Source organism: Streptomyces sp. 5-10, assembly GCF_014712245.1.
Classification (GTDB): domain Bacteria; phylum Actinomycetota; class Actinomycetes; order Streptomycetales; family Streptomycetaceae; genus Streptomyces; species Streptomyces violaceusniger.
Genome location: NZ_JACVYG010000077.1, coordinates 1 through 40,903 on the forward strand (window position 1 = coordinate 1; position 40,903 = coordinate 40,903).

At 71.6% G+C, this 40,903-nt stretch carries 30 protein-coding genes, 2 tRNA genes and 5 pseudogenes; 11 read left to right on the forward strand and 26 right to left on the reverse strand.

Annotation, left to right across the window (positions count from 1 at the left end):
- Positions 1-280: 280 nt before the first annotated feature.
- Positions 281-457: pseudogene (locus IEJ02_RS44110) on the reverse strand (helix-turn-helix domain-containing protein); the annotation flags it as partial.
- A 397-nt stretch (positions 458-854) separates the two neighbouring features.
- On the opposite strand from IEJ02_RS44110, the gene IEJ02_RS44115 reads away from it, so the two are divergent.
- The 6 genes and pseudogenes from IEJ02_RS44115 (at position 855) to IEJ02_RS44140 (ending at position 4,420) form a co-directional block, all read left to right on the forward strand.
- The gene (locus IEJ02_RS44115; protein WP_191069939.1) at positions 855-1,076 is read left to right on the forward strand and encodes a hypothetical protein; all 222 of its coding nucleotides are present in this window, start codon (positions 855-857) and stop codon (positions 1,074-1,076) included.
- A gap of 373 nt (positions 1,077-1,449) precedes the next feature.
- Positions 1,450-1,523: transfer RNA gene (locus tag IEJ02_RS44120), tRNA-Ile, on the forward strand.
- A 66-nt stretch (positions 1,524-1,589) separates the two neighbouring features.
- Positions 1,590-1,902: pseudogene (locus IEJ02_RS44125) on the forward strand (helix-turn-helix domain-containing protein); the annotation flags it as partial.
- Between the two features lie 177 nt (positions 1,903-2,079).
- Complete coding sequence (locus IEJ02_RS44130) at positions 2,080-3,033, forward strand: helix-turn-helix domain-containing protein (RefSeq protein ID WP_191069940.1); 954 nt, start codon at positions 2,080-2,082, stop codon at positions 3,031-3,033.
- A gap of 14 nt (positions 3,034-3,047) precedes the next feature.
- Positions 3,048-3,509: a cupin domain-containing protein gene (locus IEJ02_RS44135; RefSeq protein WP_191069941.1), complete on the forward strand. Its 462-nt coding sequence runs from the start codon at positions 3,048-3,050 to the stop codon at positions 3,507-3,509.
- Positions 3,506-4,420 (forward strand): NADP-dependent oxidoreductase, encoded by a 915-nt coding sequence (locus IEJ02_RS44140; RefSeq protein ID WP_317986074.1) that lies wholly within the window; start codon positions 3,506-3,508, stop codon positions 4,418-4,420. The genes IEJ02_RS44135 and IEJ02_RS44140 overlap by 4 nt, the downstream gene beginning before the upstream one ends.
- Positions 4,421-4,482: 62 nt before the next feature.
- Here IEJ02_RS44140 and IEJ02_RS44145 read toward each other — a convergent pair.
- The 3 genes and pseudogenes from IEJ02_RS44145 to IEJ02_RS44155 all read right to left on the reverse strand — a co-directional run.
- Positions 4,483-4,914 (reverse strand): annotated as a pseudogene (locus IEJ02_RS44145) (transposase family protein); the annotation flags it as partial.
- A pseudogene (locus tag IEJ02_RS44150) lies at positions 4,914-5,207 on the reverse strand (IS110 family transposase); the annotation flags it as partial. The pseudogenes IEJ02_RS44150 and IEJ02_RS44145, both read right to left, overlap by 1 nt.
- A gap of 443 nt (positions 5,208-5,650) precedes the next feature.
- A complete protein-coding gene (locus IEJ02_RS44155; protein ID WP_191069942.1) occupies positions 5,651-6,061 on the reverse strand; it encodes a RidA family protein in 411 nt (136 codons plus the stop codon).
- Positions 6,062-6,392: 331 nt separating this feature from the next.
- Here IEJ02_RS44155 and IEJ02_RS50915 point away from each other — a divergent pair.
- Positions 6,393-7,757: pseudogene (locus tag IEJ02_RS50915) on the forward strand (recombinase family protein); the annotation flags it as partial.
- A gap of 336 nt (positions 7,758-8,093) precedes the next feature.
- On the opposite strand, the gene IEJ02_RS49465 reads toward IEJ02_RS50915, so the two are convergent.
- The 5 genes from IEJ02_RS49465 to sucC all read right to left on the reverse strand — a co-directional run bounded on the left by IEJ02_RS49465 (position 8,094) and on the right by sucC (position 12,303).
- Positions 8,094-8,291, reverse strand: coding sequence for a hypothetical protein (locus IEJ02_RS49465; RefSeq protein ID WP_223865435.1), 198 nt, complete (start codon positions 8,289-8,291; stop codon positions 8,094-8,096).
- Positions 8,292-8,310: 19 nt separating this feature from the next.
- A tRNA-Leu gene (locus IEJ02_RS44165) sits at positions 8,311-8,395 on the reverse strand.
- 134 nt (positions 8,396-8,529) lie between these two features.
- Complete coding sequence (locus tag IEJ02_RS44170; protein ID WP_191069943.1) at positions 8,530-10,074, reverse strand: aldehyde dehydrogenase family protein; 1,545 nt, start codon at positions 10,072-10,074, stop codon at positions 8,530-8,532.
- Positions 10,075-10,223: 149 nt separating this feature from the next.
- Positions 10,224-11,120 carry a succinate--CoA ligase subunit alpha gene (gene sucD, locus IEJ02_RS44175; protein ID WP_191069944.1) on the reverse strand — a complete coding sequence of 299 codons (897 nt, stop codon included), beginning with the start codon at positions 11,118-11,120 and terminating at the stop codon, positions 10,224-10,226.
- Positions 11,121-11,133: 13 nt separating this feature from the next.
- On the reverse strand, positions 11,134-12,303 hold the full coding sequence (gene sucC / locus IEJ02_RS44180) for an ADP-forming succinate--CoA ligase subunit beta (protein WP_191069945.1): 1,170 nt from the start codon (positions 12,301-12,303) through the stop codon (positions 11,134-11,136).
- Between the two features lie 190 nt (positions 12,304-12,493).
- On the opposite strand from sucC, the gene IEJ02_RS44185 reads away from it, so the two are divergent.
- The 4 genes from IEJ02_RS44185 to IEJ02_RS44200 all read left to right on the forward strand — a co-directional run bounded on the left by IEJ02_RS44185 (position 12,494) and on the right by IEJ02_RS44200 (position 19,264).
- Positions 12,494-14,209 (forward strand): thiamine pyrophosphate-binding protein, encoded by a 1,716-nt coding sequence (locus IEJ02_RS44185; RefSeq protein WP_191069946.1) that lies wholly within the window; start codon positions 12,494-12,496, stop codon positions 14,207-14,209.
- Between the two features lie 12 nt (positions 14,210-14,221).
- Complete coding sequence (gene frc / locus IEJ02_RS44190) at positions 14,222-15,469, forward strand: formyl-CoA transferase (protein WP_191069947.1); 1,248 nt, start codon at positions 14,222-14,224, stop codon at positions 15,467-15,469.
- A 2-nt stretch (positions 15,470-15,471) separates the two neighbouring features.
- Positions 15,472-17,607 carry an acetate--CoA ligase family protein gene (locus tag IEJ02_RS44195; protein ID WP_191069948.1) on the forward strand — a complete coding sequence of 712 codons (2,136 nt, stop codon included), beginning with the start codon at positions 15,472-15,474 and terminating at the stop codon, positions 17,605-17,607.
- A 265-nt stretch (positions 17,608-17,872) separates the two neighbouring features.
- On the forward strand, positions 17,873-19,264 hold the full coding sequence (locus IEJ02_RS44200) for an OFA family MFS transporter (RefSeq protein WP_191069949.1): 1,392 nt from the start codon (positions 17,873-17,875) through the stop codon (positions 19,262-19,264).
- A gap of 22 nt (positions 19,265-19,286) precedes the next feature.
- Here IEJ02_RS44200 and IEJ02_RS44205 read toward each other — a convergent pair whose 3' ends face one another.
- The 17 genes from IEJ02_RS44205 to IEJ02_RS44285 all read right to left on the reverse strand — a co-directional run.
- A complete protein-coding gene (locus tag IEJ02_RS44205; RefSeq protein WP_191069950.1) occupies positions 19,287-20,333 on the reverse strand; it encodes a sugar phosphate isomerase/epimerase family protein in 1,047 nt (348 codons plus the stop codon).
- On the reverse strand, positions 20,330-21,787 hold the full coding sequence (locus tag IEJ02_RS44210; RefSeq protein WP_191069951.1) for an alkaline phosphatase family protein: 1,458 nt from the start codon (positions 21,785-21,787) through the stop codon (positions 20,330-20,332). The genes IEJ02_RS44205 and IEJ02_RS44210 overlap by 4 nt, the downstream gene beginning before the upstream one ends.
- Positions 21,784-22,962, reverse strand: coding sequence for a metabolite traffic protein EboE (gene eboE, locus IEJ02_RS44215; protein ID WP_191069952.1), 1,179 nt, complete (start codon positions 22,960-22,962; stop codon positions 21,784-21,786). The genes IEJ02_RS44210 and eboE overlap by 4 nt, the downstream gene beginning before the upstream one ends.
- Before the next feature lie 13 nt (positions 22,963-22,975).
- Positions 22,976-23,860 carry a TatD family hydrolase gene (locus tag IEJ02_RS44220; RefSeq protein ID WP_191069953.1) on the reverse strand — a complete coding sequence of 295 codons (885 nt, stop codon included), beginning with the start codon at positions 23,858-23,860 and terminating at the stop codon, positions 22,976-22,978.
- Positions 23,860-24,570, reverse strand: a complete 711-nt coding sequence (locus IEJ02_RS44225) for an EboA domain-containing protein (protein WP_191069954.1) — start codon at positions 24,568-24,570, stop codon at positions 23,860-23,862. Before IEJ02_RS44225 ends, IEJ02_RS44220 begins: the two co-directional genes overlap by 1 nt.
- Positions 24,564-25,466, reverse strand: coding sequence for a sugar phosphate isomerase/epimerase family protein (locus IEJ02_RS44230; RefSeq protein ID WP_191069955.1), 903 nt, complete (start codon positions 25,464-25,466; stop codon positions 24,564-24,566). The genes IEJ02_RS44225 and IEJ02_RS44230 overlap by 7 nt, the downstream gene beginning before the upstream one ends.
- Positions 25,463-26,389, reverse strand: a complete 927-nt coding sequence (locus tag IEJ02_RS44235) for an SCO3242 family prenyltransferase (protein ID WP_191069956.1) — start codon at positions 26,387-26,389, stop codon at positions 25,463-25,465. The genes IEJ02_RS44230 and IEJ02_RS44235 overlap by 4 nt, the downstream gene beginning before the upstream one ends.
- Positions 26,389-27,531 carry an inositol-3-phosphate synthase gene (locus IEJ02_RS44240; protein ID WP_191069957.1) on the reverse strand — a complete coding sequence of 381 codons (1,143 nt, stop codon included), beginning with the start codon at positions 27,529-27,531 and terminating at the stop codon, positions 26,389-26,391. Before IEJ02_RS44240 ends, IEJ02_RS44235 begins: the two co-directional genes overlap by 1 nt.
- A 343-nt stretch (positions 27,532-27,874) precedes the next feature.
- Entirely contained in the window at positions 27,875-29,335 is a 1,461-nt protein-coding gene (locus tag IEJ02_RS44245; protein WP_191069958.1) for a ThuA domain-containing protein, read from the reverse strand.
- A 68-nt stretch (positions 29,336-29,403) separates the two neighbouring features.
- Positions 29,404-31,848, reverse strand: coding sequence for a carbohydrate-binding protein (locus IEJ02_RS44250; protein ID WP_191069959.1), 2,445 nt, complete (start codon positions 31,846-31,848; stop codon positions 29,404-29,406).
- A gap of 359 nt (positions 31,849-32,207) precedes the next feature.
- Positions 32,208-33,215, reverse strand: coding sequence for a sugar phosphate isomerase/epimerase family protein (locus IEJ02_RS44255; protein WP_191069960.1), 1,008 nt, complete (start codon positions 33,213-33,215; stop codon positions 32,208-32,210).
- A 13-nt stretch (positions 33,216-33,228) separates the two neighbouring features.
- Entirely contained in the window at positions 33,229-34,419 is a 1,191-nt protein-coding gene (locus tag IEJ02_RS44260) for a Gfo/Idh/MocA family protein (protein WP_191069961.1), read from the reverse strand.
- Positions 34,420-34,479: 60 nt separating this feature from the next.
- A complete protein-coding gene (locus tag IEJ02_RS44265) occupies positions 34,480-35,532 on the reverse strand; it encodes a substrate-binding domain-containing protein (protein WP_191069962.1) in 1,053 nt (350 codons plus the stop codon).
- Positions 35,529-36,476: an ABC transporter permease gene (locus IEJ02_RS44270; RefSeq protein ID WP_223865442.1), complete on the reverse strand. Its 948-nt coding sequence runs from the start codon at positions 36,474-36,476 to the stop codon at positions 35,529-35,531. Before IEJ02_RS44270 ends, IEJ02_RS44265 begins: the two co-directional genes overlap by 4 nt.
- A 125-nt stretch (positions 36,477-36,601) precedes the next feature.
- A complete protein-coding gene (locus IEJ02_RS44275) occupies positions 36,602-38,131 on the reverse strand; it encodes a sugar ABC transporter ATP-binding protein (protein ID WP_191069964.1) in 1,530 nt (509 codons plus the stop codon).
- Between the two features lie 339 nt (positions 38,132-38,470).
- Positions 38,471-39,652, reverse strand: a complete 1,182-nt coding sequence (locus tag IEJ02_RS44280) for an ROK family transcriptional regulator (RefSeq protein ID WP_191069965.1) — start codon at positions 39,650-39,652, stop codon at positions 38,471-38,473.
- Positions 39,653-39,839: 187 nt separating this feature from the next.
- Positions 39,840-40,903 (reverse strand): DUF6177 family protein (locus IEJ02_RS44285; protein ID WP_191069966.1); only part of this gene is annotated, 1,064 nt, incomplete at its 5' end.

Genomic DNA, 40,903 nt, shown 5'->3' on the forward strand with positions numbered 1-40,903 from the left:
GCGTGCACGCCGCCGTCACAGCCCCGAACGCGGCGGCTCCAGCGGCCGCCGCGGTGGCGAGGACGAGGCGGCGTGTGCGGATCTTGGGGAACATGGACCCTCCTGGTGGAACTGTCTGCAGCAACATGCCCGCTGGGCGTGCCCGACCGGTCCTGGCCGCCGGTCGGCTGCTTCTCACAGCCGGCGAGCGCGGCACCTGCCCCGGCGATCCCGGTCCCGGTCATGCCACCCGGAATGATGTGCAAAACAGTCCTCGGGTTGCGGGCGCACGAGGACGGTGTCCACCTTCCCGCCACAGCTGATGCCAGTGGTAGGCCGACTTCGGACTCACTCGTAGGCGCCGTGCGACCTCCAACGACTTGACCTCCTGCTCGAACAACTCGGCCGCCTGCATCCGTACCGACTCCCGGCGCCGACGCCCCGCACCGGTCAACCCGCCCCCATCGCCATATCTCACACACCACGAGATACAGCCACCGCTCCGACCTCATCGGGAACTTCGTCAACGCTCACCCTGACGCCGAAGTCAGTAACGGCACAGTGGCCCCATGAACGAACGAGGGCTGGACCGCGACGGAACGATCGCACGCGAAGGCGCACTGGACCGAGTGCCAGCACCGTTCGTCCCCGTCGTCGATGCCGCCCGCGCTCAGGTCACCGAAGCGTTCGGCAGAACGCACCTGCACAGCACTCATCAACGACCTCGGCCCTTGGCTCGCAGCCGAATACACAAGCCATGCACGGCGAGAAAGCCCCGCGTCCCTGACGGGCAGGGACGGGCCGTTCTCACCTACGCAGCCATCTAGCGGAGCGCGGCCCGGCGCCACGCTCGCCGAACTGCACCTGCCTTCTGATTGGAAACACGCACTGAGAAGCGGGCCTTCGACGTCCGTTCCCAGCTGCGGACGGCCACGACACTCACCCGGCGCGGCGCCAGCTCTTCCGAACATGCGCCTCACGTCCTGGAGTCCGCTGCCGCTGCCGTCCGCGGGGCACTCAAGAAAGCCGCCCGCGAGCAGACCACCACCAGCTGGGCCCGGCTGGAGCAGTCGGGCGGACCGGAGACCCACTCCTGAACTTCTGAGGGACTTCACATCATTGCATTGCGCGACGGTCTTCCCGATTGGGGTGGCCAACTGATCGCCATCAGCGACAAGGCTCACATCTGTAAATACTCCGGTGAGATCGCCGAGTTTTCTCTTACGGAGACTGTCTTCAAATGCGTGCAAGAGAAATAGGGCGTACAGAACCCCTCACGGGGGCGCAATAAGCGCCGCACGGCCCCTTAACTCCGCTCGCCGGGAAAGGGGGTGTGCCGTGATGTGTTGCGTCCGTGTCTTGTCCCGATGCAGCTCCGGTGACTGTGGCTGCAGGCGCTGCAAAGAGACCTGGGCCCCGCCGCTCTACGGTCATGCGTCGATCTTGGCCGACGGCCGCGGCTCAGCTCCCGGTTGCGTAGCTCAGTGGTAGAGCGCCGGTCTTATAAGCCGATGCGGTCGCGGGTTCGAATCCCGCCGCAACCACTTCCGTCTAAAGGCTGTCTCGTAACCGGTGACAGGTGTGTCCAGGTGATCGTTGATCACGGTGGGATGCAGGTGATCACGGCATCGCGGTCGGAGTGGATCGCACCGTTCACCGGCCTACAGCCTGGCCAGTTCCGCAAGCTCGTGCGCGTCGTGGCCCAGCGCGGCGGGGACGAGATCGCCGACGGCCGCCCTGGCCGGCAATGGCGACTGGACTTAGCCGACCGCGTGCTACTGGTCGCCGCCTACTGGCGCACCAACCTCACGATGCGCCAGATCGGACCGCTGTTTGCGCCAGATCGGACCGCTGTTCGGCGTCTCGCACTCCGCCGCCCATCGCGTGATCGACACCCTCGGCCCGCTACTGGCACTGGTCCCGGTCCGGTGCACCAATTCCGATATCGGTGCTGCGCTCACCGTTCGGCCGTCGGTCGCTGGTGCGACCGAGCCGTCCACCGCGTGCACCAGAGCCTGGTAGAGCCGATGCGGTCCGGCGCCGCTGTAACGCCCGGCGAACACCGTGCCCGAGCAGAAGTGTCGCCGTTATCGTTGACCGGTGATCGGCAACCTTGAGACGTTCCAGGACGAGCTGGCCGCCAGCGGGTTTCCGCCGCTGGTCAACAAGCTGGCCGGGGCCGGCTTCCGGGGCCGGATCGCCACCCGCGACCTCGGGCCGCTGCGGCTGGTCTCCCTCGACACGCCAGAGAGCTCCTGCATCGGGCGGGAGCGCGACGCCTCCGACGGCGAGAACCTGGCGGTCAAGGTGATGAACTGGGGCCGGACGCGGATCGAGCAAGGGCGCGGCGACGCCGAACTCGGGCCGACCGACCTGGTGCTGCTCGATCCCACGCGTACGCTCCGGTTCGAGAGCACCGCCGCGGCGCACGTCACCATCCTGGTTCCGCGTCGGGAGCTGCGGATCCGGCCCGCGCAGATCGACCGGCTCATCGGCGTACGCATCGACGGCAGCCACGGCCCGGGCGCTCTCGTCTCCGTGCTGGCCCGGGAGTCGGTGCGGTCGGCGACCGGGTTCCGCGAGGCGGAGGCGCTGCGGTCGGCGGCGGCCGTCGTCGAGCTGATCGCGGTCGCACTGGAGGCCCGGCTCGGCGAGGAACAACCGGCCCCGGACGAGTGGCTGCGGGACCGGATCACCGGCTACATCGAGGCGCGGCTGGCCGATCCCGATCTGTCCCCGCCCGGCATCGCCGCCGCCCACTCCATCTCAGTACGCCGGCTGCACAAGCTGTTCGAGGACCAGCCGCTCACCGTCGCGGCCCTGATCCGCCGTCGCCGCCTGGAGCGCTGCCGGGCCGAGCTGACCGGAAGCGGGCGTACTGTCACCGCCGTGGCCGCCCGGTGGGGATTCTCCGATCCCACCCATTTCAGCAAGCTCTTCAAGGCGACGTACGGCTACAACGCCCGTGCACTGGTAACCAGCAACCGTGCACGGACGACCAAGACGCGCACAGTCGGCCCGGGAAAGGATGGTGGTGACCAAGGCAGGCAATAGCAATAGGAGAAGTCGTGGCGAAGGTAAACATCGTCCGCCCCGGTGAGGGCGAGATCCTCGGCAGCGGGGCACAGCAGATCCGCATCCTGGAGAACGGCGAGCACACCGACCACCGGCTGGGGTTCGCCGAGGTCACCATTCCGCCAGGCACCCCGAGCCCGTTGCAGCATCGCCACGCCCAGCATGACGAGGGCTTCTACGTGCTGGCGGGAACTTTCCGGTTCACCGTCGGCGAGGACCAATACGACGCCGGGCCGGGCACCTGGGTCATCGTGCCGACCGGGGCGCCGCATACGTTCGCCAACGTCGGCGACGAGAACGCGGTCATGCTGAACACCTTCACGCCGGACCTGTATGTGCAGTACTTCCGCGACTTCAAGGCCATGATCGATTCCGGGCAGCCGGTCAACGCCGAGACCATGCAACCGCTCTGGAAGAACTTCGCCACCGAGATCTCGAACGAATACGCCTCGTGAAGCGCCTTCAATACGACCGCTACGGCGGCCCGGAGGTGATGCGGCTGGCAGAGTTCGAGCCACCACGCCCGGGTCCGGATGAGGTTCTCGTCCGCGTCCGAGCGGCGGCTTCCAACGCGCTGGACTGGAAGATGCGTAACGGCGAGATGAAGCTGATGACCGGCCGCTCCTTTCCCTGGGCGATGGGGCACGACTTCGCCGGAGTCGTCGAGGCGGTCGGCGCCGGCGTCACCCGCCTGAAGGCCGGCGACGCGGTACTCGGCCTGGCTCGGTTCCGGCAGGCGGGGGCGTTCGCCGAGATGGTGACGGCCCCGGAGAAGGCGGTCGTGCTCAAACCGGTGGACCTTTCGTATGAGCAGGCCGCCGCCCTGCCGACCGTGGGCGTGACCGCCTACCAGGCCACGGCGGAAATCCGGCCCGGGCAGGCGGTCTTCGTCAACGGGTGCCTGGGCGGGGTGGGCCGGGCCGCCGCCCAGTTCGCCCGGGCGCGGGGAGCCTCGGTCGCCGGCAGCTGCCGCAACCCTGCGACCGACGAGGCCCGCGAGCTCGGCGTCGAACCGGTTGTGGGTTTCGGCTTCGACCCGGCCGCCCTCGCGGAACGGTTCGATCTCGTCCTCGACACGCCCGGCATGCTTCCCTTCGCCGCGGCCCGAACGCTGTTGAAGCCCGGCGGAACCATCGTCGACATCGTCCCAACCCCGGCCAAAATGATCAGAAGCGCACTGCCCGGCCCGTTCCGGGCGATGATGGGCCGGCCGGTGACCGCCGACCTGGAGGAGGTGGCCCGGACCCTGCGCCTGCCCATCGCCCGTACGGTCCCGTTGGCCGAGGCGATTCCCGCCCTGACGGAGCTGGAGCGCGAGCAGCGCCCGAAGGGCGGCAGACTGGTCATCGCCATGGCCGGAAGCTAAGCCGGGCCGAGCTAAGGGTGTCTCGTGACTGCTCTTGGTAGTGACCACTGACCGATTCGCGGTCAGCCCGTGAGGGCGAGGTTGTGCAGGTGGGCGATGCCCGAGGCGGTGTCCGCCAGGGTGCTGGCCGCGCGTCGGTAGTCCCGCAGGATTTTCCAGCGCTTCATCCGCGCGAGCGCGTGTTCGACGCGGGCGCGGACCTTGCGGTGGATGGCGTTGAGATCTTCCTGCCAGTCGGTCAGTGTCCCGTCGGCGGGTTTACGGTAGGGCATGAACACGTCGGGGTTGCCCTGGTAGCCGCCGTCAGCCATCACCGGACGCCCGGCCAGTTTCTGGTCGATGCCGGAGGTGCGGTAGACGGTGCAGTCGTTGCGGTTGCCCGGTTGTGGGTCGCCGGTGGCGATGACCAGGCGGGTGTCGGCGTCGATGGCCACCTGCACATGGGCGGAGTAGCGGTAATTCTTGCTGGGTGCGGCCAGTCGGTGGTCACGCGATTCCCCCCGGGGCTACCCGACCGGGAGACGACGTGCCGGGCGACGGCCATTGGATTGATCGCGTAGACCTTCCGGCCCGAGGCCCGTAGGGAGGCCACTAGGAGTCCGCGGGACGTTTCGATCGCAACCGGGATCGGATCGTCCGGGCTGCCGCCGTGCTCGGCCAGCAGCCGCAGCAGGCTCTGGAAGCCCGCCGCGTCGTCGCTGATCCTGAGCTTGCCGAGCAGTCGGGCGTCGGAGTCGACCACTGCCACGTCGTGGTGGTCTTCGGCCCAGTCGATTCCGCAGGTCACGTGCGAAGCGTGCTCCTTTCGAGGCTTCGCTGTCCGTCGCTTTGAGCCGTGGCAGGACCACCCGGCGACCTCATAGAAGCGCTCGCGGGCGCACCACCCCATCAGCCGTCCGTGGCCCCAGCTATGCCCAGGGTCCTCGCTCTCGTGAAGAGCTCCACGGCTCCGGCTGATCGTGAGGTGGTCCTGAGAATGGCTCGAACCACGGAACGGTATGGCGATCGAGTTCGAAATGGCAGGGTCCGGACCTGCGTCGCTCTTGTCGAACCACTCTCGGCGCTGCATACAGACAGACGTCTCGCCCGGCCCTCCACCCGCTACGACAAGCGCGGGTACGTTTATCTCGACACCGTCACCGCTGCCGCCCTCCTCGTTTGGCTCCGATCGTGACTGGAGCCAAAACCCGGGCGGGGCGGTTGGTCCCTCGGCAGGGATGGTCCGTCGGCTCAGGAATCAAGCACGGCGGCGATGGCTTCGACCTCCACGAGCTGGCCGTCATAGCCGAGCACGGTGACACCCATCAATGTACTGGGCACGTCGTGGTCACCGAACGCGTCCCGGACAACCTCCCATGCCGTCACCAGGTCCTCCCGCCGGTGAGAGGCAACAAGAACACGGGTGCTGATGACATCGTGCAGTGACGCGCCCGATTCCGTCAGAGCGGTCCGCATGTTCTCCACAGCCTTGGCCGCCTGCCCCGCGACGTCCCCGATCGCCGCAGTGGAGCCATCATCATTCAGAGGACATGCTCCGGCCAGGAAGATCAGCCGCGACTGGGCCGGGGCCGTGGCCGCGTAGGCGTACTCCGCAACATCGGACAGGGAGGCAGAGCGAATCAATGTGACAGCGCGCGGCACGGGCTTCCTTTCGCAGCAGTTCCGGGGCACTCAGGACCTTCTCAAAGGTCGACTCGGCGTTCGACACATTTTCCTGGCCCGTCGACTCCCGTGATGGGCCACTGCCGTCAGCCGCCCAATAGGTCTCACATGATCTCGGCTGCGACCCGCACTCCGGGGTACCCGACCGGTCCGCCCTGCCTCAGCTCCACGCCCGGTGGTCCACCGGGGCCCAATACCGGGCCTGAGCAGCTGCTTCATGCCGCTTCAACGTTCGGGTGGGACCAGCCCATCGCGCGCCGGACCACCGGCGTAGCCGATGAAACCGGCCTCCGGAACGGAGGGCATGCCGATGGGTGAGCCCAGCAAACGTCCACAGCCCCCGTCCCTCCCAGCCCACGTCGACGCGCACCTTCCCTCTCGCGGGGACGGCGTACCGGAGCGGCACCCCGGACCGGAGGTCACCGTCGCGGTCCCTTCCGAGCCCCCGGTGCTCACCCCGCCCGCCGCGGTAGCGCTGCTACGGCTGCTCCAGGCCGTCCACCGCACACACAGGCGCCGACCGTCCCCCGGAGGACCCCATCGGGACCGAGGAAGCGGCGTAGAGGAAGAGAAGGAGGACAGCGTGAGGACACGCTTCGCCTTCGCCGGACGGGTGTCCACCGAAGACCAGCAGGACCCGGAAGCCTCCCGCAACTGGCAGATCACCCGAGCCGAGGCACTCATCGAGCCCCACGGGAAGATCGTGACCCAGTTCTTCGACGTCGGCCAGTCACGGTCGATCCCCTGGCAACGCAGGCCCCGCGCCTCCGCCCTGTTGGAGGAGCTCAAACACCCCGACCGTGGCTTCGAAGCCGTCGTGATCGGCGAGCCGCAACGCGCCTTCTACGGCAACCAGTTCGGCCTGACGTTCCCCGTCTTCGTCCACTACGGCGTGCAACTGTGGGTGCCCGAAGTCGGCGGTCCCATCGATCCGGAGTCCGAAGCCCACGACCTGGTGATGTCGGTCTTCGGCGGCATGAGCAAGGGCGAACGCAACCGCATCAAGATCCGGGTCCGCGCCGCGATGAGCGCCCAGGCCAAGATCGAGGGCCGTTACCTCGGGGGGCGCCCGCCCTACGGCTACCGGCTCGTCGACGCCGGACCGCACCCGAACCCGGCCAAGGCTGCCGACGGGCGCCGCCTGCGCCGCCTGGAGCCCGATCCGGTCACCGCGCCGATCGTGCAAAGGATCTTCCACCTCTACCAGGTCGCCAAATACGGTCTCTTCGCCATTGCCGAAATCCTCACCTGCGAGGGCATCCCCTGCCCGTCCGCGCACGACCGCGCCCGTAATCGCCACCGCTCCGGCATCGCCTGGTCCAAGGGCGCGATCCGCACGATCTTGTCCAACCCCCGCTACACCGGACACCAGGTGTGGAACAAGCAGCGCAAGGACGAAGTCCTCCTCGACGTCGACAACGTGGCCCTGGGCCATGAGACCCGGATGCGCTGGAACCGGCCCGATACCTGGGTATGGTCCTCCTCTCCCGTCCACGAACCATTGATCACCATCGAGACCTTCGAGCACGTCCAGCAGATGCTCGCGGGCAAGGGCGCAGGCAAGAACACCCGCGAGCGCAAGCGCACCCACCACCCGTACGTCTTCCACGGACTGCTGCACTGCGGCATCTGCGGACGGCGCATGCAAGGCCAGCAGAGCCAGGACCGCCTGTACTACCGCTGCCGCTTCCCCAACGAATACGCCCTGGCCAACAAGATCACCCACCCGCGCAACGTCTACCTCCCCGAACGGGATCTCCTGCCCCCGCTGGACAACTGGCTCGCGCTGGCCTTCGCTCCCCACCGACTGGAAGAGACCATCGCTCTCATGCAGGCCGCTCAACCCGACATCGCACCCGCCCCAGGCGCAGAGGACGCCGAACGGGTGATCGCCGAATGCGACACCAAGCTCGCCCGCTACCGCGAAGCCCTGGAAGCAGGCACGGACCCCAAACTCGTCGCCCAGTGGACCGCCGAGGTCCAGGCCCACCGCGCCGAAGCGCTCAGCCGGTCACGCCAGGTCACCGGCCAGCGCCGGATGACCAAGGACGAGATCCGCGCCATGCTCAAGCCGCTGGGCCCCATCCCCGACGTCCTCGCCGACGCCGAGCCGCGGGACAAGGCCGAGGTCTACCAGAACCTCGGGCTCAAGCTGATCTACGAGCCCGGAAAACAACTGGTGCGGGCCGAGGCTCAGCTCGACCCGCACAAGTTGGGGATATGGTCGGTGTCCGAGGGGGGACTTGAACCCCCACGCCCGATAAAGGGCACTAGCACCTCAAGCTAGCGCGTCTGCCATTCCGCCACCCGGACCAGGTGTGCTCCGCGGCTCGGCCGCGGCGACATGAACCACGATACCAAGGTTTCGGAGTGCGTTTCACCTGCGTATGCCGGGCGCCCGCCCCCGCGCCGACCTGGGGGGACGCGGGGGTGGGCACGGAGGGTGGTCAGGCGGGCATCAGGTGGTAGTCGGGGAAGTTGCCGGGGAGGCGTTCGGGGGCCGGGCCCTCGGTGACGGCGCGGACCAGGAGGTCGCCGCCGACGAAGGCGCCGCGCCAGGAGGCGCCGAAGCCGCCGAAGAGCTCGTCGCGGTCGCCGCGGGAGCGGGGCTTGCCGTGGCCGGTCTTGAAGGCGCGGATCTGGGGGGCCAGGCGGTCGTAGGTGGCGGGGTCGTCGCAGGAGAGGGTGGCGACGAGGGCGCCGTTGCTGGCGTTCATGGCGGCGAGCAGCTCGGCCTCGGTGTCGACCAGGACGAGGGTGTCGACCGGGCCGAAGGGCTCGGCGTGGTGGAGCGGGGAGGTCGAGGGCGGGTTGAGGAGGGTGACGGGGGCCACGTAGGCGGAGAGGTCCTGGCCGGGGAGGAAGTGGCCGTGGGCGAGGTCGCCACGGTGGAGGGGGACGGCGCCGCGGTCGATGGCCTCGGCCACCTGGTCGGTGAGCTCCTTGGCCTTGGCCGCGTTGATCAGGGGGCCGAAGTCCAGGTCGGGAAGGGGGTCGGAGGGGTTCTCCACCGCGAGGGGGTGACCCACGCGGACGGAGCGCACCGCCGGGAGGTAGACGGAGAGGAAGGCGTCGAAGGACGAGCGCTGGACGACGAAGCGCGGATAGGCGGTGCAGCGCTGCTTGCCGTAGTCGAAGGTCTTGCGGATCAGCGGGGCGAGGGCGTCCCAGTCGGTGAAGTTCCAGATGCCCCAGGCGTTGAGCCCCTCCTGCTCCAGGATGTGACGCTTGCCGAGGTCGGCGACGGCGGTCGCGACCCGGGCGCCGGTGTCGCGGCCGCCGACGAAGGAGACGCAGCCGATCTCGGGCGAGCGGACCAGGGCCTCGGAAAGCTCGCCGCCGCTGCCGCTGACGAGGGTGACCGGGATGCCCTCGCGGGCGGCGAGCGCGCAGGCGAGGGTGAGGCAGGCCAGCCCGCCGTCGGTGGGGGTCTTGGCGATGACGGCGTTGCCGGCCAGCGCCTGGACGAGCATGGCGTGGGCGAGGACGCTCATCGGGTAGTTCCAGCTGGCGATGTTGGAGACCGGGCCGGGCAGCGGGGTGCGGCCCTCGGCCATGCGGTCGATCTCGTCGACGTACCAGCGGACGCCGTCGATGGCGCGGTCCACATCGGCCTGGGCCAGCCGCCAGGGCTTGCCGATCTCCCAGACCAGGAGGAGGGCGAGCAGCTCGCGGTGCTCGCAGAGCGCGTCGAGGGTGGCGGCCACCCGCGCCCGGCGCTCCGGGAGGGCGATGTGGCGCCAGCGGCGGTGCTGGTCGAGGGAGGCGCGTACGGCCTGGTGGGCGGTGGTGGCGTCGAGCCGTGGCGGGCCCGCGATGGGGGTGCCGTCCACGGGGGTGGTGGCGGGGAGGGCCCGGCCGTCGCGGTGCCAGGTGCCGTCCCAGAGGTTGAGGACTCGGTCGTCCTGGAACGCCTCGGGGGCGACGGCCAGGCAGCGCTGCCAGGCGTCGCCCCAGGCGGTTCCGGGCTTGAGGGTGAGGGTGGGTGCCATCGGTGATCTCCGCTCTCGTTGCACAGGCGGGGCGGGATGTGGCGGGCCGTACGGCAGGGACGCCCGTACGGCCAGGGTGTGCGTACGGGGAGCAAGGTAGCGGCACGGAGCGTGACCGTGACCCGATCGCGGATCGGGTATGGCTCACATCACGCGAGGTTGCCGGGTCTTTCGGCCAGAAGGGCCAATACCAGCCCGGCCGTCTCGGTGGGGGTCGCTCCGACGCTCACGCCCGCCGCCTCCAGCGACGCCTTCTTGGCCGCGGCGGTGCCCGAGGAGCCGGAGACGATGGCGCCCGCGTGGCCCATCGTCCTGCCCTCGGGGGCGGTGAAGCCCGCGATGTAGCCGACGACCGGCTTGGTGACGTGGTCGGCGATGTACCGCGCGGCCCGCTCCTCCGCGTCGCCGCCGATCTCGCCGATCATCACGATCAGGTCGGTCTCGGGGTCGGCCTCGAAGGCGGCGAGGGCGTCGATGTGGGTGGTGCCGATGACCGGGTCGCCGCCGATGCCCACACAGGTGGAGAAGCCGACGTCGCGCAACTCGTACATCAGCTGGTAGGTGAGGGTGCCGGACTTGGACACCAGCCCGATCCGGCCCGGCTTGGTGATGTCGGCGGGGATGATCCCGGCGTTGGACTGGCCCGGGGAGATCAGCCCGGGGCAGTTCGGGCCGATGACCCGGGTGGCGCGGGCCCGGGCGTACGCCTGGAAGGCGACCGCGTCATGGACCGGGATCCCCTCGGTGATGACGACGGCGAACGGGATCCGGGCGTCGGCGGCCTCGGTGACGGCGGCCTTGGCGTGGGGCGGCGGGACGAAGAGGACGCTCACATCGGCGCCGGTGGTGTCGATGGCCTCGCGTACGGAGCCGAAGACGGGGACCGTACGGCCGTCGATGTCGGCCCGGGTCCCTGCCTTGCGCGGATTGACCCCGCCGACGACATCGGTGCCCGCGGCGAGCATCCGCCGGGTGTGCTTCATGCCTTCCGCGCCGGTCATGCCCTGGACGATGACCTTGCTGTCCTTGGTGAGGAAGATGGCCATGCGAGGAGCCCCCTTATGCGGCGGACGGGTCGGATGTGCCGGTCGCGGAGGACGCCGCGGACGCGGCGAGTTCGGCGGCGCGCGCGGCGGCGCCGTCCATGGTGTCGGCCTGGTGGACGAGCGGATGAGCCAATTGGCCAAGGATGGCTCGGCCACGTGCGGCGTTGTTGCCGTCGAGCCGGACCACCAGCGGTTTGGTGAGGGTCACGGTGTCCAGGGCGCGCACGATGCCGTCGGCCACCGCGTCACAGGCGGTGATGCCGCCGAAGACATTGACCAGGACGGAGCGCACATCCGGGTCGTCGAGGACGAGGGAGAGACCGTCGGCCATCACCTGGGCGGACGCGCCGCCGCCGATGTCGAGGAAGTCGGCGGGGCGGGCGCCGCAGCCGGCGACGACGTCCAGCGTGGACATCACCAGGCCCGCGCCGTTGCCGATGACGCCCACCTGGCCGTCGAGCTTCACGTAGCCGAGCCCGGCGGCAGCGGCCCGGGCCTCCAGCGGGTCCCGGGCGCGGTCGTCGGCGGCGTCCCACGACGGCTGCCGGAAGCGGGCGTTGTCGTCCAGGGTGACCTTTCCGTCCAGGGCCACGATCGACCCATCCCGGGTCACCACCAGCGGATTGACCTCTACCAGGAGGGCGTCGTGCGCGGTCAGGACGGTCCACAGCCGGTGGATGGTCCCGGTCGTCTCGCGCGGCAGTCCCCCGGCGACGGCGATCTCGGCCGCCTTCGCCTCGGTCACCCCCTCGGCCGGGTCGACGGCGATCCGGGCCACCGCCTCGGGGCGGCGCGCCGCGACCTCCTCGATCTCCATACCGCCCTCGGCGGAGGCGATGGCCAGGAAGCGTCCCGCGGCCCGGTCCAGGGTGAAGCCGAGGTACATCTCCCGCTCGACCTCGACGGGTTCGGCGACCATCACCCGGTGGACGGTGTGGCCCTTGATGTCCATGCCGAGGATCCGGCGTGCGGTCAGCTCGGCCGCGGCCGGGTCGTCGGCGAGCCTCACCCCGCCCGCCTTGCCCCGGCCGCCGGTCTTCACCTGGGCCTTGATGACGACGCGTCCGCCGAGCCGTTCGGCGGCCGCGCGGGCGGCCTCGGCCGTGTCCACGACCTCCGCCCTCGGTACCAAGACGCCGTTCGCATGGAGGAGTTCCCGTGCCTGATGTTCGTACAGGTCCATTGCCAGCTCCCTGATGGCCCGTCAACAGCGCCTGATCCAGCGCTGGATGCAACGAGTGGCGCACGCCCCCTGGACATCGCTCGGCCGATGGTGGGATAACAAAGTTCATACAGGATAACGTCGACTGTATGCAATCCAGCGATCCACCTGCGAGGCAGCACCGACCCCCTACGAAGGGACGCGATTCGCCATGCCCGACGACAACCAGGACCTCATCTCCGGCGGGCACTTGGTCGCCAAAGCACTCAAGGCAGAAGGCGTCGAGGTCATCTACACCCTCTGCGGCGGCCACATCATCGACATCTATGACGGCTGCGTCGACGAGGGCATCGATGTCATCGATGTGCGCCACGAACAGGTCGCCGCCCACGCCGCCGACGGCTACGCCCGGATCACCGGCAAGCCCGGCTGCGCCGTCGTCACCGCCGGACCCGGCACCACCGACGCGGTCACCGGTGTCGCCAACGCCTTCCGCGCCGAGTCACCCATGCTGCTCATCGGCGGCCAGGGCGCCCACAACCAGCACAAGATGGGCTCCCTCCAAGACCTTCCGCACGTGGACATGATGGCGCCGATCACCAAGTTCGCCGCCACCGTCCCGGACACCGCCCGCGCCGCCGACATGGTCTCCATGGCCTTCCGCGAGTGCTTCCACGGCGCCCCCGGCCCCTCCTTCCTGGAGATCCCGCGCGATGTGCTGGACGCCAAGGTGCCGGTCGACAAGGCCCGCGTCCCCCGGGCCGGGCACTACCGCGCCTCCACCCGCAACGCCGGCGACCCCGAGTCCGTCCAGAAGCTCGCCGATCTGCTGGTCCAGGCCGAGAAGCCGGCGATCCTGCTGGGCAGTCAGGTGTGGACCACCCGCGCCACCGGCGCGGCCACCGAGCTGGTGCGCACCCTCAATGTGCCCGCGTACATGAACGGCGCGGGACGCGGCACCCTGCCACCCGGCGATCCCCACCACTTCCAGCTCTCCCGCCGCTACGCCTTCTCCAATGCCGACCTCATCGTCATCGTCGGCACGCCCTTCGACTTCCGGATGGGCTACGGCAAGCGGCTCTCCCCCGACGCCACCGTGGTCCAGATCGACCTCGACTACCGCACGGTCGGCAAGAACCGGGACATCGACCTGGGCATCGTGGGCGACGCGGGACTGATCCTCTCCGCCGTCACCCAGGCCGCCTCCGGGCTAGGGGGGTTTGGCGGGGTACCCCCCATAAGGCACAGTAACGGCGGGGCGGGCAAGCGCAAGGAGTGGCTGGACGAGCTGCGCGCCGCCGAGCAGGCGGCGATCGAGAAGCGGCTGCCCAGCCTCCGGTCCGACGCCTCCCCCATCCACCCCTACCGCCTGGTCAGCGAGATCAACGACTTCCTCACCGAGGACTCGATCTACATCGGCGACGGCGGCGACATCGTCACCTTCTCCGGCCAGGTGGTCCAGCCCAAGTCGCCCGGCCACTGGATGGACCCGGGCCCGCTGGGGACGCTCGGCGTCGGGGTGCCGTTCGTGATGGCCGCCAAGCAGGCCCGCCCCGACAAGGAGGTGGTGGCGCTCTTCGGCGACGGCGCGTTCTCCCTGACCGGCTGGGACTTCGAGACGCTGGTCCGCTTCGACCTGCCGTTCGTCGGCATCGTCGGCAACAACTCCTCGATGAACCAGATCCGTTACGGCCAGAAGGCCAAGTACGGCGAGGAGCGGGAGCGGGTCGGCAACACCCTCGGCGATGTGCCCTACGACCAGTTCGCGCGGATGCTCGGCGGCCACGGCGAGGAGGTCCGCGACCCGGCGGACATCGGCCCGGCGCTGCGCCGCGCCCGGGAGTCCGGCAAGCCGTCGCTGATCAACGTCTGGGTGGACCCGGACGCGTACGCCCCCGGAACCATGAACCAGACCATGTACAAGTAGGGAGGCGCCACCATGTCCCAGGCTCCCCAGGCCCCTCAGGCCCTGTCGGGCATCCGCGTCCTCGACATGACGCATGTGCAGTCCGGTCCCTCCGCCACCCAGCTGCTCGCCTGGCTCGGCGCGGATGTGATCAAGCTGGAGAACACAGGCGGCGACATCACCCGCAAGCAGCTGCGCGACCTCCCGGACGTGGACTCGCTGTACTTCACGATGCTCAACTGCAACAAGCGGAGCATCACGCTGAACACCAAGAGCGAGCGCGGCAAGGAGCTCCTGACCGAGCTGATCCGCCGCAGCGACGTCCTCGTGGAGAACTTCGGCCCGGGCGCGGTGGACCGCATGGGGTTCTCCTGGGAGCGCATCCAGGAGATCAACCCCCGGCTGGTCTACGCCTCGATCAAGGGGTTCGGCGAGGGCCCGTACACCAAGTTCAAGGCGTACGAGGTGGTCGCGCAGGCGATGGGCGGGTCGATGTCCACGACCGGCTTCGAGGACGGCCCGCCGCTGGCCACCGGCGCCCAGATCGGCGACTCCGGCACCGGGGTGCACTGTGTGGCGGGCATCCTCGCCGCGCTCTACCAGCGCACCCACACCGGGCGCGGCCAGCGGGTCAATGTGGCGATGCAGCACGCGGTGCTCAATCTGTGCCGGGTCAAGCTGCGCGACCAGCAGCGGCTGGCCCACGGGCCGCTCGCCGAGTACCCGAACGAGGACTTCGGCGACGAGGTGCCGCGCAGTGGCAACGCCAGCGGCGGCGGCCAGCCCGGCTGGGCGGTCAAGTGCGCGCCCGGCGGGCCCAACGACTACGTCTACGTCATCGTGCAGCCGGTCGGCTGGGAGCCGATCACCCGGCTGATCGGCCGCCCCGAGCTGGCCGATGACCCGGAGTGGGCCTCGCCCGAGGCGCGGCTGCCGAAGCTGGCCAAGATGTTCCAGCTGATCGAGGAGTGGTCCAGCACCCTGCCGAAGTGGGAGGTGCTGGAACAGCTCACGGCGCACAACATCCCGTGCGGGCCGATCCTGTCCACCAAGGAGATCGTCGAGGACGCGTCGCTCGCGGCCAACGAGATGATCGTCGAGGTCGACCACCCCGAGCGCGGCTCCTTCACCACGGTCGGCTCCCCGCTGAAGCTCTCCGACTCCCCGGTCCGGGTCGAGCGCTCCCCGCTGCTGGGTGAGCACAACGAAGAGGTGTACGTCGGGGAGCTGGGGCTCGGCGACGAGGAAGTGCGGTTGCTCAAGACGAACGGAGTGATCTGACGGTGACGTATGACAACGATGCCGTGCGCGCGGTGCTGGACGCCGCCCGCGCCGAGGGGCGCACGGCGCTGACCGCCCCCGAGGGGAAACGGATCACCGACGCGTACGGGATCCCGACCCCGGCCGAGGGGCTGGCGGAGTCCGCCGACGAGGCGGTGGCGCTCGCCGACCGGATCGGCTTCCCCGTCGTCCTCAAGATCGTGTCCCCGGACATCCTGCACAAGACCGACGCGGGCGGGGTGCGGGTGGGGCTGACGTCCTGCGCCGAGGTGCGGAGCGCGTTCACCGCGATCGTCGACAACGCCCGTGGCTACGACGCGAAGGCCCGGATCCTGGGCGTCCAGGTGCAGCAGATGATCCCGGACGGCGGGCAGGAGGTCATCGTCGGCGCGGTCACCGACCCCACCTTCGGGAAGGTCGTGGCGTTCGGGCTCGGCGGGGTGCTGGTGGAGGTGTTGAAGGACATCACCTTCCGGCTGGCCCCGGCGACGGAGGACGAGGCGCTGTCGATGCTGGACGGGATCCGCGCCGCCGAGGTGCTGCGCGGGGTGCGCGGCGGCGAGCCGGTGGACCGTGCGGCGCTCGCCGATCTGATCGTGCGGGTCTCCCGGCTGGTGGCGGACTTCCCCGAGATCACGGAGGTCGACCTCAACCCGGTGTTCGCCACCGCGAGCGGGGTGCTCGCCGCCGATGTGCGGCTGCTGATCGGGGACCCGGCCCCGCGGACGCGCCGCCGCTACTCGCGCGAGGAGATCCTGGGCTCGATGCGCCGGCTGATGCAGCCGCGCTCGGTGGCGGTGGTGGGCGCCTCCAACGAGCAGGGGAAGATCGGCAATTCGGTGATGCGCAACCTCATCGACGGCGGCTTCCCCGGAGAGATCCACCCGGTGAACCCCAAGGCCGACGACATCCTGGGCCGCAAGGCGTACAAGACCGTCGGGGACGTCCCCGGCGAGGTGGACGTGGCGGTCTTCGCGATCCCCGCGAAGTTCGTGCCCGCCGCGCTGGAGGAGGTCGGCCGCAAGGGCATCCCGAACGCGGTGCTGATCCCGTCCGGCTTCGCCGAGACCGGTGAACACGAGCTCCAGGCGCGGATCGTGGCCATCGCCGAGGAGCACGGGGTGCGGCTGCTGGGGCCCAACATCTACGGCTACTACTCCACCTGGCAGGACCTGTGCGCCACCTTCTGCACCCCGTACGACGTCAAGGGGCCGGTGGCGCTCACCTCGCAGTCCGGTGGCATCGGGATGGCCATCCTCGGCTTCGCCCGGACGACCAAGACCGGGGTCTCGGCGATCGTCGGCCTCGGCAACAAGTCGGACCTGGACGAGGACGACCTGCTCACCTGGTTCGGTGAGGACGACCACACCCAGTGCATCGCGATGCACCTGGAGGACCTCAAGGACGGCCGGGCCTTCGTGGAGGCGGCGCGGGCCACGGTGCCCCGGAAGCCGGTGGTGGTCCTCAAGGCGGGCCGTACGGCCGCGGGTGCCAAGGCCGCCGGGTCCCACACCGGCGCGCTGGCCGGGGACGACGCGGTCTACGACGACATCCTGCGGCAGGCAGGGGTGATCCGGGCGCCGGGCCTGAACGAGATGCTGGAGTACGCGCGGGCGCTGCCCGTACTGCCCGCACCCCAGGGTGACAACGTCGTCATCATCACCGGCGCCGGGGGCTCGGGGGTGCTGCTGTCGGACGCGATCGTCGACAACGGGCTGTCGCTGATGGAGATCCCGGAGGACCTGGACTCCGCCTTCCGCCGCTTCATCCCGCCGTTCGGCGCGGCCGGGAACCCGGTGGACATCACCGGCGGCGAACCGCCGTCCACCTACGAGGCGACCATCCGGCTGGGCCTGGAGGATCCGCGGATCCACGCCCTGGTCCTGGGCTACTGGCACACCATCGTCACCCCGCCGATGGTGTTCGCCGAGCTGACCGCGCGGGTCGTCGAGGAGTTCCGCGCCCGGGGCATCGCCAAACCGGTGGTGGCCTCGCTCGCGGGCGACACCGAGGTCGAGGAGGCGTGCGCGTACCTCTTCGAGCGCGGGGTCGTGGCCTATCCGTACACCACCGAGAAGCCGGTGGCCGTCCTGGGCGCCAAGTACCGCTGGGCCAGGTCGGCGGGGTTGCTCACGTAAGCGTCTCGCTGGAAGTGCCCCGACCTGCCGTCGATCGTCTGCGGCGCCGTCGTGGCTGGTCGCGCCCACGTGGCGGAGCCGCACATTGACACGGCCCGCGCCCCTTCGNTGGCGGAGCCGCACATTGACACGGCCCGCGCCCCTTCGGGGCGCCACCGAACCGCGGCCGACTTCCACCGATCCGCAGGGCAACCCACGTTTCCCGGAGCACGAAGAGTTTGGACAGGGGGCGCTGGCCGGGTTCCTTCGAAGCCAAGGGGACGACATGAGCACAGCAGAACGACCGGAGGGGGTCCTCCCCTTCCGCGAAGTGCAGGACAGCAAGGGACGTACGTATCGCATCGGCGAGACCGACCGCGACATCCTGGGCCACAGCCGGAAGCTGATGGTCTATCTGCCGTGGATCGCGATGATGGCCATCAGCGTGTCCGAGTACGCGTACGGCTCGGCGGAGGACACGCTCTCGGAGGCGCACGGCTGGACCCAGAGCAACACCTTCTGGATCCTGAGCGTCTGGGTGTTCTTCCAGGCGGGCATCGCCTTCCCGGCGGGGTGGCTGCGGGAGAAGGGGATCCTGACCGCCCGCAAGGCGATGTTCCTGGGAGCCGGACTGTGTCTGATCGGCTTCCTGGCCCTCTCGCACGTGGACAACGTTTTCATGGCGATCGTCGGCTTCGGTGTCATCGGCGGGCTCGGCTCCGGGTTCGTCTACGCCACCTGCATCAACATGGTGGGCAAGTGGTTCCCGGAGCGGCGCGGGGCGAAGACGGGGTTCGTCAACGGAGGGTTCGCCTACGGCGCGCTGCCGTTCATCTTCATCTTCAACTACTGGTTCGACACCGGGAACTTCGACGAGGTCCTGGACCTCATCGGGGTCTATGTGCTGATCGTCGTGGCGGTCTGCGCCTGGTTCTTCAAGGACCCGCCGAAGAACTGGTGGCCCGCCGACATCGACCCGCTGAACCACGCCGGCAACGCCAAGAGCGCGGCGAGCCTGGCGAAGAACCCGCCGGCGGTGCGGCAGTACACGCCCAAGGAGGCCATCAAGACCGGGGTGCTGCCCCTGATGTGGCTCTCCCTGGTGCTCACCGCCGGGGTGTCCATCTTCGGCATCTCCTTCCAGGTCGACTACGCCAAGGAGGTGGGCTTCGGCCCGCTGGTGGCGGCCTCGTCCATGGGCATCATGTCCGTCGTCAACGGTGTCGGACGCGGTGTGGTCGGCTGGCTCTCGGACCTGTGGGGGCGGAAGACGACGCTGGTCTTCGTCATCGTGGTGCTGGGCCTCGCCCAGTTCGGGGTGATCTGGGCCGGCAACATCCACAACGAGGTGCTGTTCCTCTTCTTCGCCTTCCTCTCGGGATTCGGCGGCGGCGCCTTCTACCCGATGTTCGCGGCGCTGACCCCGGACTACTTCGGGGAGAACTACAACGCCACCAACTACGGCCTGGTGTACAGCGGAAAGCTGATCAGCGGGCTGTTCGGCGGCGGCCTCGGCTCGATGGTGGTCGACTCCTGGGGCTACGACGGCGCGTACGCGCTCGCCGGAGGCATCTCCATGGTGGCGGCCGCGGTGGCCCTGCTGCTGCGGCAGCCCGGCCGGCCGCGGATCCGGGGCATCGCCCCGAACCCGCAGCCGATCAGCCGCGAGGCCGTCTAGCCCGGCCGCGCGGGGCCCTCGCTCAGCCCCGTCCGCCGCACCGCAACGACCGCAGATAGCGGGCGGAGCGGCGGGCGGTGGTGAGCGAATCGGCGGGCTGGTCGTGCTCCACCATCCAGTGGTGGTCACGCCGCCCGCCATGGGTCTTGCCGACCGCGCTCAGGAAGCGGCGGTAGTCGATGTCACCGTCCCCGACGTCCACCATCCGGTAGCCGTCGGGGACGGTCTCGTCGTGCTCCCCGTCCTTGACGTGGAAGAGCGGGTAGCGGTGCGGGGCCCGCAGGACGTAGTCCAGCGGCTCGAAGGGCGCCGGGGAGCCGTCGGCCTTCCTTCCGAAGCGGTACTGGGCCACATACGCCCAGTAGATGTCCATCTCCAGGTGGACCAGCTCGGGGTCGGTCTCGGCGAGCAGCACGTCGTAGAGGCGGACGTCCGGCCGGTCGGTGGCGAAGGAGAACTCCTCGGCGTGGTTGTGCTGGTAGAACTTCAGCCCGCGCGCCTTGGCCGCCGCGCCGTAGGTGTTGAACTCCTCCGCGCAGCGCTTCCAGCCGTCCACCGTGGAGCCGTAGCGCCAGGGCCCGGATGCGGTGCCCACATGCGGCAGGCCGAGCGCCTCGGCGTCGTCGAGCACCTGGGTGAGGTTGGTGGCGAAGGTGTACGCCTTCGGGTCGTCGGAGTAGTAGCCGACGTGGCTGCCGATACCGCGCAGCCCGTTGTCCCGCATCAGCCGCTTCAGCTGCTTGAGGGTGATGTCGCCGGTGCCCTGGGTGTAGCCGGCGAACTCCACCTGGTCGTAGCCGTACCGGGCCAGTTCCTCGAAGACGCCGGCGAAGCCGATGGACCGCACCTGGTCGCGGAGGGTGTAGAGCTGGATGCCGAGGTGGCCGCGGGGCACCAGCGGGCCGCCCCGGCCGTTCTGGGCCGACGCGGCGGTGGCGCTGCCCGTCTGGGCGGCCGCGGCGGTGCCGGTGCCGAGCAGACCGGCGGCCGTGGCGCCCGCGGCGACGCCGAGGAATCTGCGGCGGCGGAGGGTCTCGGCGAGTTCGGGGTTGTTCTGGGCCCTCTTCACGGGGTGTCTCCTTCGGTTGCGTTCGTCAGTCCGGCGAGGCGGAGGAGCAGGTTCTTGACGTCGGTGGCGGCCACCTGTCCGCTCACCGCGCCGGGCTGGGAGCAGAGGAGGACGGGGCCGTCCTCCTCGCGGTCCGGGAGGCGGCCGTGGCTGCCGCGCACCGGGGACGGATCGAGCGGGACGACGGCCATGCGGTAGCGCATCCCCGTCTTCTTGCGGGCCAGCGCGGTGGCGGCCCGCACCCGCACATAGGGGTCCTTGGGGTCCATGAACAGCTCGGCCGGGTCGTAGCCGGGCTTGCGGTGGATCTCCACCAGCTGGGCGAAGTCGGGGGCGCGGGCGTCGTCGAGCCAGTAGTAGTACGTGAACCAGGCGTCGGGCGCGGCCACCGCGACCAGCTCGCCGGAGCGCGGATGGTCCAGGCCGTGGGCCTTCTTGCCCTCGTCGTCGAGGAGTTCGGCGATCCCGGGCAGCCCGGCCAGGGCGGCGCGGGTGGCGTCCAGGTCCTCCGCGCGGCGCACATACACATGGGCGAGCTGGTGGTCGGCGACCGCGAAGGCGCGGGAGGCGCCGGGGTCCAGATACTCCATGCCGTCCTGGGTGTGCACCTCCAGCAGCCCGGCGCGGCGCAGCGCCCGGTTGATGTCCACCGGCCGGGAGACCCGGGTGATGCCGTACTCGGACAGCGCCACGACGGTGCGGCCGCGGGCGGCGGCGTCGTCGAGCAGCGGGCCGAGGGCGGTGTCGAGCTCGGTGGCGGCGGAGTGGGCGCGGGGGTCGTCGGGGCCGTACCGCTGGAGGTCGTAGTCCAGGTGCGGAAGGTAGGTCAGCACCAGATCGGTGGGGCTGGTGCGCAGGATGTGGCGGGTGGCGTCGATGATCCACTGCGAGGAGACCAGATCGGCGCCCGGCCCCCAGAAGTGGAAGAGGGGGAAGGTGCCGAGCTTCGCGGTGAGTTCGTCGTGCAGCGCGGGGGGCCGGGTGTAGCAGTCCGGCTCCTTGCGGCCGTCGGCGTAGTAGACGGGGCGCGGGGTGACGGTGATGTCGGTGTCCGAGCCCATCGCGTACCACCAGCAGATGTTGGCCACGGTGTAGCCCGGGTGGGCGCGGCGGGCGGCGTCCCACAACTTGTCGCCGCCTACCAGGCCGTTGTGCTGCCGCCACAGCAGCACCTCGCCCATCTCGCGGAAGTACCAGCCGTTGCCGACGATGCCGTGCTCGGCGGGGGTGGTGCCGGTGAGGAACGTCGACTGGGCGGCGCAGGTGACGGCGGGCAGCACGGTGCCCAGCGCGGCGCGGGAGCCGGAGCGGGCGAGGGCCCTGAGGCGGGGCATGTGGTCCAGCAGCCGGGGGGTGAGCCCGACGACGTCGAGGACGAGGAGGGGGGTGGGGCCGGTCCCGTCGCTCCGGTGGCTCGGGGCGGTCCCGTCGCTCCCGTGGCTCAGGTCGCTCATGGCAGCTCCTTGAGGCCGAGGTCGGTCAAAAGGTCGCGGGCGAGGGCGAGTTCGGCGGCGATGCCGTCGGCGAGCCGGTCGCGGGTGCGGGGGCGCAGCTCGGGCGGGAGCGCCTGCCAGGTGTAGGTCTCCACTTCGAGGTGGCGGGTCAGCGGGGCGGGCCCGCCGACGAGACGGGCCAGGGCGTCGGCGAGCACCGGGAGGGTGGAGGTGAGCGGGGGCTCGGGCGGGGCGTGCAGCGGGACGTGGAAGTGGGACCGCCAGGGCGCGGTGTCCGCCAGCCCGCCGGCGAGCGCCTGGTCGAGGTCGTCGGTGCCGGTGACGCCGCCCTCGGGGGCCCGGGTGCGGGTCTGGTGCAGGAAGCGGGGCTCGGCGAAGGCAGCGAGGGCCTTCCATACGGCGGGCTGCCCCGGGTCCTCGGCGTGCAGCGCCGCGGACAGCTGCGCCTTGACGACCGGGACCCCGGCGGCGGTGAGCGCGCCTATGGCCGTGTGCGGATCCTCGAACTGCGTCGCCAGATGGCAGGTGTCCAGGCAGACGCCGATGCGGTCCGGGGGCGGGCCGCCGGGCGCGGTGAGCGCGTCGATGGCCTGCGCGGTGGTCTCGACGGTGCAGCCGGGCTCGGGCTCCAGGCCGATGCGGACGGACCGGCCGGTGAGCTCCTGGATGGCGTCGAGCCGCTGGGCGAGGGTGGTGAGGTGGCGGCGGGCGGTGCGGGCGTCGTCGGCGTCGAAGGGGGCCCGCCAGGCGAGCGGCAGCGTGGAGACGGAGCCGTCGGTGATGTCGTCCGGGAGCAGCGCTGCCAGCAGCCGGGCGAGGTGGGTGGTGTGCTCCAGCCGCTCCGGGTCGGTCCAGTCGGGCTTGTAGACGCGGTACTTGACCTCCTGGGCGCCGAACCCCTCGTACGGGAAGCCGTTGAGGGTGACCACCTCCAGGCCGCGGGTGTCCAGCGCGGTGCGCAGCCTGCGCAGTTCGGCGGGGTCGGCGCTCAGGGTGCGGGCGGCGTCGCGGGCCAGCCACAGGCCGATGCCGAGCCGGTCGCGGCCCAGGCGGCGGCGGACCGGTTCGCAGTGCAGCCGGAGCTGCTCCACGACGCCGTCGAGGTTTTCGGCGGGGTGGACGTTGGTGCAGTAGGCGAGGTGGACGGTGGAGCCGTCGGGGTGGCGGAAGCGCATGGGGTCCTCCTCCTCACCGTTCCGCCGGCGCGGCGGCCGGGGCGCCGCCGCGCAGGATGGAGTTGCCCTCATGGGTGGCGGTGGCCGCGGTGTCGTCGGCGTCGAGGTCCAGCTCCAGGCGGCCGCTGAGCCCGTAGAACGCGACCGGGTTGCGCCACAGCACCAGGTCGACCTCGTCCTCGGTGAAGCCCTCGGCCCGCATCAGGTCACCCACCTTGCGGGTCTTGAGCGGGTCGCTCCTCCCCCAGTCGGCGGCGGAGTTGACCAGGACCTTCTCGGGCCCGTACGCGCGCAGGATCGCGACCATCCGCTCCTCGTCCATCTTGGTGTCGGGGTAGACCGAGAAGCCCAGCCAGCAGCCGCTGTCCTTGGCCTCCTTGACGGTGGTCTCGTTGAGGTGGTCGACCAGAACGCGGTCCGGGGGCAGCGCGGACTCCGCGACGACGTCGAGGGTGCGGCGCAGTCCGGCCAGCTTGTCGCGGTGCGGGGTGTGGACGAGGGCGGGCAGCCCGTGGTCGGCGGCGAGCTGCAGCTGGGCGGCGAGGGCGGCGTCCTCGGCGGGGGTCATCGAGTCGTAGCCGATCTCGCCGACGGCCACGACGCCGTCCTTGACCAGATAGCGCGGCAGCTCCTCCAGGACGGGGGTGCAGCGCGGGTCGTTGGCCTCCTTGGGGTTGAGCGCGAGGGTGCAGTGGTGGGCGATCCCGTGCTGGGCGGCCCGGAAGGGCTCCCAGCCGAGGAGGGAGTCGAAGTAGTCGTAGAAGCTGGCGGGCGAGGTGCGGGGCTGCCCGAGCCAGAAGGACGGCTCGACGAGGGCGCGCACCCCCGCGGCGTACATGGCCTCGTAGTCGTCGGTGGTGCGGGAGGTCATATGGATGTGGGGATCGAAGATGCGCATCAGGACTCCTCGCGGGTCAGGGCGCGGGGCGCGCCGGGCAGGGCGCGGGTCATGGCCAGGACGCGGTCGAGATCGCCGGGCACGGGGCGCCCGGCGGCGGTGCGCTCACGGGCGTAGTCGCCGAGCATGCGGCCCAGCTCGCCGTCCCCGCGCGCCCGCCGCTCCCAGTCGGCGACGGCGCTGAGGGGCACGCCCGTGAACAGGCACTTGAGCACGGCCTGCCGCCAGCTGTGCGGCGAGAGGTGCCGAGCGGCGTACGGCCCGACGGCGGCGGCCACGAGCCGGGTGTCGTTGGTCCGCAGGGCGTCCTCGACGAGCGGCACGGCGTCGGCCCCGGCGAACAGCCCGAGATGCGGAAGCGCCCGCAGCACGGCCCGGCGCTCGGCGCCCGTGCCGTGCGCGTACAGCCTCGCGACGGTCGGCGCGTCCGCGCGCGCGGCGTGGAGGATGAGGACGCGGGCGGCGTCGGGGAGGTCGACGGGGCCAAGGCCATCAGGGCCAGGACGGTCGGCGGTGACGGGCCGGCCGGTGGCAGTGGTGCGGGCGTGGCGCCCCGCGGAGGCGAAGTCCAACTCCCAGCGGGCGGGGCCGGGAGCGTCCGGGCGCGGCTCGGATGTCGCCGCGTCCGTCAGGGCGCCGTCCAGCCAGGCGCGTCCTGTCTCGTCCAGGCGCTGTTCCACGGCGGCGCGGAGCTCGGTCACGGTCAGCATCGGACGCCTTCCTCGCTCGCGGCCCGTTCGGCGTCCTTGAGGAACCGCAGGGAGGTGCGGGCCAGTTCGGGACCGGCGTGGGAGTGGCGGGGCAGTTCGACGCCGACGAGCCCCCGGTACCCCGCCGCGCGCAGCGCCTCCAGCACCGGCGGGACGTCGATCTCGCCCTCGCCGAGAGGCAGATGCTCGTGCACCCCGCGCCGCATGTCCTCGATCTGCACATGGCGCAGCCAGGGCGCCGCCGCGCGGACACACGCGGCGGGCGGGTCGGGTTCCAGGCACTGGCAGTGGCCGATGTCGAGGGTGAGGCCGAGGGCGGCCGGATCGCCGAGCGCCGCGCGCAGCCGGTGGAAACCGGCGAGGTCGGCGAGGAGGTGCCCCGGCTCCGGCTCGATCGCGAGGGAAACGCCCACCGCCCCGGCGGCCACGACCACCGGCCCGAGGGCGTCGGCCAGCCGCCGCCACGCCGTCTCCCCGGACTCACCGGGCGGCAGCACCCCGCTGAAGCAGTGCACGGCCGGCGCCCCGAGGTCGGCCGCCACCCGCACGGCCCGCAGCAGCAGATCGACCCGGGCGCCACGGGCTCCGGGGTCCGGGTCGAGCAGGCTGGGGTGGTGCTTGCGCCGGGCGTCGAGCACATACCGGGCACCGGTCTCGATCGCGACGCCGAGGCCGAGCCGCTCGAGGTCGCGGGCGACGCGGCGGGTGCGGGCCGCGAGGTCCGGGGCGAGCGGGTCGAGGTGCATATGGTCGAGGGTCAGCGAGACGCCGTCGTAGCCGAGGTCGGCGAGGAGTGCGAGGGCGTCGCTCAGGCGGAGGTCGGTCAGACCGTTGGTGCCGTAGGCGAAGCGGAGGGGTTCCGGGGTGGGGCGGCCGGGGTCGCCGGTGCGGCTCATGTCGCGCTGACCTTTCTCGACAGCCGGCGGGCGAGGGGCATCAGCGCGAGCAACCCGGCGGCCGCACGGTGCGCCCCGGCGCGGGAGGCGAGCACGGCCTGAAGCGGGATCATCGCGCGGATGCCGCTGCCGACGGCACGCTGGAGGAGGTACGGGGACGGGTTGAGCGCGGCATGCGCCAACGGCCGGGCGACCGTGGCCACGTACCCGCCCGCGAGGGCGACCCCCGCGAAGCGGCTGACCGGCGCGCCGTGGCCCGCTTCAGGGCCGCGCCCCGAAGCGGGGCCTGGGCGCCGGGTCGCGGACCAGGCGATGGCGGTGGCCACCGCCAGAGCGCCGAGAGGGGCCGTCGAGGAGCCGCCGGTCGCCTCCCGCCGGGAGACCGTGGTCACCGCGAGGGTGTGGGCACCGAGGAGGGCGGCCGGGCGGAGGGCCGGGCGGATGTGCCCGGCGGAGGCCGTGGCGCCGAGGAGGAGGTCCAGCGCACGGGCGGCGGCCATGGTGGGCGGGCCCGCGGGCGTATTCTTCAGCCCCAGGTCGTACGCCCACACCGTGCCCGCCAGGGCCGTCGCCGTGGCGAGGGCCGGGGGACCCGCGGCGGCAGCGCAGAGCAGCCCGGCGGCGGTCAGCCCGGTCGCGGCGGTCAGCGCCGCGGCCGGGGCGATACGGCCCGACGGCAGCGGGCGCCCGGGGCGCTCCACGGCGTCGATGTCGCGGTCCGCCCAGTCGTTGAGCGCCATGCCCGCCTCGTACAGGCACAGCGACGCGCAGACCGCGAGGGCCGTGCCCCGGTTGGGGCCGCGCCCGGCCGCGGCCGCGCCCGCCAGGCCGTCACCGACCACGGTGAACAGGGCCGAGACCCTGAGCAGTTCGGCCCAGTCCGCGCCCTTCCCGAAGGGCCCCCGTCTCCCCGGCCCGCCCATCACGACCGGCCCCGCAGCCGCCCGGCGAAGCCGATGAGCGCCGCGTACTGGTCGGCGAGGGCGGCCGGGCCGCCGTCCGGGTCCTTGAAGTAGAAGCCGAGTTCGGGGAGCGGCCCGGTGAGGCCCACCTCATGGGCGCGGGCGGTCAGCCGGGCCAGATCGAGGACGAGCGGTGCGGCGAGGGCCGAGTCGCAGCCCTGCCAGATGGTCTGCAGGACCATCCGGGAGCCGAGGAAGCCCTCGAAGGAGACGTGGTCCCAGGCGGTCTTCCAATCGCCGAGCGCGGGCACGTTGTCGATGTGCAGCTCGCCGTCCGGGAGTTCGCCGAGGGTGTCGGAGAGGACCCGCGCCTTGCCCGCGTTCTTGGCCGCCGCGGCGCCCGGGTCGGCGAGGGCGGCGCCGTCGCCGCCGCCGAGGAGGTTCGTCCCCGACCAGCTCCGTACGGCCAGCGCCCGCTGGGCGAACATCGGCGCGAGGACGGACCGCAGCAGCGTCTGCCCGGTCTTGCCGTCGCGCCCCGCGTACGGCAGCCCGGAGCGCTCGGCCCGCTCGCGCACGCGGGGGTGGTGGAGCCCGGTGGAGGGCGTGAAGTTGACGTACGGACACCCGGCGCGCAGCGCGGCGACCGCGTAGAGGGAGCTGGGCGGCAGCGTCCCGGCGTCCTCCGGGGCCGCTTCGGTGGAGGCGACGTTGACGACGACGGCGCGGGCGAGTTGGTGCGTACGGACGAACTCGTCGAGGTCGGCCGAGAAGGCGGCGATCAGCTCCTCCTCGCCACGGCCGTCGCCGGGCTGCGGCCCGCCCGGGCGGACGGCCGCGTCGGCGGCGGCGAGTTCGCCGCGTACGGCGGCGGGCAGCCCATGCGGCAGCACCCCGTCGGCGGCCAGCGCCTCGGCCCGCTTGGGCAGCGGCGTCGTGGCGGTGTCATGGCCGCCGAAGACGAGGTCGGCGAGCGCGGGCAGGCCGCTGTCCGCGAACGCCGCGGTCTCGGTGACCATTCCGGTCGCCGGCTGCAACCCCCCGGCGACGGCGGCACAGCCCGCCACGGCGGTAGTGGCGACGGAACCGCGAGCGCCGATGAGCCAGACCCCCGTACGGGGTGCGTCGCGGAGTGGGGTGATGTCGTCGGGACGGGTGGTCACTGGCTGCCTCCCGGGGGTTGGGCGTGGGTCGCACAGGTGGTTCGGGGTGCCGCGGATCCGCGTCCGCGGCGGGGGTGGGGGGTGGGGATGGGTGTGCGGCGCCGGTTCGGTCGTGGCGCAGGCGTGTCGTGGTCGGGCGGGCGCGGCCGAGGCCGCCCCGCGCCCGGGAGTCGGGGCCGGGGCGGAGCGGCCGGAGCCGCCGGGCGGGTGGCCCGGGGCCGTCCATGTTCCGGCGCTGGACAGGTGGTGGGGGTGGCGGCGGGAGGAGGCGGCGTACTCCTGCCCGCCGCCACGCCGTCCCCACGGCTCCCCTCGGGCCGTCGGGACGGCGGACCGGGGGCGCCTAGCCGTCGTGGTGGTGCTGGTGGTGGCCGCCGCCCTTCGCCGGCAGGTCCTTGACGCGGATGTCGCGGAAGGAGACCTCGTCCCCCTCCCCGTGGTTCTGGATGCCGACGTAGCCCTGGAGCAGGCTGCGCGCCGGGTCCCGGTTGGTGAAGTCGTTGATCTTCACGCCGTTGAGCCAGATCCGCAGCCGCTCGCCCTGCACCCGGATCTCGTACGTGTTCCACTCCCCCGGCGGGTTCAGGGCCGCGTCCCGCTTGGCGAGGTCCGCGGACTGGAAGCCGTAGACCGAGCCGGTGGTGTGGTCGGGGGTGTCCGTGGCGTCGATCTGCACCTCGTAGCCGTTGTTGACCGCCGACCAGGGGTCGTCGGAGGCCGGGAAGCCGACGAAGACGCCGGAGTTGTCGTCGCCCGCCATCTTCCAGTCCAGCTTGAGCGAGTACGAGCCCAGCTCGCGCGCCTGGTACCAGAGCATCCCCATGCCGCCGGTCGAGGTGAGGGTCCCGGACGCGGTGTCGAGGGTGAAGCTCCCGGGGCCCGCCTGCTTCCAGCCGTCCGTCGAGGTGCCGTCGAAGAGCGGGCGGTAGCCCTGCTCGGGGCGGCAGTCGGCGTGGGCGGCGCCGGTGGCGTAGCGGATGCCGCCGAGCAGGTGCTGCCGGAAGGCGGGGTCGGCGTAGGACTCCTTGGTGTGGCCGAAGCCGGTGTAGAAGGCGCGGCCGCCCCGGTACTGCTGGCACCAGGAGATGGGGTGGTCCTCGCCCATCGCGCCGCCCTGGTACGAGGATTCGTTGAGCGTGGCGAGGACCCGCACCCGCTCCCTCGGGTTGGTGCGGTAGTTGTACCACTCATCCGTCCGCTCCCACGTCGGCGCCAGATGCGCGGTCGCGGGGTTGGCCCGGTCCTCGACGTCCACGGTGGCCTTCTGGATCGCGGGGTGGGACTGGAAGTACGCCCCGACCAGGCCCTCGTAGAAGGGCCAGTCGTACTCGGTGTCGGCGGCCGCGTGGACGCCGACGTAGCCGCCGCCCGCCCGCACATAGCCCTCGAACGCGGACTGCTGGGCGGTGTCGAGGACGTCGCCGGTCGTGGAGAGGAAGACGACGGCGTCGTAGCGGGCGAGGTTGTCGGGGGTGAAGGCGGCGCCGTCCTCGGTGGCGTCCACGGCGAAGCCGCCCTGCGCGCCGAGTTCCTTGATGGCGGCGATGCCGTCGGGGATCGAGTCATGGCGGAAGCCGGCCGTCTTGGAGAAGACCAGCACCCGGTCGTCGGCGGCGCCGGAGGGGGCGGCCCCGGACGCGGCGGCGGGCAGGGCCGTCAGGGCGAGCAGCAGCGTGGCCCCGACGGCGGCGAGCCGCGCCCCACGCGATCCGGAGCGGCGCCGGGACGCGGGTTCGGGCCCGCGCCCGGAAGGGGCGCCCGAGCCGGAGTCGGGTCTGGAGTGCGCAGAGGTGTGCGGGTGCATAACCGTCGTGCTCCTTCCTCCCGGGCCGGGGCGGCGGCCGCGCACGGCCGCCGCCCCGGCCCCGGTCGTCAGCCGGTGCCGATCGTGAAGTCGTCCACGTCGAAGAGCGCTCCCGCACCGCCCTTGAAGACGAGGGACAGCGTGGTGGTACCGGTCGGCGGCTTCGTCAGCGTCGTCTTGACGTCCTGGAAGGTCTCCCAGTCACCGGTCACCGGCACGGTGACGGTGCCGAGCAGCCGTCCGGTCGGGGAGCCGCTGCGGATCTCCAGCGTGCCGCCGGCGCCCGCCGAGGAGACCCGTGCGGTGAAGTTCTTGGCGTTGCCCAGCACATACGGGGTGAAGGAGATCCAGTCCCCGTTCTCGATGTTGCCGACCGTCTTGCCGCCGTTGGCCGGGGTGTGGTTGATCACCGAGACGCCCTGGCTGTCGTCGTAGTGCTCGGCCTGCCGGTGCTTGGGCTGGACGATGGACTGGTCGTGGGTGGTCAGCGGCGGCTGGCCGCCCCCACCGCCGTCGGTGTACTCGGCGTCGAAGACCCCGAAGATGTTGGCGTTGGGGTCGTGCTCGCCGTCCGCGTTGGTCTTGATGGTGCCGGAGCAGCCGTTCGCGGAGGTGACGGGGTGGCCATGGCTGTCATGACCGAGGATGTAGGTGACCTTGACCTTGGCGCAGTCGACGGTCCCGTCCTCCGGGTCGGTCACCCTGACCTTGAACGGCACCTCGTCGCCGAAGCTGAACAGCTGGCCGTCGGCTGGCAGTTGCAGCGACACCTTGGGCGCGGTGTTGCCGACCGTCAGGTGCACATTGGCGCTGGCGGTGCGGCCGGTGGGGTCCTTGACGGTGAGGGTCGCGGTGAAGGTGCCGTTCTTCTTGTAGGTGTGGGTGGGGTTGGTGGCGGCGGAGGTCGTGCCGTCACCGAAGTCCCAGTGGTAGCTGAGGGTGTCGCCGTCGGCGTCCGAGGTGCCCGCCGAGGAGAAGGCGACCTTCATGGGCGCCTTGCCGGAGGTGCGGTCGGCGCTCGCCTCGGCGATGGGCGAGTGGCCGTCGGTGGCGTTCTCGATCCGGTAGAGCGCGGAGTGCTCGTCGCCGTTGAAGTAGCCGAGACCGTAGTCGAGGACGTACAGCGCGCCGTCCGGGCCGAAGGCCGAGTCCATGACCTGGGTGCCGGACCACGGGAAGTCGTTGATCTTCTGCACGGCCCCGTCGGCGCCCTGCTCGATCCGCTTGATCCACTGGCGGCCGAACTCCCCCGCGAAGAAGTTCCCGTCGTAGACTTCCGGGAACTTCACCGGGGAGTCGAGCGAGGCGTCGTAGCGGTAGACCGGCCCGGCCATCGGCGACTCGGAGCCGGAGCCGAACTCGGGCACGGAGTCGTTGTCGTACGGGATCCAGGCGGGCTGGGCGGGCGGCAGATCGGTGAGCCCGGTGTTGTACCGCGAGGTGTTCTTGGGCGCGGCGCAGTCGAAGGCCGGGCCGGAGGTGCCGGTGGCGAAGTCGTAGTCGCGGTACGGCTTGTTGTCGGCGATGCAGTACGGCCAGCCGTAGTTGCCGGGCTTGGTCACCCGGGCGAACTCGACCGCGCCACCGGGGCCGCGCTCGGGGTTGGCGGCTCCGGCGTCCGGTCCGTAGTCACCGACGTAGACCGTGCCGGTCGGCTTGTCGACGCTGATCCGGAAGGGGTTGCGGAAGCCCATCGCGTAGATCTCGGGCCGGGTCTTCTCGGTGCCGGGCGCGAAGAGGTTGCCGTCCGGGACGGTGTACGAGCCGTCGTCGGCCACCTTGATCCGGAGGATCTTGCCGCGCAGGTCGTTGCTGTTGCCCGCGGAGCGCCGGGCGTCATAGGCGGGGTTGCGGTTCTCCCGCTCGTCGATGGGGGTGAAGCCGTCGGAGGCGAACGGGTTGGTGTCGTCGCCGGTGGAGAGGTACAGGTTGCCGTCGGCGTCGAAGTCGATGTCGCCGCCCACGTGGCAGCAGATGCCGCGGGACGCGGGGACGTCGAGCACCTTCTTCTCGCTGCCGGTGTTCAGCGTGCCGTCGGCGTTGAGGGTGAAGCGGGAGAGGCGATTGACGCCGTCGAACTTGGCGAAGTCGGCGGCCGTGCCCTCGTTGGGGGCGTCACCGGCGGGGGTGTCGAGCGGGGGCGCGTAGTAGAGGTAGATGGCACGGTTGTCGGCGAAGCCGGGGTCGACGCCGACGCCCTGGAGCCCTTCTTCGTCGTGCGAGTAGACCGGCAGCTTGCCGGACACCTTGGTCTCGCCCGTGGCATCGGTCAGCCACAGGGTGCCGTCGCGCGAGGTGTGCAGCACGGAGCGGTCGGGGAGCACGGCGAGCGTCATGGGCTCACCGGTCTCCTCGACGCCCTTGGCGAGGGTGACCTGCTGGAACTGCTCGGCGTCCGCGGCGGGTTGATCCGCGCCCGCCGGCGGAGCGGTGAAGGCGAGCCCCGCGCCGACGAGCAGTGCGCTCGTGACGAGCGCGAGGGGTCCGCGCAGTCGAAGCCTTTTCCTGTGCACGCTGATCCTCCGTGGAAAGAGGGGGGTACGGGCGGGCCGTGAGGCCGCCGTGACTGGCACAGGCGCGCGCCGTCGCGCCGGGATGACCGGTCCGGGACGAGGGGCCCCTATGTGACCGGTACATCTCAAGGACCGTAGCGGGGTTTGTCCGGTCCGGAAACCCCTTTGACACAAAACAGGTGCTGCTTCATCCACGGCCAGGACAAAGCTGGGTGGGGGCGCGGTGTGCGGTCCCCCACCCAGGGGCCCTTGGGGCGGGTCCTCGATGCCCGGACGGGCCGGGCCGGACCTTGACTCCGACCGGAGCCCGGCCGAACCCGATCCCGGCCGGAGCCGGGCCGGGCCGGGCCGGAGCCGGGCTACTTGTCCCCGCCGCCGAACGCCGCGTCGAACGACGCCGTCGGCGGGTCGAAGTCGAAGTGCTTCAGCCGGGCCAGCGCCTCCGGGGCGCCGGTGAGCCGGTCCATCCCGGCGTCCTCCCACTCGACCGACACCGGACCGTCGTACCCGATCGAGCGCAGCATCCGGAACACGTCCTCCCACGGCACATCGCCATGGCCCGCGGAGACGAAGTCCCAGCCGCGGCGGGGATCGCCCCAGGGCAGATGGGAGCCGAGGCGGCCGTTGCGGCCGTCCAGCCGCTTCCGGGCCTCCTTGCAGTCCACGTGGTAGATCCGGTCCCGGAAGTCCCACAGGAAGCCGACCGGGTCCAGGTCCTGCCAGACGAAGTGGCTGGGGTCGAAGTTGAGCCCGAAGGCGGGGCGGTGGTCCACGGCCTCCAGGGCCTGGTGGGTGGTCCAGTAGTCGTAGGCGATCTCGCTGGGGTGCACCTCGTGGGCGAAGCGCACGCCCTCGGCGTCGAAGACGTCGAGGATCGGGTTCCAGCGCTCGGCGAAGTCCTCGTAGCCCCGCTCGATCATCCCCGGCACCACCGGCGGGAACATCGCCACCAGATGCCAGATGGAGGAGCCGGTGAAGCCGATGACGGTGCGGACCCCGAAGGCGGCCGCGGCGCGTGCGGTGTCGGCCATCTCGGCGGCGGCCCGCCGCCGGACCCCCTCCGCGTCGCCGTCGCCCCAGATCCGGGCGGGCAGGATGGCCTTGTGGCGCTCGTCGATGGGTGAGTCGCACACGGCCTGGCCGACCAGGTGGTTGGAGATGGCCCAGCACGTGAGGCCGTACTTCTCCAGCAGCTCGCGCCGCCCGTCCAGATAGCCGGACTCGCCGAGCGCCCGGTCCACCTCGAAGTGGTCGCCCCAGCAGGCGAGTTCCAGGCCGTCGTAACCGAAGTCACGGGCCAGCCGGCACACCTCCTCCAGGGGAAGGTCGGCCCACTGGCCGGTGAAGAGCGTGAAGGGTCTGGGCATTCCGGCCTCCTCCTCAGACGGGTACGGGGGTGTAGACGCAGTTCTTCTCCGCGCTCTCCTCCACGGCGGCCAGCACCCGCTGCACCTGCAGCCCGTCCTCGAAGGACGGCTCGGGGCCGGTTCCGTCGGCGATCGCGAGCACCATGTCCCGCGCCTGGTGGACGAAGGTGTGCTCGTAGCCGAGGGCGTGGCCCGGCGGCCACCACCCCTCGAGGTAGGGGTGCTCGGGCTCGGTCACCAGGATCCGGCGGAAGCCGGAGTCGATGGCGGGCTCGGTGTGGTCGTGGAAGGACAGCTCGTTGAGGCGTTCCAGATCGAAGACGAGCGAACCGCGATCGCCGTTGAGCTCGATCCTGAGCGAGTTCTTACGGCCCGCGGCGAACCGGCTGGCCTCGAAGGAGGCCACCGCACCGGAGCCGAACCGCCCGGTGAACAGCGCCGCGTCATCGACCGTCACCGGTCCGCGCGCCGCCCCGCCCGCCCCGGAGCCGCCGAGCCCCGCCACCGCCCCGGCGGGCAGCGGCCGCTCCCGGATGAACGTCTCGGTGAGCGCCGAGACGCCGACCAGCCGCTCCCCGGCCAGATGCTGCGCCAGGTCGACGATGTGCGAGCCCAGGTCGCCGAGGGCGCCGGAACCCGCGTACTCCCGCCGCAGCCGCCACACCAGGGGGTACTCCGGGTCGACGATCCAGTCCTGGAGATAGGTGACCCGGACGTGCCGCAGCACGCCGATCCGCCCGTCCGCCACCATCCGGCGGGCGTACGCGATCGCGGGCGCGCGGCGGTAGTTGAAGCCCACCATCGCCACCTGGCCGCGCTCCCGCGCCCGCCGCGCCGCCTCCACCATGGTCTCCGCCTCGGCCACGGAGTTGGCGAGCGGCTTCTCGCACAGCACGTGCTTGCCCGCCTCCAGGGCCGCGATGGCGATCTCGGCATGGCTGTCGCCGGGGGTGCAGACGTCGACGACCTGCACATCGTCCCGGGCGATCAGCGCCCGCCAGTCGGTTTCGGCGGCGGCCCAGCCGTGCCGGTCCGCGGCGGCCCGTACGGCGTCCGCGTCGCGCCCGCAGACGGCGGACATCGCGGGGCGGGCGGGGAGGTCGAAGACACGGCCGACGGTACGCCAGCCCTGGGAGTGGGCGGCGCCCATGAAGGCGTAGCCGACCATGCCGACGCCGAGTGTCTTCCCTTCAGGAATTTCCATGGGACTCCTTCTGACGATCGCAAACCGACGCGAGGTGGGGGGTCTGGCCCTCAATCGGGCTCAGCTGAATCCCGTGGGGAGGTATTCGTCCACGTTGTCCTTGGTGACGACGGCGGAGTAGAGGGTGAGGGAGGCCGGGATCTCCAGCTCCGCGAGACCGCCGACGCCCTTGCCCTGGCCGAGCGCGCGGGCGAGGTCGATGGCGGAGGCGGCCATGGTGGGCGGGTAGAGCACGGTGGCCTTCAGCACGCTGTTGTCGGCCTTGATGGCGTCCATGGCGTGCTTGGCGCCCGCGCCGCCGACCATGAGGAAGTCATCGCGCCCGGCCTGCTTGATGGCGCGCTCGGCGCCCACGCCCTGGTCGTCGTCGTGGTTCCACAGGGCGTCGAAGTCGGAGTGGGCCTGGAGCAGCTGGGCCATCTTCGCCTGGCCCGACTCGACCGTGAACTCGGCGGCCTGGCGGCCGACCTTCTTGATGTTGGGGTAGTTCTTCAGGGCGTCGTTGAAGCCCTCGGTGCGCTGCCGGGTCAGCTCCAGGTTGTCGATCCCCGCCAACTCGATGACCTTGGCGTTCTTCTTGCCCTTGAGCTGCTCGCCGATGTAGCGCCCGGCGTTGAGGCCCATGCCGTAGTTGTCGCCGCCGATCCAGCAGCGGTACGCCTGCGGGGAGGCGAAGATCCGGTCGAGGTTGACCACCGGGATGCCCGCCCGCATCGCCTTCAGCCCGACCTGGGTGAGCGCCTTGCCGTCGGCGGGCAGGATGACCAGGACGTCGACCTTCTTGTTGATGAGGGTCTCGATCTGGCCGATCTGCTGGGCGGTGTCGTTGGAGCCCTCGGTGGCCTCCAGGTGGACGTCCTTGTACTCCTTGGCGCGCCGCTTGGCCTGCTCGTTGATGGCGTTGAGCCAGCCGTGGTCGGCCTGGGGCCCGGCGAAGCCGATGGTGACCGCCTTACCGGGCTTGTCATCGGCCGTGTTCGCGGCCTGCTTGGCGTTGTCGCCGTCGTCGTTGTTCTCGTTGCTGGTGCACCCGGCGGCGAACAGCGCGCCCGCCGCGGCGGTGCCCAGGAGAAGGTTTCTGCGACTGGTGGTGGGGCTCTTGGCATACCTCATGGCGTCGAACGACCCTTCTGTACCAGGACGGCGGCGACGATGATCGCGCCCTTGGCGATCTGCTGGACATCGCTCTGAAGGTTGTTCAGGGCGAACAGATTGGTGATGGTGGTGAAGACGAGGACGCCGAGGACGGAGCCGGTGATGGTGCCGCGGCCGCCGCTGAGCAGCGTGCCGCCGATGATCGCGGCGGCGATGGCGTCGAGTTCGTAGAGGTTGCCGTTGGTGTTCTGGCCCGAGCCGGTGAGGACGACCAGCATGAAGGCGGCGACGCCGCAGCACAGCCCGGAGAGCAGATACAGCAGCAGCCGCTGCCGCCGGACGTCGATGCCCGCGAGCCGGGCCGCCTCCGCGTTGCCGCCGATGGCCACCGTGCGCCGGCCGAAGGTGGTGCGGTTGAGCACCAGCCAGCCCACCGCGGTCACGGCGGCGAAGATGATCACCAGCGGCGGTATGCCGAGGACGTAGGCGTCCGGAAGCCCGAGGTCCAGGACCTGGTTGACGGTGACGACCTGGGTCTTGCCGTCGCTGATCTGCAGGGCGAGACCGCGGGCGGAGGCGAGCATCGCGAGGGTGGCGATGAACGGGACCATCCCGCCGTACGCGATGAGCACCCCGTTGACCAGTCCGCAGCCGAGCCCCACCAGGACCGCGCACAGCAGGATGCCGCCGAGTCCGTAGTCCTGGGTGGCGACCGTGGTGGCCCACACCGAGGCCAGCGCGACGATGGCGCCGACCGACAGATCGATGCCGCCGCTGGTGATGACGAAGGTCACGCCGACGGTGACGACGCCGATGACGGACGCCTGGGTGAGCACGAGCTGGAGGTTGTCGGGCTTAAGGAACTCGTCGGGCTTGGTGAAGCCGCCGACGGCGATCAGCACCGCCAGCACCCCGACGAGGGAGAGGTTGCGCAGGTCGGCCAGGCGCCGCAGCCTGCTCAGCGGATCGGTGTCGGTGCGGCCGGCCGGCGGCTTGCCGACCGGACCGGCCGTCAGCGTGGCGCCCGCGCCCGGTACCGGGGCGGGGTCGGCCGGGGGCCGGGACGCCGGCCTGCTCCCGGGTGAATTCACGACGGGCTCCCTTCCATGACGAGATCGAGGACGCGGTGCTCGTCCAGCTCCCGCGCGGGCGCCGTATGGACGACGCGGCCCTCGCGGAGCACCAGCACCCGGTCGGCGAGGCCCAGGACTTCGGGCAGTTCGCTGGAGACGAGGAGGACGGCCATGCCGTCGTCGGCGAGTCGGCGGATCACGGCGTACAGCTCGGCGCGGGCGCCGATGTCCACCCCGCGCGTCGGCTCGTCCAGCAGCAGCACCCGGCAGCCGCGCAGCAGCCAGCGGGCCAGTACGGCCTTCTGCTGATTGCCGCCGGACAGGGTGCGCACCGGCCGCTCCGGGTCGTCGGGGTGCAGCGACAGATCGCGGACGCACCGGCGGGCCGCCGCCCGCTCCGCGCCGCGGTCCACCCATCCGGCGCGGGAGAAGCGGGTCAGCGAGGAGACCGAGACATTGCGGGTGACGGACTCCAGCATCAGCAGTGCCTGCGCCTTGCGCTCCTCGGGGGCGAGGCCGAGCCCGGCGCGCACGGCGGCGGTCACACTGCCGGGGCGCAGCGGGCGGCCGTCCACCAGGACCCGGCCCGAGGTGGGGCGGCGGGCGCCGTAGACGGTCTCCAGGATCTCGGACCGCCCGGAGCCGACGAGCCCGGCGAGCCCGACGATCTCGCCGGGCGCCACCTCGAGGTCGATCGGCTCGAACTCCCCCGCCCGGCCCAGGTTCTCCAGCCGCAGCACGGGCGTGGCGGAGGCGACCGACGGTGCCGTGGAGCGGCGCGGGAACGCGTACTCCACGTCCCGGCCCGTCATCAGGGCCACGATCTCGCGGGTCGGGGTGGTGCGCGCGGGCAGCCCACGGGCCGCGGCGCGGCCGTCCTTGAGCACGGTGACGCGGTCGCCGATCCGGCGGATCTCCTCCAGCCGGTGCGAGATGTACACGACGGCGACCCCGGCGGCGGTGAGATCGCCGACGATGCGGAAGAGGTTGTCCACCTCGTCGGGGTCGAGGGCCGCGGACGGCTCGTCCATCACGATCAGCCGGACGTCGTGGGAGAGCGCGCGGGCCATCGAGACGATCTGCTGCCCGGCCGCGGAGAGGTCCCCCACCAGCCGCCCCGGGTCGATCTCGGGGTGCCCGAGCCGGGCGAGGAGGGCGGCGGTGGCGGTGCGGGCCGCGCGGGACCGGACGAAGCCGCCGGTGGCCATCTCATGGCCGAGGAAGACGTTCTCGGCGACGGACAGCCCCTCCACCAGGTCGAGTTCCTGGTAGATGGTGGCGATGCCGAGGCGCATGGCGGCGATGGGCGATTTGAGGGTGACCGGTTCGCCGCGCCAGCGGATCTCGCCGCTGTCGGGCTGGTGCGCCCCGGCGACCACCTTGATGAGGGTGGACTTGCCCGCGCCGTTCTGGCCGAGCAGACAGTGCACCTCGCCCGCTGCGACATCGAGGTCGACGCCGTCCAGGGCCCGTACGCCGGGGAAGGACTTGGTGATCGCGGACATGGTGAGGAGTGGGCGCGGGTCGGGTGGTGCCGGTGCCATGGCGGGCCTCCTCGGCGGTTCGCTCGATGCGGTGCGGTCGCTCGATGCGGTGCGGGACGCTGGGGCGTGCGGGTGGCTGGGCGTGCGGGACGCTGGGGCGTGCGGGTGCGCGGCGGGGCGTCATGGGGTGGGGCGGTGCTGTGGTGGGGTGTCGGGGCGCGACGGGGTACGGCACGGCCCGGTGGTGTCGGGTGGTGCGGCTCGGTGGTGCGGCTCGTGTCTCGACGTGGCGTACGTCGGGGGGCGGGTCGGATGCCGTGCTGCTGCGCTGTGCTGGGATACGGCCCGCCCGTGGCGGGCGGGGTGGGGCCGTCGGACCGTCAGGCGGTCAGGCGGCCGTCATGCCGGTGAGAAGAGGTGGTCGCTGATCAGGCGGGCGGCGCCGGTGACCCCGGCGGCCGGGCCGAGTTCGCCCAGCACGATGGGGAGGTTGCCGGTGGCCAGGGGCAGGGACTGGCGGTAGACCTGGGTCCGTATGGCGGCGAGCAGCGTATGGCCGAGCCCGGTGACACCGCCGCCGATGACCACCAGACCGGGGTTGAAGAAGCTGACGAGCCCGGCGATGACCTGGCCCGTACGGGTGCCGCCCTCCCTGATGAGGTCGAGTGCGGTCGCGTCGCCCGCCGAGGCCGCCGCGGCGACGTCCGTGGCGGCGAGGCTGCCCACGTCCTCCAGCCGGGCGGCGAGTTCGGCGGACCGGCCGTCGCGGGCGGCCGCCTCGGCGTCGCGGGCCAGCGCCGCGCCGCCGAAGTACGCCTCAAGACAGCCGTGGTTGCCGCAGGCGCAGGGGCGGCCGTCGGGTTCGGCCTGGATGTGGCCGATGTCGCCCGCGCTGCCCGTCGTCCCCCGGTAGACCTCACCGCCGACGACGATCCCGCAGCCGATACCGGTGCCGATCTTCACGCAGAGGAAGTCCTTGACGGAACGGGCGACTCCCGCGTGCTGCTCCCCCATCGCCATGAGGTTCACATCGTTGTCGACCATGACCGGGCAGCCGAGTTCCTGGCTGAGCGCCTCCCGTACCGGGAAGCCGTCCCACCCCGGCATGATCGGCGGCGCCACGGGCACGCCCTCGGGGAACCGCACGGGTCCTGGCACTCCGATGCCCGCCCCGTCGAACCCCTCGGCCACCCCGGACGCCCGGAGCTTCGCGGCCATGTCCAGCACCTGCTCGAAGACCGCCACGGGCCCCTCGCGCACATCCATGGGCTGGTTGAGGTGGCCGAGAATCTCCAGTTCGGCATTGGTCACGGCGACGTCCACGGAGGTGGCGCCGATGTCCACGCCGAGCAGCCGCAGCCCGGGCGCGAGCCGGATGTTGTGCGAACGCCGGCCGCCCCGCGAGGCCGCCAGCCCGTCCGCGACCACCAGCCCGGTCTCCAGCAGCCGGTCGATCTCCACGGCCAGCTTCGAACGCGACAGGTCGATCTGATCGCCCAGCTGGGCACGGGAGTTGGGGCCGCCGTCGCGCAGCAGGCGAAGCAGTCGCGCCTGATGCGCGTTGGCCGGTCGTGCCGTCATGCGCCTCACGCTGCCCCTCCCGCCGTCATCGGCATCCACATGGCCGGGCTTTCACGGGGAACGTAGCAGCGGTTGTCGGGAGTGGGAAGAACTTGCGCCGCAATTGGCTTCGACTTTCTCCTGTCTCAGGACAAAGTGAGGCGCGCACGGGTGCGCCTCGAGTGTCCCTCGGGTGGCCGGCGGCGCTTCAGCCCGGCTGCCTCAGATGGCGCATGAGCTGCTCGAACAGCGCCCAGCTCGAGGGTGAGCTCCCGTCGCCGAGCGGATAGTAGAAGCCCGGGCGGGCCGCGGGCCCCAGCGGCACGGGCCGGGCGGGCAGCGGTGTGCGCCGGGCGAAGGTGAGGCCGACGTCCTGTGTCTCGTCGGCTCCGAGCGCGAAGCCGACCGGGACGGCGGGCGGTTCGAGGCGGGCGGGCAGGCTCAGGTCGCGGCGGGCGGCCCGCAGCTGGACCAGCAGCGACTGGAGCCGGTGCTCGGTCACCAGCGTGGCCGCGAGGTCGGGCAGGGCGTCCAGCGGCGGCTTCTCGCCGGGGCCGTAGCCGAAGGCCAGCGTCACGTCCTGTTCGACGCCCCGGGCGGTCCGCTCCACGCGCAGCGTGGCGATCGCGGGCCGGTCGGCACGGCCCACCGCGACCACCCAGGTGCTCTCCGGGGCGCGGTCGCGGGCGAGGGCGGTCAGGGCCTCGCACGACCAGGGCAGGTTGACGGGCTCGGCGGTGCTCCAGCCCTCGGGGGGACCACCGGTGACGGCGGTCCATGCCGCCTCGAGGGGCCCGCCGAGGACGAGCCGCTCCTCGGCCGACAGCACGGTGCGGAAGGACAGGGCCAGTTGGCGTTCCCCGGTGTCCTCGGCGCCCTCGAGGAAGGCCGGGGCCACCGGTGTGCGCTCCGGTTCCGCCTCGACCGGGGTGAACCCCCCGTCGTGCCAGCGCAGCACGGCGCCGGAGAGCCCGTCGTAATAGCCGCCGCCCTCGTCGTCGCGCACCACCCAGCGGGACGGCAGCCCGGTGAGCGAAAGGCGCGTGGGCAGGCTGAGCCGGGAGGTCGCGGGGGTCACGATCTGGACGGCGCGGTCGCTGGCGGCCGCGGCCCGTATCGCGTCCGAGAGCCAGGCCGTCATGGCGACCACGGGTCTGTCCTGGAGCACCACCGCCGTACGCTCGGTGAGCACGTCGACGGCGGGCTGGGCCGCGGCCGGGGCGGCGGACGCGGCGCCGGCGCCGGACCGTGCGGCCCCGGCGCCGGGCTGCG

What these genes read in the sequence shown, in the direction of transcription:
- IEJ02_RS44265 (WP_191069962.1), bottom strand. Translation starts at nt 35,532, where the DNA reads ATGAGGTATGCCAAGAGCCCCACCACCAGTCGCAGAAACCTTCTCCTG.
- IEJ02_RS44255 (WP_191069960.1), bottom strand. Translation starts at nt 33,215, where the DNA reads ATGCCCAGACCCTTCACGCTCTTCACCGGCCAGTGGGCCGACCTTCCC.
- IEJ02_RS44170 (WP_191069943.1), bottom strand. Translation starts at nt 10,074, where the DNA reads ATGGCACCCACCCTCACCCTCAAGCCCGGAACCGCCTGGGGCGACGCC.
- IEJ02_RS44200 (WP_191069949.1), top strand. Translation starts at nt 17,873, where the DNA reads ATGAGCACAGCAGAACGACCGGAGGGGGTCCTCCCCTTCCGCGAAGTG.
- IEJ02_RS44280 (WP_191069965.1), bottom strand. Translation starts at nt 39,652, where the DNA reads ATGACGGCACGACCGGCCAACGCGCATCAGGCGCGACTGCTTCGCCTG.
- IEJ02_RS44185 (WP_191069946.1), top strand. Translation starts at nt 12,494, where the DNA reads ATGCCCGACGACAACCAGGACCTCATCTCCGGCGGGCACTTGGTCGCC.
- sucD (WP_191069944.1), bottom strand. Translation starts at nt 11,120, where the DNA reads ATGGCCATCTTCCTCACCAAGGACAGCAAGGTCATCGTCCAGGGCATG.
- IEJ02_RS44220 (WP_191069953.1), bottom strand. Translation starts at nt 23,860, where the DNA reads ATGCGCATCTTCGATCCCCACATCCATATGACCTCCCGCACCACCGAC.
- eboE (WP_191069952.1), bottom strand. Translation starts at nt 22,962, where the DNA reads ATGCGCTTCCGCCACCCCGACGGCTCCACCGTCCACCTCGCCTACTGC.
- IEJ02_RS44275 (WP_191069964.1), bottom strand. Translation starts at nt 38,131, where the DNA reads ATGGCACCGGCACCACCCGACCCGCGCCCACTCCTCACCATGTCCGCG.
- IEJ02_RS44210 (WP_191069951.1), bottom strand. Translation starts at nt 21,787, where the DNA reads ATGAGCGACCTGAGCCACGGGAGCGACGGGACCGCCCCGAGCCACCGG.
- sucC (WP_191069945.1), bottom strand. Translation starts at nt 12,303, where the DNA reads ATGGACCTGTACGAACATCAGGCACGGGAACTCCTCCATGCGAACGGC.
- IEJ02_RS44225 (WP_191069954.1), bottom strand. Translation starts at nt 24,570, where the DNA reads ATGCTGACCGTGACCGAGCTCCGCGCCGCCGTGGAACAGCGCCTGGAC.
- IEJ02_RS44260 (WP_191069961.1), bottom strand. Translation starts at nt 34,419, where the DNA reads ATGGAAATTCCTGAAGGGAAGACACTCGGCGTCGGCATGGTCGGCTAC.
- IEJ02_RS44230 (WP_191069955.1), bottom strand. Translation starts at nt 25,466, where the DNA reads ATGAGCCGCACCGGCGACCCCGGCCGCCCCACCCCGGAACCCCTCCGC.
- frc (WP_191069947.1), top strand. Translation starts at nt 14,222, where the DNA reads ATGTCCCAGGCTCCCCAGGCCCCTCAGGCCCTGTCGGGCATCCGCGTC.
- IEJ02_RS44245 (WP_191069958.1), bottom strand. Translation starts at nt 29,335, where the DNA reads ATGCACCCGCACACCTCTGCGCACTCCAGACCCGACTCCGGCTCGGGC.
- IEJ02_RS44235 (WP_191069956.1), bottom strand. Translation starts at nt 26,389, where the DNA reads ATGGGCGGGCCGGGGAGACGGGGGCCCTTCGGGAAGGGCGCGGACTGG.